This is a genomic window from Yersinia pekkanenii (genome assembly GCF_001152565.1).
In the GTDB taxonomy this organism is placed as follows: Bacteria; Pseudomonadota; Gammaproteobacteria; order Enterobacterales; family Enterobacteriaceae; genus Yersinia; species Yersinia pekkanenii.
Map to the genome: position 1 here is coordinate 115343 of NZ_CQAZ01000004.1, position 57671 is coordinate 173013.

The following is a 57671-nucleotide window of genomic DNA, read 5'->3' on the forward strand; positions in this document are numbered from 1 at the left end:
CCTTAGTGTGGTAGCTGTGCTTGGCCACACCCCGACTACGCTCACGCAGTTCATTATTGGTATCAAGCGAACGGTAACCTGAAATAAGCTGTACCGGTTTAGTTGTTCCGAGAAGCACCTGGAGACGGTATAGCTGATCAAACAGACGGGGATCGATGTTTTTCACTTTATTGGCACGGTAGTCGCGGAATATATGGTTTAAGCGGGAAAGTTCATCTTTGTTATAGCCCCGACCATCAAAAAATTCGGCTTTTATGGACTCGCCTGTATTGAGATTATTCAGGGTCAAGATCCGTGGGCGAGGAGTAGAAAGGGTAGCGAATGCTTGCCCTGGAAGCAGCGATATACCCAGCGCTACCCCGCCTAACGTTAGCCATTTACGGCGATAATTATCAATTTTATCCATGATCTCTGTTAATACCCGGCAAAAATGTCAAAAGAAAGCACTAAATGTGCCGTCACGAACCATAACCGCCTACGGAAAACCAGTCAACCTGCATTCACTGTGAGTTTAGGTTCGGTTATAGGGAACCCCTATTTGGAGTCCCCATTCGACAACCCGATATTAAGACCATTAGTTATTGAGTTTTACTGCATTTATTGTAGTAAAAGCTCAACTTGAGGTGCTATTTGTGCGCCAGATCTCACCGTCTTATCATAATTGTAAATATCTGTTCTAAATTGTGGTTTACCGTCATCCGCAACCCATGCGGTCAGGTAATACAATTGTACCGGGATACGTTGGCGAATATTAACGTAAGTGGTGTCCCCCTGCTTCAAGGTAGAAGAGACCCGCGCATTATTCCAACCCGCATCCTGCAATAGCATATTCGCTAAATCAGAGGCTTTATTCACACGGACACAACCTGAGCTCAACGCGCGGATATCTTTCTGGAACAAGCCATGGTTCGGCGTGTCATGCAGATAGATAGCATCAGAACTTGGCATGTTGAATTTGAAACGCCCTAATGAATTACTGGCACCTGGTGCCTGACGCAAACGATAAGGGAAGTTATTCGCTGAAATCATGTTCCAGTCGATCATCGAAGGGTCGACGATTTGCGCCTCATTACTCCAACCAGACAATACGGTATAACCATGGCGCTGGAAATAACCAGCATCATGGCGCGCTTTTGGCACGATATCCTGACGTACCAAAGAGGTTGGTACGTTCCATGGTGGATTGACAACCACATTATTCAACGCACTGCTCATTAACGGTGTTTTGCGGCTCGGACGGCCAACAATCACCCGGGATGAGAGCACCTCCGTGCCATCCTTATAATAATTCAGTGAATAGTTTGGGATGTTTACCATGATGCCGTTATCGACACGTCCTGGCAAAATACGTAACCGCTGAATATTCAATGCTAATAATGTGGCCCGCGTTTGTGGTGAAACATTCAACCATTCGCGGGTTCGGGTACCGATAACCCCATCATCATTCAACCCATGCCATTGTTGAAAACGTTTGACTGCCGCTACCAACTCTGGCGTGTACACATTGTCTATTATGGTCGCGGTAGTCGCCAGCGGTGCGGGTGAAGATGCGGCAACACCGCCGGTGATGGCAACATCCGCTACAGGTGCCGCTGAGGGGCTGACCACCAGACTATGAGCCTGAGCACGGCTCTTTTCCTCATCAACAGAGAGGTCGTCATTCACTGCGGCTATCGCTGGATTATCAACCGGAATAACCTCCGGGCCTTTTACCGGTATCGATGCTACCGGGTGCAGCATGCCAGTTCTGTCGAGAATTTCTCGCAGAGCAGGAATATCGTCGCTGAGCTGACCCGGACGCAGGCTTGGGCCATTGGCCATTTGTGGCCATGGTTGCCGATCAGTCAGCATCTTTTTCAATGCCTGTTGCATTTTGTCGTATTGAGGATGTTGGGGAGCTAAAGACGCCAGATAGGATGCAGTGGTGCCTTCGTGTACCGCTTGCTGCCAGCGATTTAAAATCGTCGCCGGCGGCATCGCCATCTTGTATGGCACATTGCTGTATAACCAAACATTACCGTTAGCACCCACGCCGGAGATAAAATGTAAATACCCCAGCATGGCATCCGATAAAATAATATCGCGGGCCACACCGGTAATTTCAGGGTCACTTAGCCATTTTACCCATTGCATAAATTGTGGCTGAATACCGGAGAGTGCAACTTCTGCCAATTGTTGCTGAAAACGCTGCACCGCCACTTTGTCCTGCCACATGGGCTGCATCGCGTTAGAGGTATAGAGTAATGCCAGCTCAGAGGGATAGAGTGGAGTGACCGTTTTAGGCAAAGCCGCCAATAATGGTGAGCGGCTTTGTGCTACCGACATCGTTGTACCCTCTATCGGTAGCGCTGAAGATGAATCTACAGGCACAGCAGGTACTGTCGCTGATGTGGTCAATACTGGCATCAAGCTGCAAATGAAAGCGCAGTATAATGCGAATGAACGGTGCGAATTTCGTTTCCCTATCGACATGCTATGCCCCCGGTATGCTTATCTAAATACGTCATAGTCTGTCGTTACCCTTCGTCCTTAAAGTTACAGCAACGTTAGGTTGCTCTCGGTGCTCGGCCTATTTATATTATGATTCAAACAGAATGCCCCTTAAGTGGTCAATGATATAAATTTAACCATTTACGTTACGCTAACAGATTTCCTACCGTTATAAAATATAACCCTAAGCTGTGGCAAAAATAAAAATGGCCGCTTTTCAGCGACCATTTAATAAGATTAATTATTACTGCGTACTATCTGAACAATAATTAATCGCCGAGTCATTGTTCAGCAGGGATCGGTGGCAATGTTGGTATTTCATTTGCAAAACCACGTAAGCCAACCACATGTACATGTTCATGATTTTGGAAGACTTTTCGCACCAACTTATAGGTTGTTCCTTTTTCCGGACTGATATTTTCTGGTGCTGCAATAATTAATTGCATTTCCAACCGTTCGCACAATTCGAATAATGTGGCGATAGATTTCGCATCCAGGCGCGCGGCTTCATCAAGGAACAACAAACGGCAAGGAGAAATATCTTTGCCACGTAGACGCCGCGACTCTTCTTCCCAGCTCTGTACTACCATTACCAGTATCGACATACCGGTACCGATAGCCTCACCAGTTGACAACGCACCGCTCTCAGCCCGCAACCAACCATCTGCACCACGGTAAACTTCCACCTCCAGCTCCAGATAGTTACGGTAATCAAGTAACTCTTCGCCAATGGTCTGTGGCAACCGCTGCCCCATATCCATTTGTGGATTGAGTCGCTGGTACAGTTTTGCCAGTGCTTCAGAGAAGGTCAGACGATTGCTGTTGAACAAGTCCTGATGTTGCTCCTGCTGCTCGGATAACACATCGAGCAAGGTCGCATGGGCTTCACGCATATTAACATTCAGTCGCACACTCTTTACCTGACCAAATGACACCGCTTGCAGACCCTGATTCAGCATACGGATACGGTTCTGTTCGCGCTGAATGGTTTTCCGGATGATATTCGACACACTTTTTGAACTGATGGCCAGTTTCTGCTCACGGGCGGTCAGTTCTTCCGTCAGACGCCCCAACTCAATTTCCATTTGCTCAATAGCTTCAACCGGATCATCAGTACGGATGATATCCTGACGGATACGCTCACGCAGATGTTGATACACCGCGATATAGAACTGGATCTTACGTTCAGGACGTTTCGGATCTTCGGATAAACGCAATACATCGCGCAGATGCTCGTTATCGGCCACCGCCAGACGCAATGCTCCCAACGCCTTATCCGACATAGAACGCAGCTCGTCACCATCCATATAGGCCAGTTCACGACGATGCAAGCGGCGCTCAACGCCGTTATCTTTCACCATCCGCATCACCGTACACCAGCCTGCTTTGGCATTAACTACCTGCTCGCGGATCTGATGATAATCTCGCTCCAGCTTGCGTAATTTCTTCTGCAAACTGTCCATCTCGGCCTCACAGAAGGTGAGTTGTTTCTCCAACTGGTTACGCCGTAAACGGTTAGTACTTAACGCGGCATGCAGCTCGTCACGGCGGGTACGGGCGCGGGCTTCTGCACTCGCATCGGCCTGAACACCAATATCCACCAGCTCCTGGCTTAATTCCTTAAGCATGTCACGTTTGGCATCGTAGGAACTTTTTAACGACGCGAGTACTTGATTATACTGAGTAAACTGCGCTTGATACTGACGTAATTGCTCACGGGCACGGGTACGTTCCGCCTCAGCCTGTTCCAACCGCTGGCGTAACTTATCGTTAAGATCTGAGTTTTCAGTCAGCATGCCCGCAGAATCGGTATAGCTGAAGTGCGCACGGCGCTGAACCACTTCTGTCAGTGCAAAAGCTTGCTGTTTAGCCTGCCGCTGACGGCTTTGAGCCAATAGATAATTTTCCTGCAACTGTTGGTGTTGTTGCGGATCACTTTGCAATACCGCCAATAACGGTTCCAGCGTGGTCAGGGAGGCACCGTGTTTCTGGATATGGCGAGCGGCCTCTTGTGCTTCGGCTAACTCTTCGGTGATCTCTTCAACCCGATCAGTTAACGTATCATCCAGTAGTAATGAAATCAGGGGGATGAGGCGATTAAGCGCCGATATGCCCTCTTTAGCCTGTTCGAATTGCTGGCGCTGCTGCTGATTTTGGTCTTCGTGCGCATTCAGGGCGCGCTCAATTTCACCACGGCGGGTATTCAGCAAACGAATTTCAGCTTCTGGATCAGCATCAAATGCCACTGCCAGATGAGAACCGATAAAGCGGCTGAATGCCTGATGTAAGCGTTGTGTCTTTTGCACATCAAATGACAAGGTAGCATAACGCTCAGCCAGGCTGTCGCGCTCTTGATACAGTGCTTCCAATCGATTTTCACGGGCAGCACGGCCAAACAGCGGGACTTCCGGATAACGGGAGTAACGCCACTGGCGATCGGCGATTTTCACTACAACTGCTTTATCATGCTCTTCGACGGCAAATACGCTGTCATCAAATGACTGCGGATCCCCCTCAATGAGATACAGATCTTCCGGGCAATCGTCCAATCCCACCAGTTGGTCACGTACCAATGACAAGTCTGGCACCACAATACCGTGGCGCGACGGGCCATATAACGCGGAGAAGTAAGGCGCATCATCAAGGGTAACATCATCATAAATCTCGGATAACAGTACCCCGCCAAAACGTTCAGCCAGAGCAATCATCCGCGCATCTTCAGCACCACTCGGCTGGCTTAAGCGTTCGATTTGCGCGTCAACGGCACGTTTGGCTGCCGCCACTTCATCACGCTCGACCGTGGTTTCACGCTCACGCTCCAGTAGCTGCTGCATGTGTTCGGTCACCTGACGACTGTCTTCAAGTGCCTCACCGCTCTGCTCACTGAGCTGACTCAATGCATCCTGTGCCGCCAGCCAGACTGGAGCACGAGCCGTCAGTTCCTGAACTTTCAGCCTTAGCTGCTCCAGTTCTTGGCGCATTTCCATACGCCGCTCACCGGCATCGCTGACATTGAGAGAAAGCTCTTCAACCTGTGATTCCAGCTCACGCTGTAATTCTTCCAGTTCTTCTGGTTGATATGCCTGCCCCTGACGTTTACAGAATTCCTGCAACAAGCGCTCAGCGTCTTGCTGGGCGCGTAAACGTTGCTCTAACTCGGACAAGCGTATACGCAATGGCTGCACCCGCTCGGCCAAATGTTGCTGGGATGGCCAGTCACGGAGTAATTCACGGGCGGTTTGCCAAGCCTCACTGCGGCTAACCTGGCCGGCAATGGCCACCACCAACTGATATGCCTGCTCAAATTGGCTGTGGGCGGCATCGGCAACACTCAATTTTTGCTCAAGCTGCAATAAAGATTCAGTGGCTTCCTGTTCTTTGGCATGGAAGGTTTCCAGCCACTGCTCGGCGTTGTCTGCCGTTAACTCAGGTAATTGGCACAGTGCGCGCGCACGTTCTAAAGCCTGTAACGCCTGCTGATATTGGATAGCACGGGTTTGCTGCACATCCAATGCTTGCTGGTAATCCGCCAACTGGCTTTTAAGTTCGTCCACTTCCAACTCGGCAGCTTCAGCACGCGCTTCGTTATCAGCCTGTTGTTCGCTGGCTTCGGCGACGACCTCATTTTGCTCTTCCAGCCGGTACGTCAGCTCTGCCAGATCATTTTGATAGCGCTCGATTTTTTCCTGCTGACGCATCGCCGTCTGTACCAGACTCAGGTGATCACTGGCTGCCTGATAATCTGTCTCAAGATCGGATTCCGCACCACTTTGCTCCGCCAACTCACGCGACATTTCCACATGACGATACTGCTCAGTGGCCAGTTGTTTGCGGCTGGTCAGCAAGTCACGGCGCAATACCAACGCACCATCGAGATGGATGCGCCGCTCATTGGCATGGCGCATATAGTCAGCTGCAACGTAGGAAGTGGCTTCCGAGATAAGATGCTTAAACAGATCACGGTCAGACTGGGTAACACGGATGGCCTCAAGGGTCATCCGGTTTTCGCGCAACGCCGATTCCATGTCCTGGAAGGCTTTACGTACCCCGCTGTTTTCTGGCAATAAGTAATCGCGCAGTGAACGGGTAATGGCGCTGGAGATACCGCCGTACAATGATGCTTCAATCAAACGATAGAATTTGCTGCGATCCGCTGAGGAACGTAAGCGTTTCGGGATCACCCCCAAATCAAACATCAAGGAGTGGTAATCGGTGATGGAGTTAAATTGCTTAAACTGCACCCCTTCCATCTCTTCAACCCGTTCTTTCAGCTCTTGCAATGACAGCACACGAGCCTGACGGTCACCCACCACTTCGGTGAGGATCTGCGTTGGCTGGATAGCTGTCGGCAGCCCCTGGATGGTAAAAGGCTTGATATCAACTTTACGGTCACGCCCTGCCACTTGTTGCAAGCGCACACCGACAACCACTCGTTGGTGGCGGGAGTTAACAACATCCAGGGTTGAATAACACACCCCGGCGCGCAATTTACCGTGCAAACCTTTATCACGGGAGCCACTGGTGGCACCGGCTTCGGTGGTGTTACGAAAGTGCAATAATGTCAGATCTGGAATCAATGCGGTGACGAAAGCGGCCATAGCGGTAGATTTACCGGCCCCATTACCGCCGGATAACGTGGTGACCAGTTCATCAAGGTCGAAGGTTCGGGCAAAGAAGCCATTCCAGTTAACCAAGGTCAGTGAGCGAAATTTACCGCGTTCAATCATTCCTGTTCATCCTCTGCACTTTCCGCTGCATTGCCCATGGTGACGTCGGTTTCATCGGTTTCATCATGGAGTGACAGACTGTTTTCCACCGCCATGGCTTCGCCATCACGGATCATGCGTAACTGGGCTTCACGTGGATCATCGCCACTGCGCACATCGGCACCAAAGCGGAACACGGCTTCAGTGATACGAAACTTGCTGCTGTCATTGCCCATAAAGTAGATCATGCCCAACCGACGCAGCCGGTTGAGTGATGTTCGTACTTTCTCCTGTAACTTCTGTTTATCCAAATCTGAACCGGTCGAGCGCTGGTTAACAAACTTCAGCAATTTGCTCTCATCGGCCAGACTCAGCAATTCTTCGTATAACTCATGCTGCGCGAAAATGCCTTCATGGGCCAAACGTTCTGGGCTGAGATACAGATAACAGAGAATTTTGCCTACCATCATATCCAGCTCAGATAACACCGAACGCGGGATAAGCGTGGTGGAACGGGGGCGCAGATAGAAGAAACCTTCTGGTGCCCGAATTAATTCCACGTTATAGCGGGTATAAAACTCTTCCAGTTGCTCCTGAAAATCCATCAGAAAAGCATGATTATCGAGTTCGTCAATACCGATATGACGACCAGCACGCAACTGACTGTCCAGAGCCGGAAACAATGAGTTGGCCAATGCCTGAGCCAGTTTAACCGGCATTATTACTTCAATATTTGTTGATGACATGTGCCTGCACCTTGGCTCCGTAATCATTGATTGCCAGCCATTCCGCTGGTAACCCTGAGAAATCGGCTTCGGCCACACCAAGGCGAACTGCCTGGTCGACCAGGATACGAGCCACGTCAAAATGACGAGCACGCGGATATTGCGCGAGGTAGTCGCGCATCACTTCCCCCAGATTGAGCGGCATTTTTTGCTGCTGATACACCAGCAACGCCTGCTCAATCATGGCGGCTAATTGTTCACGGATCTCATTAAACTCTTCAAATTCCAGATCCGGTGGCAGCTCCCCGGTAACCTCTTCGCTACGCAGCGTCAATTCTTCATCACGCATATCCAGCAAACGATCCGCGTTGGCGTAGGTAAGCGTCCAAGGGCTATCAAAATAATGTTGGACTGATTGGCGCAAACGTTGGGCAAAGACCCGATTTTTATCCATATCAATGGCCGTACGGATAAACTTATGCACGTGCCGGTCATAACCGATCCACAAGTCAATCGCCTGCTGGCCCCAACTGATAATACGGTCAAGTTTACTTTGTAAATCAAACACCAGTTTATCAACCAGATCGAGACCCGCATTCCCGATGGTGGCCTCCTGAATCCGCAATAAATTGGCCTGAAGCTTATCGCCTGCCGCTTCCAGCGTATCTTGTAACTCGCGCAATGTACCAGAGGTTTCTGACAACAGCATTTCACAACTGGCAATGGCGGCGCGCCAGTCCTGATTCAGCAGCGCTGCGATGTCTTCTTTTACGCTATGCTGCTGTTCATCCATCAAACGCTGTGTCATATCAATGCTGTCGAAAATTTCAGCGACTGAATATTTTAGCGGGGCAAAGACGTTACGATGCCAGTGGAATTCATCCCCCCCCTCTTCTGCCGCTTCTGCTGCTCGTTGCAGCTCTTGTGCCACAATCGACAATTGCATCGACAGCCGCAGGGTAGAGAACTCGCGCTGACGGATATAATAATCGGTGATACCAATGCCCAAAGGGGTTAGACGGTAAATGGCATTGCCATCAGCCATCTCACTGGTAAAGCGGTTCAGTAACCGCTGGCGCACCATATCATTGATGGCGTTATTGGCGCGTACCGCCACGGTTTCGTGAGTCTGTTCAAAGCCTTTGCTCACGTGGCGAAATGCGTCAATCAGCTCCCCTTCGCTCATTTCACCGTCCAGCCGCTCACCGTTTAACGTGGCAATGGCCATAAGAAAAGCCAGACGCTCCGTTGGCAGAGTAATCGAAAAGTCATTTTTTCGCGCCCAGGCGACCAGTTCGGGTACTGTCTGGGAAAATTCACTCATAATGGGTCCTTCAGATTCGGCTTAAACGCCATGACATGCACGTAGCGCCCCAGACTGATAAAGGGCTCCTGCCGGCAATAGCGCTGCTCCAACGCTAATAATTCAGCAAACTCATCGATCTGTTGCTGTTTATTTTTCATATAATCGTGAAACACCCGCACTCCTGTCTTACCACTAATGGATAAACCCATTTGCTCCAGCCAGGCATAAACCGTTGGCGGATCTAAAGGGTATTGCGGTGACAACGAGCGCTGTCGACGCCTTTTCATACCCGGTATCGCCAACTGAAAGTTGCCTAACACCGCATTACGCATCACTAATCCATTGGCATTGAAAAACATCAATGAGAGTGCACCGCCAGGGTTTAACGCATTAAAAAGTATTTGCAGAACTTGTTGAGGCTCTGCAATCCATTCTAAAACCGCATGGAACAATATCAGATCAACCGGTTGTTCTAAATGTTGGGTGATGTCCTGTGCCGCACTTTGTACAAATTGCATGTTGTGACTCACACCTTTTTCCTGAGCCGCGACTTTTGCACGTTGGATCATCTCAGCAGACAGGTCACATAATAGAACCTGATGGCCTAATGCCGCCAGTTGGCAAGCCATGTGCCCTTCGCCACCACCCGCATCTAAAATCCGTAACGGTCGTGGTGGTAACTGCGCTAACAGCCCAATGATATCTTGCCAAACCACCGCCTGACGAATCATTCCCTTCGTCGTGCCATAGATATTGCGGGAAAATTTCTCAGCAATATCATCGAAATTGCGATCCTGCATGGACAACTGCTCCGCTATAACTATTGATTTACCGGCCTGGAGAGACTCGTAAAACAATAGTCACAGTAAAAAGAATGCCTATCAATCTGCTATTTTGGCACAGCCTGACTTAGAATAAATCTTCTTGACCCGTAATCATCGCCAAATGCCGTTTTTTCAGTCAAAAGGTCCCTATTTTTATGCTTTTTACCTTAAAAAAGTTTGTTGGCGGCTTATTAATGCCACTGCCCTTTCTGCTCATCGTTATGGGGCTGGCATTAATCTTATTGTGGTTTACCCGCTGGCAGAAAAGTGGCAAAACACTTTTTGCACTGAGTTGGCTGGTATTATTGCTTATTAGCCTACAACCGGTCGCTGACCGCCTGCTATTGCCACTGGAAAAACAATACGCCACTTATCAGGGAAACGACCCCGTAGATTACATTGTTGTCCTTGGTGGCGGCTACACGTTTAATCCGAATTGGGCGCCGAGCGCTAATTTATTCGCAAATAGTCTGCCCAGAGTCACCGAGGGGGTCAGACTGTATCGCGCTCATCCCCATGCGAAAATGGTATTTACCGGCAGTGCGGGCCCCAACAGCCAAAGCAGTGCACGAACGGCGGCACTGGTAGCGGAAAGTTTAGGTGTCCCAGCGGCGGATATTGTTGCATTAGAGCAACCGAAAGATACGGTTGAAGAGGCGGCAGCAGTTGCTACCCTAGTGGGGGATAAACCTTTTCTACTGGTAACCTCAGCCAGTCATCTGCCCCGCGCGATAAAATTCTTTACCGCCATTGGGCTGCATCCCATCCCCGCGCCTGCCAATCAGTTAGCCATAACCACACCATTACACAGTTGGGAGCGCGTTATTCCAGCAGCAACCTATTTGGGCCACACTGAACGTGCCTGGTATGAAACATTGGGGCTGATATGGCAAAAGTTAACTGAGGATAACAATGCTGAATAATGTTGCTGTTAATAGCCCATTGTCACCCGTCAATATCCAATAGATTTCGAGATGCAAGACGGCGGCAAATGAAAGAATCCTGATGAGCTTACATCGGTAAGTGATTCGGGTTATTGACGCAGCTAACACACTTGTAACTTGAAAGATGAAGGATATCAATTAAGCCAGGGGAGCAGTTGCCTGGCAGCATTATCAAATAAAACACGGTCCAAATTACCGGTATGAATAAAGCGGGCCACCCGTTCCCAAAGGGTATAGAGCCAACGGCGAGCCACAAAGGATTCAGATACCGGAGCTTTATTGAGATAGCGATAAAATAGCTGGCTCGGTGTGCCCTCTTCACTGAGGCGGAATAAATCATATTCTCGCGGTGCCCACAGCATCGGGCCGGGGTTGAGCATCGCCAACAACTGATCGCTGCGCGCATCTTTTAGCATACTGCGCAAAGTAAGGTTGCCGTGAACCAGTACCGAACTGTCGTCAAAACCGGCAAAAAGCGCATTTAAAGAGGCTCTGGCACGATAAAGTATCGCGCGGTCTTCCAATGTTATAAGCGGTGAGTTCAGATTAGACAAGGTGGCCCACAGCACCTCAACCCGTTGTTGATACCAACTGAACCAATCATTTTCCTGTGTGCTATCAACATTACCGACACAGCCATGGCTATCAATACGGTGCCATGCCAACACACCTTCAACGATTTGGTCCATCAGGGCATCCCACCGTTCACCGGTTCGGGTTGGTGCCTCGACCGAAACACCCCGCAGACGCTCCATAAGCAGAATTTCTTTATACGGAGATTGGTGGGTCATCACTAAACCGTACACCGTCGGCACACGAATATCGCCTTCGCGCGCCAGCATTGACAGCTTATAAGCCTCCTGTTGTGCAATTCCCTGACAAATATAACTCTTCGCCAACAGGGGGATAGCCTGATCCTGTTGGTTATACATCGCATACAGATGGGCATAGGGCTGTTCGCTGATACGTTCGAGGCGAGTGATCGACTCCCCTAACACGACACTTAATTCAGCTTTCAGTTGTTCCATCAGGCTCTGTCCGGTTGTCTGGCGAAATTGAGTTATCATAATGGGATGGTAGGCTGGATATTTCCAGAATGCAGATCAAATAACAGCCACAATAAAAATAAAATAGCTGAAGTCCGAAGGGTATAGAAATAACAACGCCAGACTCATTGAGCCTGGCGTAATAAGCCGTTCAGTTGTTAATTTTATTACTGGTGCAGCATGATAGCCCGCACACGGTCCAAATCTGCTTGAGTATCAACCCCAACCGTAGGCACAGCTTCTGCCACCGCGACGTGGATCTTTTCGCCGTACCACAGCACGCGAAGTTGCTCTAACAGTTCGATTTGTTCGAGTTTACTCGGTGCCCAGTTAACATAACGACGAATAAAACCGGCGCGATAGGCATAGATACCAATATGGCGTAAAAAACAATCACCAATGATTTCTTTTGACTGAGCAAAACGCTCTCTTTCCCACGGGATAGCGGCGCGAGAGAAATAAAGCGCATAACCCTGCGCATCCATCACCACTTTAACCGCATTAGGATTAAAGGCTTCTTCACTACTTTCAATCGGCACGGCCAACGTCGCCATACCTGCGCTGCAGCCAGCCAGATTATCGGCAACCTGACGAATAATCACCGGAGGTATCAGTGGCTCATCACCTTGCACATTGACGATAATCTCATCATCGGCAAAACCATAACGCTTAATAACTTCAGCTAAACGTTCGGTACCAGACTGATGGTCAGCACGGGTCAAGCACACTTCACCACCTGCGGCTTCAACCGCTTTCACCACTTCGGGATGGTCTGTTGCCACAATTACCCGTGAGGCACCGGACGCCTTTGCTCGCTCCATCACATGAACAACCATCGGTTTACCCGCAATATCAGCCAGCGGTTTACCGGGTAAACGGGTTGAAGCATAACGGGCGGGTATTATCGCGATAAAACTCATGCATGCTTCTCATCAATTGACAGTGGGCGGGCTTCATTCTCCAACAACACCGGAATACCGTCGCGCACCGGGTAAGCCAGATTGTCCGCTTTACATACCAACTCAAGATTTTCTTTATTGAAGTACAACTTACCGTTGCAGACCGGACAGGCAACAATTTCGAGTAAACGGTGGTCCATACATCCTCCAAAATGGAGCTTAACCAGCAGGAAAGTGGTCGAGGATACCATATCCGTTGATGCAGGTTAACTGTGCTGATGCTGTCATTAATATCAGAGATTAATGCCAAGCGGGTATGTTAATCAGCAACGATATAAGTCAATGCGCATGCTAGCCATGGTGATAAATGTTGGTTTTGTTATTGATATGTTGAATATCGAGGAGTAGAATTTTGTGACCAACATCACATAAATATGACTATCGAGTAAGAAATGAAAGTATTTCATAAGATTATTGCGCTGTTCGCTAACTTCAGCAACTAAGCCGCAAAAAATACAAATAGCAGCACCTGCAAAACCGCCCGACAATCAAAACATCGGTTGAATAGAGGCAAAAAATCTAACGGCTACCCTTGGGTAGCCGTTTGCTTAGAAAGCGATCACATCTGCTGCTGACGGCCCGTGAATGCTACGATAAGTAGAAAATTCAACGTGTTGCCCTTCACTTAGTGATTTATTTTTGGTGTTAGCGATAGCAGTTTTGCTGACATACACATCCAAACTACCATCGTGTGGTGAAATGAAACCGTAGCCTTCAGACTGATTGAACCATTTCACTCGACCCATTTTTAACGTCATAATAAATTTCCTTTTACTGGGCATCCTAACAACTCATTTTTATTTATTGTTTAGATGCAGTTGCCCATCCTAAAGTTTTCTGATTAAACCTCTATGAGCTTGATTGTATGAAAAAACCCGCATAAGTGCGGGCTTTATAAATTTGCTATCCGGATAGATGATTAACCCAAAGGCATTCAAACTATTAGAAATAACGGACCTGCATCAAAGCATTATTTATGGGAGTTACTATCAGAGATTCTAGGAGGTTCGTCTTTGAAGCGGCATCAAAAAGATAACGTCTTGGGAGGAACTGCTTTGCTTTACTCTCGTATACTCTTATACATAAATAGGCGTGTATCACAGGCAAGCGGTCATTTACTCATAAAAAAACCTACCACGCAACTACTTTATTCGGCGTTATACATTAATATCCAGCATCAATGAGATGTTACGCATAAAAAACCAATATTCTCCGCTGCTTACCGCCTAAATCCTCAATATCAATCTAGACTCAAAACAGCATAATCATTGATTCGCAGCCGTAATGATCTGGCCGTTTACTGCCTCGCCAGGCGAGAAGGAGCTAGCTAAATATGACCCACCAACCATTTGTTAATCCCGATGAGATCCGCGCCAGATTCTCCAATGCCATGTCGGAGATGTATCAGACCGAAGTGCCATTATACGGTGCCTTATTACGGTTAGTTGCCGACACTAATAACCAGATGTTGAGTCAGCAACCGGAACTTGCCCGACATTTGCGTCAAACCGGGGAAATTGAGCGCCTGAGCATGGAGCGGCACGGTGCAATCCGAGTAGGAACCGCTGCTGAACTCGCTACTTTGCGCCGCCTATTTGCGGTGATGGGCATGGTACCTGTCGGTTATTATGACCTGGCATCCGCAGGTGTACCGGTTCACTCCACGGCATTCCGTGCTGTACATGAAGCCTCGCTACAAGCCAGCCCCTTTAGAATTTTCACGTCATTATTGCGTTTGGAGTTGATTGAGCCGCCAGAACTGCGGCAGCAGGCTAGCGATATTCTGGCAAAAAGAGTGATCTTTACGCCAAGGGCGATTGAGTTGATGGTTCAGCATGAGACATCCGGTGGGCTGACCCGTCATCAAGCAGATGATTTTATCATTCAGTCATTAGAGACGTTTCGCTGGCATAATCAGGCAACCGTTAGTGCTGAAGTTTACCAACAACTGCATGATCAACATCGGCTAATTGCTGATGTTGTCGCTTTCAAAGGGCCACATATTAACCATTTGACCCCACGGACATTGAATATCGATGCCATACAAACTGCAATGCCACAGCACAACATTACCCCCAAAGTCGTGATCGAAGGACCTCCTCCACGCAACTGTCCGATACTGTTACGGCAAACCAGCTTTAAAGCACTGGAGGAGAAAGTCGCGTTTTTATCGGCTGATGGTCAGGTGATTCAAGGCCATCACACCGCCCGCTTCGGTGAGATAGAACAACGGGGTGCAGCACTAACCGCTAAAGGACGGGATCTTTATGATCGTTTGTTACAGGCGGCTCAGGATCAGTTGCAAGTTCCTACCAATGAAAAGAATTCCGCACAGTACATGGCCATTCTAAGTGATAAATTTAACCAGTTCCCTGATGATTACCCAACAATGCGCGCTGAGAGATTAGCCTTCTTTCGTTATTTCCCCACAGAGAAAAGCCGAAGTGCGCCTACAGAGTCACTCCAAGGTTTAACATTAGATGAATTGATTGGCGCGGGGTTTATCCAATATGAACCTTTAGTTTATGAGGATTTTCTACCGGTCAGTGCGGCGGGTATTTTTCAATCTAATTTAGGGGATAAAGAGCAAGCTCATTTTGCGGGTCACGCCAGTAAACAGGATTTCCAGCGGGATCTAGGAATGGCAGTGATTGATGAACTGCAATTGTATGAAGAAACTCAGCAGCGCTCGATTGCTACATGTGCAGCAACCCTTAAGTTGACGCTACTGAGTCGATAAGATTGATCTACTTCGAATAACGAGATAATGCCTGAATTTTCTGTAGCAATTGCTCGGCCTGTTCCGGCGGTAACTGTGCATCTACCGGCAAGTACCACCAATTAGGCTGAGCAAAAGCCCGACATTTGACGGCATCTTTTTCAGTCATCAGTAATATTTGTGAGCCAGATGTCAGCGAGCTAAGTTGTGCCAAAGAATAGTCCTGATGGTCAGCAAAAGCGTATTTCTTTTTCAGCTCAATACCCAGCAAACTTAATGTGGCAAAAAAACGTGGGGGATGGCCAATACCTGCCATAGCAATAACATGTTGTAATTGCTGTGCTGGCAAACGCTCACCGGTAACCAGATTGACAGCCTGCCGAGCAACCAGTTGCATCGGGATCTCTCCGGCGGCGGCAATGCCACCATTAGTGATTACCGCATCTACAGAATGTAACCGTCCGGCCCGTTCACGCATTGGGCCTGCGGGTAACCACCAGCCGTTACCGAAGCGGCGCATGCCATCAATCACCACCAACTCAAAATCACGTTGTAAAGCATAATGCTGCAAACCATCATCAGTGATGATGAAATCCAGAACATAGTTTTTCAGTAACGTTTTAATCGCCTCAGAACGTTGTGGTGAGACGGCAACTGGCGCTCCGGTGCGTTGAAAGATCAGAACCGGCTCATCACCAGCCTGAAGTGTGGTTGTCTCATTGGAGAGTAGTAGCGGATACTCATCCGACTTACCCCCGTAACCCCGGGACACAACCCCCACACGGCAGCCACGTAGTTGTAGCTGCTCCACCAACCAGATTACGACAGGTGTCTTGCCATTACCGCCGGCAGTAAGGTTACCCACAATGATAACCGGGACTGGTGATCGCCATGCTGAACGCAGCCCAAGAGAGTAACTGGCCCGGATAAGCCATGTGACTGCGCCATATAGCCAAGATAGCGGTAGCAATAGCAAATACAGCCAAGACTGCCCGGACCAGATACGTTCAATCATTGGCCAAACTGCATACGGTTAAGTTGTGCATAAGCACCCTGTTGGGCCAGCAACTCTGCATGCACACCCCGCTCGACGATGCGCCCATCTTCAATAACCAAGATTTCATCTGCTTTTTCTATGGTAGACAAGCGATGAGCAATAATCAGTGATGTGCGGTTTTTCTGTAACTCATCTAAAGCAGCCTGAATCGCCCGCTCAGATTCAGTATCCAGCGCTGAGGTGGCTTCATCCAGAATCAATATTGGACAATCCCGTAATAGCGCACGAGCGATAGCAATACGCTGACGCTGGCCACCGGAGAGCATGACACCATTCTCACCAATAACCGTGTCCAGACCATGTTCCATTTTATTGATAAAGTCCATGGCGTACGCCATTCGGGCGGCTTCTTCAATTTCAGCACGACTATATTGCTCATCACGGGCGTAAGCGATGTTATTAGCCACCGTATCATTGAACAAATGAACACTTTGCGATACTAACGCGACCTGATTACGTAAGGCACTCAGCCGATAATCACGCAGATCGTGCCCATCCATCAAGATACTGCCTTCACTGACATCATAGAATCGGGTTAGTAAATTGGCGATTGTTGACTTACCTGAACCTGAACGCCCCACCAATGCCACGGTTTTACCCGCTTCAATGTGCATATTGATATCATTCAATGCAGGGGTGTCTTTACCAGGATAGTAGAAAGTCACATGGCGGAATTCTATTTCACCTTTAGCCCGTTCAACCTCCAACTTGCCTTCGTCTTTTTCCTGCTCCATATCCAGAATAGTGAATAGCGTCTGGCATGCCGCCATACCACGTTGGAACTGAGCATTCACATTGGTAAGAGACTTCAACGGACGCATCAGAGCAATCATTGCAGAGAACACCACCGTTATGGTACCGGCAGTTAAGGTTTCCATCACGCTTGGAAAGCTGGCCGCATACAGCACAAATGCCAAAGCGAAAGAGGCAATCAATTGAATGATCGGGTCAGAAATGGAAGCAGCAGAAACCAGCTTCATTCCCTGCTGCCGCATACGATTACTGACAGTATCAAAGCGTTCGGTTTCAACTTTCTGTCCACCAAAGATCAACACTTCTTTGTGCCCTTTCAGCATTTGCTCTGCACTGGTAGTCACTTCACCCATAGTGCTTTGCATATTTTTGCTGATATTACGAAAACGTTTTGAAACCAAGCGTATTGAGATCGAAACAATAGGTGCAATGACGAGTAAAATCAGCGACAACTGCCAGCTGTAATAAAACATCATGATAAACAAACCGATAATAGAAGCCCCTTCCCGCACCACTGTCACCAATGCGCTGGAAGAGGATGCTGCGACTTGCTCGGAATCATAGGTAATGCGAGACAACAGAGTACCGGTCGACTGTTGATCAAAGAAGGATACCGGCATCCCCATCATATGGCTGAATAAGCGACGACGGATATGCATCACTACTTTGCCCGATACCCAGGAGATGCAATAGCTAGAAATAAAGCCAGTTATCCCACGGACCACCATCAAACCTATGACGGCCAGAGGCATCCACTTTAAAATTGAGCTGTTAGCCTTACCAAAACCATCGTCTAGCAATGGTTTCAGTAACGACAGCATAAAGGTGTCGCTGGCGGCATTAAGAATTAATGCTATCGCCGCGACCACAAGACCGGTCTTATAAGGAGAGATCGTTGGCCAAAGGCGACGAAATGTCTGCCAAGTGGAGAGATCTTTATCATTCATCATGCAAATACCAGCACCAGAAGAAATAGCGGCCCATTCTACTCATTATGGCTCCCAACGCCAAACCGCTGGTGATACCAACGTGGCATTAATTGTTCTCGATAGCCCTTAATTTGCCAACTATCGCTGTAAAAATACACAGTTAGTTGCCCAGATACTGATGTATCACGCCAAATAATGCTATTTTTTTGATAACGTTTAATCACTTTTTTTGCTGGTAAATGCCATTGGTTATAGCGTGCGGCAGAAGCGAAAGCCAATTCTGGCTTCACTGCCCGCAGAAAAGGCCCGGTTGAAGAGGTATTACTGCCATGGTGAGGAACTTGCAGTAGCGTTGACGCTAATTTGGCGCGGAAATCTTTGACTAATTGCCGCTCCCCCTGAGTTTCAAGATCACCCGTCAATAATAAGCTGTGCTTACCATCATCAATACGGATAACACACGAATCATTATTCTGGGCATTAGCGACCTGCGCTCTGGGCCATAAAACCTCAAAATCTAAACCTTGCCATTGCCATACCTCCCCTTGTTTACAGGGCAAGGTATTTACCACACCGGTTAAAGAAAAAGGAGCACGAACCGTTGCTTGGGGGAAAATAGCCTGGATATCCGCCATTCCGCCAGTGTGATCTTGGTGATCGTGACTGAGGATAATCTGCTCAACGGTAATGCCACGCCAGCGTAAATAAGGAAGAATAACGGCTGCGGCCATGCTACCTGTACTCCAGCGATTACCGGTATCAAAAATAACCGCTTTCCCCCTACGTTCAATAACTATTGCCAGACCATGCCCTATATCCAGCATGTCAGCGCGCCAGCGATACTCATCACGTCTCTGGGTGAATAATACCAAATTGATGCAAAGCACCATTACCCCAAAGGGATAACTACGCCACCATTGAAAACGCCAGATAAGTACCGCCAGCCAACCACCATATCCCAGAGCAACTGATGCAGCGCCAGTATGCATCCAACCGGCTCTCAACGGATTGAGCGGCAGGAGTACGGTAGTAAGGGACATATCAGCCAAGAACCAGAATATTCCAGCTATAGCGGGTAATAGCGTAAAAATCAGTGCCAACAACACGCAAGGTACGGTAAGCAAGGATACCAGTGGCACAGCCCATAGATTTGCAGGTATCGAAAATAAACTTATGCCATGAAACAAACCTATTTGTAATGGCATTAATAGGAGCATCATACCCAACTGCAAATGGAACCAGCGGATCGGTAGCCCAGACCAACCTACGATAAAACGCGGGGCAACAGGCACCCAATGAAACCAACATATCAGGCTGAATACCGCCATGCAGGAGAGCCAGAAACTGTCTGAAAGTACCGCGAGTGGGTCGCTCAGCAAAATTAGCGCCAGCGCCCATAACCACACTTGCCAAGCGCTGCACAAAATACCGAATAATCGAAGCAGCAGCCACAAGGTTAACGCAATGGCGGCCCGGATTGCCGGTGGACTGGCTCCCGCCAGCCAAACATAAGTTATTGCAGCAAGCCAGCCTATCAACAGTGGAAGCCATGGGGTGATCCAACTGACAGGGAATATAAGCTGTAATACTCGTGCCAATATCCCGCCAAATAGAGCCGCCAGTGCGATATGCAAACCCGATATTGCCATTAGGTGTGCCGTACCGGTATAACGAAAAAGCGCCCACTGTTGCGTATCCAACTGTGCCCTTTCACCAAAAGCCAGCGCCAGTAGTATTTGTCGCTGATCATATTGTTCTAGTTGCCGCTCAATCACGCGAATAACCTGCTGACGTAGATTACAACTCGCATCAAGCAATTCAGCCTTAATGACTCGCCCTTGTAATGGACGGCGGTTTGCTATCGCCCAGCGCTGGCTGTCAAACCCACCTTCATTGAGTAAACTGTGCACACTACGCATCCGTAGCCCCAGCGTCCATTGCTGCCCGGCACAAGGCCGCTCAAGCTGCTCTGGCCACTTGACTGCCACCGCAATTGGCGGGAATACTCGTTGCCCATTAACCTGTTGGATGCTCAATAGAACCTTACTCCCTTCGACCCAGACGAGATGCGAGCTATCTATCGTTGCGCTGACTTGCTGCTCACCCTGAGCTAATACATCAATTTGCATCAACACCTTATTTCCGTGCCAACTTCCCCACGTAAAACTGATAATGATCAATGCCAGACATTGGCAATAAGAATGTCCACTCAGCCATAGCAGCAGCCCCAACACTAGCAGCCCGCCAATCATGATGGTTCCCGGTAATTGAGGTAGAAAAATAAGCGGTAAAAGCCCAACGGCAATAGCCGCCGCTGCATAATCAATTGATAAAGTGATAAGAAACCGTCCATTGTCTTACTACCGGATAGCCTCATTGCCATCCGTTCACCTAACAGGGAATAAGTTGATTCTCTCTGTTGATGGGAGATACAGCCAGAACCAAAAGCAGGAGTTCCGAGCCGGTTCGCCAACAGTTTTATCTTGTTGCAAAAGCAATCAAGGAAATGCGGGATGTATCGAAAATAAGACGTGGTTTATTGATGAGGAAAAGTTTCGTAGGATGGGGAGAGGGATAAAAATACCAAAGAAAAACGGTGCCGTTAGAGGCACCGTTTCTTATCAGCGTTTATACCCTTTTTACTTGAAGCGACAACTTCGAATACGTTAGGTATAAATAATAACGCGGTAAGTTGTAAACAACTTAGCCGTAGATATTAGCGCGATCACGCAATTCTTTACCTGGCTTAAAGTGTGGAACGTACTTACCTTCCAACTCAACTTTAGCACCAGTTTTTGGATTACGGCCAACACGCGGAGCACGGTAGTGAAGAGAAAAACTGCCAAATCCTCGGATCTCAATGCGCTCACCTTCAGCTAGTGTTCCAGCCATATGTTCAAGCATTTCTTTCACTGCATCCTCAACGGCCTTAGCCGGTACATGAGATTGCTGGCCAGCAAGTCTTTCAATAAGTTCAGACTTGGTCATATTACCTCCAAGTTTTGCAGCTAAACTACCGTATAGGGGCGGAAAGACCGCCCCCCGTTATTACTCGCCTTTTGCAGCTTTGAACGCTTCTGCCATTGCGCTAGAGAAGTTGCCTTCTTCTGGCTTAGTGTTAACTGTAGCAATAGCATCTTTCTCATCAGCTTCGTCTTTAGCACGAACAGACAGGCTGATTACACGGTTTTTACGGTCAACGCCAGTATATTTGGCTTCAACTTCATCACCTACGTTCAGAACTAGCGTCGCATCTTCAACGCGGTCGCGAGTTGCTTCGGAAGCACGTAGATAACCTTCTACGCCGCCTGCCAATTCAACTGTAGCACCTTTAGCGTCAACTGCAGTTACTTTACCAGTAACAATAGTACCTTTCTTGTTAACAGACAGGTAGTTATTGAACGGGTCTTCTGCGAGTTGTTTCACGCCCAAGGAGATACGCTCACGTTCTGCGTCAACTTGCAGAACCACAGCTGCGATTTCGTCGCCTTTCTTGTATTCACGAACTGCTTCTTCGCCTGCAACGTTCCAGGAGATGTCAGACAGGTGAACCAGGCCGTCGATACCGCCGTCCAGACCGATGAAGATACCAAAGTCAGTGATAGACTTGATTTTACCTTCAACGCGGTCGTTTTTGTTGTGGGTTTCTGCAAACAGCTGCCATGGGTTAGATTTGCACTGTTTCAGGCCCAGAGAAATACGACGACGTTCTTCATCAATGTCCAGAACCATAACTTCCACTACGTCGCCAACGTTAACAACTTTAGACGGGTGAATGTTTTTGTTGGTCCAATCCATTTCTGAAACGTGTACCAGACCTTCAACGCCCTCTTCGATTTCTACGAAGCAGCCGTAATCAGTCAGGTTAGTTACACGACCAGTCAGTCTGGTGCTTTCTGGGTAACGTTTAGCGATAGCAACCCATGGATCTTCGCCCAGCTGTTTCAAGCCAAGGGATACACGAGTACGTTCGCGGTCGAATTTCAGAACTTTAACCGTGATTTCGTCGCCCACATTGACGATTTCGCTTGGGTGTTTAACACGTTTCCAAGCCATGTCAGTAATGTGCAGCAAGCCATCAACGCCACCCAGATCGACGAATGCACCGTAGTCAGTCAGGTTCTTAACGATACCTTTGACTTCCATGCCTTCTTGCAGATTTTCCAGCAATTGATCACGCTCAGCGCTGTTCTCGGATTCGATAACTGCACGACGAGAAACAACGACGTTGTTGCGTTTCTGATCCAGCTTGATGACTTTGAACTCAAGCTCTTTACCTTCCAGATGCAGAGTATCGCGAACTGGACGCACATCAACCAGTGAACCAGGCAGGAACGCACGGATGCCGTTCAGTTCGACTGTAAAGCCGCCCTTCACTTTGCCGTTGATCACACCAGTAACGGTTGCAGCTTCTTCGTAAGCCTTTTCCAGCATCAGCCATGCTTCGTGACGCTTAGCCTTCTCACGGGACAGTAGAGTTTCACCGAAGCCGTCTTCTACAGCGTCCAGCGCAACGTCAACTTCGTCACCGACTTGAATTTCCAGTTCGCCTTGCGCGTTCTTGAACTGTTCTACTGGAATTGCTGACTCAGATTTCAGACCGGCGTCAACCAGTACGATATCTTTATCGATAGAAACAACAACACCACGGACGATAGAGCCCGGACGTGTTTCAATTGTTTTCAGGGATTCTTCAAAGAGTTGAGCAAAAGATTCTGTCATGTTTATAATCTTCAGGATTCTTAAGTTTAACGTCCATCTAGCATCCCGCCGGATGGGGTTGTTTCACATGCCTCGCCACAGATCCTTGCAGCAAGGTTAAAGTGCTCACCAAAAATAATTTTAATTAAAAAATAAATCATTGAGAGCTTAGAACTGACTGCATTGTCGTTACTTTTTCAACGGCAACGCTAAAATTCGTTGGGCATAAGCCAGCGCCTGTTCGATCACCTGCTCGATAGACATACTGGTTGAATCCAGTACCAACGCATCCGCCGCAGGGACTAAAGGTGCAATAGACCGGTTACGATCGCGAGAGTCTCGCTCCTGTATCTCGGACAAAAGACGTTCAAAGTTAACATTAAACCCCTTTTCCTGCAACTGTAGCATACGCCGGTGCGCACGTTCTTGTGAACTTGCATCAAGAAATATTTTCACCGGGGCATCGGGGAACACCACCGTGCCCATGTCGCGGCCATCAGCAATTAGGCCGGGCGGCTCACGGAAAGCCCGCTGACGACGCAATAATGCTTCACGCACCCGCGGGAAAGCAGCGGCCTGCGATGCGGTATTACCCACAGTTTCGGTGCGGATCTCATTACTGACATCCTCACCTTCTAAAATGACTTTTAACTGCCCATTTTGCGAGACAAAACGAACATCGAGATGTGCGGCAAGTGGAACTAATGCCTCTTCGGTGCTGATATCTACCTGGTGATGCAGTGCCGCCAACGCTAAAACACGGTATATGGCACCGGAATCCAGCAAACGCCAGTCCAACGATTCAGCCAATGCTTTGCAAAGCGTACCTTTACCTGCACCACTGGGTCCATCAACGGTTATCACCGGGGCTGACGCCGTCATTTATCTCTCCTTTCGGTAGGCAAAACCTCTTGTCTACCCAGCAGGGTAAACACAGGAACAGTATTATACGCTGCATCGAAGTGAACTGTTACCCTGCGGTGGTTTAGTTGCTTAAAATAAAACCACAAGCCGTGGCTGGAGTGTAGAAGAGATGGGAAAGATAGCCAGAAAAAATATTTATTCTTTATCTATTAGCAGGAAAATATCGGTGAAATTTGGTGAGAAAACCGTCTGTTACAGAATAAAAAATGGGTACTCACTGGTACCCATCTTATGCTGATCAATCCGGCAAAGACTGATCAGGCCAATTGGCTCAACCGCGCTAATTGCTCGAAATAATCCGGAAAAGTCTTAGCCGTACATTTTGGATCCAGGATGGTTACCGGGGTATCGGATAGCGCCACCAGTGAGAAACACATCGCCATACGATGGTCATTATAAGTGCCAATTTCTGCGGCAATCAATCGTGCAGGAGGTACTACACGGATGTAATCGTTACCCTCTTCGACTTGCGCGCCCACTTTTCTCAGTTCGATCGCCATAGCCGATAAACGGTCAGTTTCTTTTACCCGCCAGTTATAGATATTACGTATAACTGTTGGGCCGTCAGCAAACAGTGCGGTAGTGGCAATGGTCATTGCGGCATCAGGAATATGATTCATATCCATATCGATGCCATGTAACTCGCCACGGCTACACTCGATATAGTCATCCCCCCAACTGATTTTAGCGCCCATTTGCGCTAATACGTCCGCAAATTTAGTATCCCCCTGCACGCTTTTCTTACCGATACCGGTAACGCGCACAGTTCCACCTTTAATTGCAGCAGCAGCCAGGAAATAGGACGCGGAAGACGCATCACCTTCAACTAAATAAGCACCCGGAGTACGGTAAGTCTGGCCACCTTTAATGTGGAATAGCTGATAGTTCTCATGTACCACATCAACGCCAAAGGCTTTCATCAGATGCAGAGTGATGTCGATATAAGGCTTGGAAACCAGCTCACCTTGAATCTGAATATCCGTGTCTTGTTCTGCTAACGGGGTAGTCATCAGTAACGCTGTCAGGAATTGGCTGGAAACACTGCCATCGACCGTTAGTTTTCCACCACGGAAACCACCTCGTAAACGCAACGGCGGGTAGTTTTCTTGCTCCAGATAATCAATCTGCGCGCCACCCTGACGCAATGCATCAACCAGATGACCAATTGGCCGCTCTTTCATCCGTGGTTCGCCCGTCAGCACGATATCGCTATGACCCAAACAGAGCGCTGCCGCCAATGGGCGCATTGCGGTTCCCGCATTGCCCAAGAACAACTCCAATGGCTGGTTAGCCGTCAATTTGCCACCCACGCCATCAACTTCACAACAGGTACGATCAGCAGAAAGACGAAAATTCACCCCTAATGCCTGTAGTGCATTAAGCATATGGCGGATGTCATCACTGTCTAACACGTTATTCAGTTGGGTAGTCCCTTCGGCCAGCGCTGCCAGAAGAAGTGCACGGTTAGAAACGCTTTTAGAACCGGGTAAATTAACGGTGCCATTGATCAGGGCAATGGGTTGTAAAGTCAGGGATTCCAGCATGGGAAAAGCACTCTCCAGTCTTCGATGAAAGACAGCCCCGCAGCGGGCGGAGCTGTTGTGGTGGCAGAAAAATTATTGTGAACTCAAGTATGACACGTCAGATTGCGGTGATAACGATAACTGGGGCAGATTGGTGTCAGCCCCAGTTAAATCAACCATGGCGGCGTTCAAAATCAGCCATAAAATCTGTTAATGCTTTAACGCCTTCAATTGGCATCGCATTATAGATAGAGGCACGCATGCCCCCCGCCACACGATGGCCCTTCAATGCTTGCAGGCCACGTTCTTGCGCCTCACTGAGGAACAGCTTATCTAACGAAGCATCGGCCATTTGGAAGGGGACGTTCATCCAAGAGCGGTTGGTGATGGCCACCTGATTGCGATAAAAACCGGTTTTGTCGATAGCGCCGTACAGTAATTCAGCTTTCGCCTGATTACGTTTTTCCATTTCAGCCAAACCGCCCTGCTCTTTTAGCCACTTGAATACCAAACCAGAGAGGTACCAGGCGAAGGTAGGTGGGGTATTGAACATGGAGGCATTTTCCGCCAGAACCTTATAATCAAGGATCGACGGTAACTCAGTACGGGCTTTGCCTAATAAGTCGTCGCGCACCATAACCACGGTCAGACCAGCCGGGCCGATATTTTTCTGTGCGCCCGCATAAATCACACCATAACGGCTGACATCAATCGGGCGGGAGAGAATAGATGAGGAGTAGTCCGCAACTACCACTTTATTACCAAAATCAGGCTGTTCGTTGATAGCAACGCCATCAATGGTTTCATTCGGGCAATAATGCACATAAGCGGCACTATCACTCAATTGCCATTGTTTCATTGGCTGAATACCTGTTCGGCCGTCGGCCCTGGTCTTCACATCAACGATATTCGGTGTGCAATATTTCTGCGCTTCGTCGATTGCACTGTGCGCCCAATAGCCACCGTCAATGTAATCCGCGCTACGACTGTCACCCAGTAAGTTCAATGGAACCGCAGCAAACTGCGCCCGTGCGCCACCGTGGCAAAATAACACTTTATAATTGTCTGGGATCTGTAACAGGTCGCGCAGATCTTTTTCCGCTTCTTCAGCCACTTGCATAAACTCTTTACTACGGTGGCTTATCTCCATCACTGAGGTGCCAAGACCATGCCAGTTACGTAATTCTTGTTCTGCACGACGTAAAACTTCGACCGGTAGCATTGCTGGACCAGCACTAAAATTATAAACCTGTGTCATTTCCCCTCACCACACTCTACTGAGATTGTCATCGTCATAAACCCTTACTCGGTTTTATCACTCGACTCCACCTGCTGCAACGGTTATTCACCTGAGAGAGGAAACTATTGGTGCTTTGACGGAGGCCGCAGCCTCCGTCAAAGGCTTGCCAGATCAATATCTATGGAATAACCTTTGGATTTCTTGTGGTTTCTGCGTTTGGGTCAAGGCCAATTGCAGTAGCACTCGCGCTTTTTGTGGATTAAGTGATCCAGATGCAACAAATCCGTATTTGGTATCGTCGACTTCGGCATCTTCCGTGGTCGATCCAGTAGGCACGCGGGATGAACGCACAACGGCAACGCCATTATGTGCCGCCGTCGCCAAGGTATCGAATACAGAATGATAAAGGTTACCGTTGCCGACTCCTGCACTGACAATGCCTTTATAACCATCGGCGATCAGCGCCTTGGCCGGTAAGTCAGAGGCATTGGCATAGTTATAAATAATGCCAACTTTAGGTAATGTATCCAGTTTGCTGATATCGAAAGCTGGTGGTCTGGGCGCGGGTTGATGTAAGTAATTTACTTTGCCGTCATAGAGGTAACCCAGCGGGCCAGTATTGGGTGACTGGAAGGTTTGTACCGAGGTGGTATTGGTTTTCATCACATCACGGCCGGTCAGCACAGTGTCATTCATGGCGACCAACACACCACGGTTGGCGGAATTGGCATCACTGGCAACCACTACCGCATTGTAAAGATTCAGCGGACCATCGGCACCCAGCGCTGTTGCCGGACGCATTGCCCCTACCATCACCACAGGTTTATCGCAATTGACTGTCAAATCAAGAAAATACGCTGTTTCTTCTAAGGTATCAGTACCATGGGTAATCACGAAACCGTCTGTTTTGGCACAATCGGCATTGATTTTTTTCGCCAACTTCAGCCAGACCTCGTCATTCATATCCTGAGAGCCAATATTCACGACTTGTTCGCCCTGAATATTGGCGATTTTTTTTATTTCTGGCACCGCGTTTACCAGGGCATCGACCCCCAATTTACCGGCAGTATAGTTAGATTTGGTGGCTGAATCACCGCCACCGGCGATAGTTCCTCCGGTTGCTAATAGGGTGATATTAGGTAGCGCAAAGGCTGAACCGCTGATCCCTGCTAAGATCCCGGCGAATACCGTTAGCTTGATAGATTTCACATTATGACTCCGTTATTTATAAGCTAGTTAATTATCCGGAATATCCATATGAAATCTGTGACATTTACGGTGCTTTAGGAATACATGGAGCTATGAATCAAAACCCCGTATGATTGCGCGTTTTTAGTACCGCCAAAAAGTGACGACAATGACCCAAACCTTTATTCCCGGCAAAGACGCCGCACTGGAAGACTCTATTTCCCGCTTCCAGCACAAGCTGAACGACCTCGGTTTTAATATTGAAGAAGCCTCATGGCTTAACCCGGTTCCTCACGTTTGGTCGGTACATATTCGCGACCGTGACTGCCCGTTGTGCTTTACCAACGGCAAAGGTGCCAGCAAGAAAGCGGCACTGGCTTCGGCCTTGGGTGAATATTTCGAGCGTTTATCCACTAACTATTTTTTTGCTGATTTCTATCTGGGCAAAGCCATTGCCGAGGGTGATTTCGTTCATTATCCGAACGAGAAATGGTTCCCAATCCCTGAGGATAATCTGCTGCCGAAAGGTATTCTGGATCAGCGTCTACTGACGTTTTACGATCCAGAAGAGGAATTGGTCGCCAGTGACCTGGTGGATTTACAGTCAGGTAATATCAAGCGCGGTATCTGCTCGCTGCCATTCACCCGCCAGTCAGATTTAGAAACCGTCTATATCCCAATGAATATTATCGGTAATCTGTATGTTTCAAACGGCATGTCTGCGGGGAATACCGCAAACGAAGCCCGGGTACAGGCGCTGTCAGAAGTGTTTGAACGTTATGTGAAAAACCGCATTATCGCTGAATCCATCAGCTTGCCAGAAATCCCGGCCGAGGTGTTAAATCGCTATCCAGGCGTGATAGAAGCTATCGCCAAACTGGAAGAAGAAGGTTTCCCGATCCTGTCTTACGATGCCTCTTTAGGTGGCGCTTACCCGGTTATCTGTGTGGTACTGTTTAACCCGTCAAACGGCACCTGTTTTGCCTCGTTTGGTGCACATCCAGACTTTGGTGTGGCACTTGAGCGTACCGTCACCGAGTTACTACAAGGCCGCAGCCTGAAAGATCTGGATGTCTTTACTGCACCCACTTTTGATGACGAAGAGGTGGCTGAGCATACCAATCTGGAAACGCACTTTATCGATTCAAGCGGCTTGATTAGCTGGGATATGTTTAAAGAAGATGCCGACTATCCGTTTGTAGACTGGAGCTTTAAAGGCACCACTGAAGAAGAGTTCGCAACCTTGATGGCTATCTTCAAACAAGAAAAAGCTGAAGTGTATATCGCGGACTACGAACATCTGGGGGTTTACGCTTGCCGAATTCTGGTGCCAGGGATGTCGGATATCTATCCTGCCGAAGACTTGCTGATGGCAAACAACACCATGGGTGTCAGTCTGCGTGGCACCTTATTGGCCCTGCCGGACAGTGATTGGCAACCCGAGCAATATCTGGAGCTGATCCAGCAACTTGATGATGAAGGTCTGGACGACTTTGCCCGGGTGCGTGAACTGCTAGGTATCGCCTCAGGTAAAGATAATGGCTGGTATACCCTGCGAGTGGGTGAACTGAAATCTATGCTGGCGTTGGCTGGCGGCGATTTGGAACAGGCTCTGATTTGGGTGGAATGGACGCAAGACTTCAACTCTTCCGTCTTTACGGCAAAACAGGCGAACTATTACCGTTGTCTGCAAACTCTGTTGTTACTGACTCAAGAGCCGAGCCGTGACCCAATCCAATATCACAGCGCATTTGTGAAAATGTACGGTCAAGAAACAGTAGATGCCGCATCAGCAGCATTAACCGGAGAAGATCGCTTCAACGGCCTGTTCAATGTAGATGAAGATCTGACAGCCTTACCGGCCCACCAAGCACTGTTGGGCGCGTATGAGAAGTTGCAAACGGCTAAACGCCACTATTGGGCCCAAAGCAAGTAAGCACCTGCTGAATGCTCATTCGCGGAAACTTAAAACGGCGTTGTTTTTTTTGCAGCGCCGTTTAATTTATTACTGCAATTATTCCTGACACAAATAAATACCCACCACCCAGTTCAACAATTGCTTTGGTCATAAAAAAACGTCACTTTTTGACGCCGCTCCTGTTGAAAAAACAGCACCTTTAAACAAACATTATTTGCCAAAAACATAAATAAGATAACCAAGTGAATAAAGCGTTAATTTTTAATGAACACAGATAATAGAAATAGCTACAAATACTCCTTTTGGTTAACCTTCTCAACGGCTTTAAAACCGTCTAATCAAAATTTTTTGTAAAAATTAAAATAATTTTTCCTGTTTGATATCAATCCACTAGCACCATTAACCCTATGTTTAATAGTGTTTTACAGCTAACTAAACTCGCGCAATATGATCCACATCAATTTTCAAGCTATACTGCTTTGCTAGTATCTCGCTGTGCTTTATTAACCCTTAAGAGAGAGTTAGTGTGAAAGCTGGCAACCCCTTCGATGCATTATTACCTGCGGCAATGGCTAAAGTAGCCGAAGATGCCGGTGTCTATAAAGCTACCAAGCATCCGCTAAAAACCTTTTATTTAGCGATTACTGCTGGTGTGTTTATTTCAATTGCGTTTGTTTTTTATATTACAGCGACTACCGGTACCGCAGGCGTGCCTTTCGGCTTTGCTAAGTTGGTGGGGGGTATTTGTTTCTCCCTGGGGCTAATGTTAGTGGTGGTATGTGGTGGTGATCTTTTCACCTCGACCGTACTTACCACTGTGGCAAAAGCCAGTGGTCGTATCACCTGGCGTCAACTGGGATGCAACTGGGTTAATGTCTATATTGGCAACCTGTGCGGAGCGCTATTCTTCGTCGCGCTTATCTGGTTTGCAGGTCAATATACGGTGGCAAATGGTCAATGGGGTCTGAATGTTTTACAAACAGCTGACCACAAATTGCACCATACTTTTATTGAAGCAGTGTGTTTGGGCATTTTAGCTAACTTAATGGTCTGCCTGGCGGTTTGGATGAGTTACTCCGGCCGTACCATAATGGACAAGATGTTCGCGATGATTCTACCAGTGGGTATGTTTGTTGCCAGCGGCTTTGAGCATAGCATCGCAAACATGTTTATGATCCCTATGGGTATTGTGATTAAAAACTTCGCTTCGCCTGAGTTTTGGCAATCCATAGGATCAGCACCTGAACAATTTGCTAACTTAACCGTAAGCAACTTTATTATTGATAACCTGATCCCAGTCACTATCGGCAACATCATTGGTGGCGGATTATTGGTCGGGTTAACTTATTGGGTAATTTATCTGCGCGGTGACCAGCAACATTAATATGTGGCCGCTACGTCTGGTTTACGAAAAAATTCACATTAAAAGGTAGCTGCATTATGACCGAACTTAATGAAAAATTGGCCAAAGCATGGCAGGGTTTTACTAAAGGTGACTGGCAGAACGAAGTCAACGTTCGTGACTTCATCCAGAAAAACTATACCCCTTATGAGGGCGATGAGTCCTTCCTTGCTGGCCCTACCGAAGCAACCAACAAGCTGTGGGCGCAAGTGATGGAAGGCATCAAACTGGAAAACCGCACTCATGCGCCAGTTGATTTCGATACCGACGTAGTCGCGACCATCACTTCCCATGATGCGGGTTATATTAATAAAGATCTGGAAACTATCGTTGGTTTACAGACTGAAAAACCATTGAAGCGTGCGCTGATCCCATTCGGCGGCATCAAAATGGTCGAAGGCTCTTGCAGAGTTTACGGTCGTGAACTTGATCCGCAACTGAAAAAAGTCTTCACCGACTACCGTAAAACACACAACCAAGGTGTGTTCGACGTTTATACCAAAGACATCCTGAATTGCCGTAAATCTGGTGTGCTAACGGGTTTGCCAGATGCCTATGGCCGTGGCCGTATCATCGGTGACTATCGTCGTGTCGCCGTTTACGGTATCGACTATCTGATGAAAGACAAACTGGCGCAGTTCAACTCATTGCAGGATGATCTGGAAAACGGTAAAGATCTGGAAATGACCATCCAGTTGCGCGAAGAAATTGCTGAACAGCATCGTGCTCTGGGTCAAATTAAAGAAATGGCAGCCAAATATGGCTGTGATATTTCGGGTCCGGCAACTAACGCCCGTGAAGCAGTACAGTGGACTTACTTCGGCTACCTGGCAGCGGTTAAATCCCAGAACGGTGCGGCAATGTCCTTCGGCCGTGTTTCTACCTTCCTTGACGTTTACATCGAACGTGACATGAAAGAAGGTAAGCTGACCGAAATCGAAGCGCAGGAACTGATTGATCATTTGGTGATGAAACTGCGGATGGTTCGCTTCCTGCGGACCCCTGAGTATGATGAATTGTTCTCTGGTGACCCAATCTGGGCAACTGAGTCTCTGGCCGGTATGGGCGTTGATGGCCGTACTCTGGTGACTAAAACCAGCTTCCGCTTCCTGAACACCCTGTATACCATGGGGCCGTCTCCGGAGCCAAACATGACCATTCTGTGGTCTGAAAAGCTGCCACTGAACTTCAAAAAATATGCCGCTAAAGTGTCTATCGATACTTCATCTGTACAGTATGAAAACGATGACCTGATGCGCCCCGACTTCAATAACGATGACTATGCTATCGCTTGTTGTGTTAGCCCGATGATTGTCGGTAAGCAAATGCAGTTCTTCGGTGCCCGTGCCAACCTGGCGAAAACCATGTTGTATGCAATCAACGGCGGTGTTGACGAAAAAATGAAGATCCAGGTTGGCCCGAAAGAAGCGCCAATGATGGATGAAGTGTTGGACTATGACAAAGTCATGGAACGCATGGATCACTTTATGGATTGGCTGGCTAAACAATACGTTACTTCGTTAAACATCATTCACTACATGCACGACAAGTACAGCTATGAAGCGGCCCTGATGGCACTGCATGACCGTGATGTTTACCGTACTATGGCCTGTGGTATCGCAGGTCTGTCGGTTGCTGCTGACTCCCTGTCGGCTATCAAATATGCCAAAGTAAGCACCATTCGTGATGCTGATGGCTTGGCTGTCGACTTCAATATCGAAGGCGAATATCCACAGTTTGGTAACAACGACTCACGTGTTGATGACATCGCTTGTGACCTGGTTGAGCGCTTTATGAAGAAAATTCAGAAGCTGCGTACTTACCGTGGTGCGGTTGCCACTCAGTCGGTGCTGACCATTACCTCTAACGTGGTTTATGGTAAGAAAACCGGTAACACCCCAGATGGTCGCCGTGCTGGTGCGCCATTCGGTCCCGGTGCTAACCCAATGCATGGCCGTGACCAGAAAGGTGCCGTTGCTTCTCTGACTTCGGTTGCCAAACTGCCGTTTGCTTACGCTAAAGATGGTATTTCTTACACCTTCTCTATCGTGCCAAACGCACTGGGTAAAGACGACGAAGTCCGTAAAGCTAACCTGGCGGGTCTGATGGATGGTTACTTCCATCACGAAGCGTCCATTGAAGGTGGCCAACACCTGAACGTGAACGTAATGAATCGTGAAATGCTGTTAGACGCGATGGAAAACCCGGAAAAATATCCGCAGTTAACCATCCGTGTATCGGGTTACGCAGTTCGTTTCAACGCGCTGACGAAAGAACAGCAGCAGGATGTCATTACTCGTACCTTTACACAGTCGATATAATTCCCTGCCGCAGTAAAATGGCATAAACTTAAAGGCTCCACTTTAGTGGGGCCTTTATTTATCCAGTATTGGAGTAACCTGCAATGTCGGTACTTGGTCGTATTCACTCATTCGAATCCTGTGGCACCGTTGACGGCCCGGGGATCCGATTTATCGTATTCTTCCAGGGCTGCTTGATGCGTTGCCTGTATTGCCATAACCGTGATACTTGGGACACCCACGGCGGTAAAGAAGTTACCGCTGAAGAATTAGTCAAAGAAGCCGTCACCTACCGTCACTTTATGAATGCTTCGGGTGGTGGTGTCACCGCCTCGGGTGGCGAAGCTATCTTGCAGGCTGAGTTTGTGCGTGATTGGTTCCGCGCCTGTCATGAAGAAGGGATTCATACTTGTCTGGATACCAACGGCTTTGTGCGCCGTTATGATCCGGTAATCGATGAGTTACTGGATGCTACAGATTTAGTGATGCTGGATTTAAAACAGATGGATGACAGTGTGCATCAGAATCTGGTCGGCGTATCCAATCACCGAACACTGGAGTTTGCTCGTTATCTGGCAAAACGTAACCAAAAAACCTGGATCCGCTATGTGGTGGTGCCGGGCTGGTCAGATGATGATAAGTCGGCCCATATGCTGGGTGAGTTTACTCAAAATATGACCAACATCGAGAAAATCGAATTGCTGCCTTACCATGAGTTGGGTAAGCACAAATGGATTGCCATGGGCGAAGAATACAAATTGGATGGGGTAAAACCCCCGACCAAAGAAATTATGGACCGTGTGAAAGGTATTCTAGAAAGCTATGGTCACAAGGTGATGTATTGACTGATAGTTATCAGCGAGTGCACTAATACTCAATAAATACCGCCTGCCGGGTTACCTCACAGGCGGTGTTTTTTTGGTGGTTATACCGCCGCGTAAGGTGTCTTTTGTTGATCAGGTTTACGCAGCAACATCATCAAATACACTAAGGCCACACCGGCAATCATGATAAACAATAAATTATCGGAATAATGCTGCATCAACAGTGATGTCATGGTCGGACCGGTCAGGCTGCCAAGGGTATAACTCATCAATAGTGCCTGATTCATCGCCACCAGCTCATCGGCACTGGCTTTTTCGCACGCCCATGCCATGGCTACCGGATAAAGGGTAAAACCGGCACATCCCAGAATAAATAATGCTGGCGCTAAAGCATAATTACCCAAAATTGCTACACTGCCAAGAATGACAACAAATACCTGAATACGCAGGATCAATAAGCGGCCATAGCGGTCCGCCATTTTGCCGATTGGCCACTGACCGATAATCCCTGAGCTGACCAGTAATGCCATCCACCATCCGACGCTGGCATCGCTCATCCCCTGATGGGATAAATACAGCGGCAGCAGCCCATAGAGCGAACCTAGCAGTACACCTGATATAATGCAGCCATGAATACCCAGACGTGCACTACGGCGCTTCAACATCGGCCAAATTGCGATAGCTGAGGACTCACGGTCCCCCTGATGCGAGAAGTGGGCAAATAGCAGCGGCAGCATCGCGGTAATCACCAATACACTGACCCAAGGGATAACACTGAGCAGTTGCGTCGACACCACGCCTAAGAGCAGTTGCCCTGTGACAGTCCCCAGGTAGTAGACCATCATATAAGCCGCCAGTAGCTGCCCACGATTGGTTAAGGTACCACTACGCAGTAACGCGCTCTCGACAATAACCCAAATCAGCGCGCAGGCCACGCCAGCAAAAAAACGCCACCCTAGCCAGCTCCAAAAATCGACCGATAGCATTAGTCCGCATGTTGCCAGTGCGAATAAAATACAGGAATAATGATAACTGCCATTAAACCCAAACCGTTGGATCAATCGCCCTGCAATCAGCGTTCCGACCAGATTCCCGCTAAAATAAGATGAGCTAACCATCCCTACTTGCCAGGTTGGCAATTGTTGGTGGGATAACCATAAAGGCACTAATGTATTTAAAACCGCGATAGAAATCGTGAACAACAAAAGCCCACAGAGCAGAAGTTGCACCGGGCGAGAATATGCGGACATAGTATGACAGGAGCCGTCAGAACGATAAAAAGTGAGCGCATCATGCCACTGGCGATAAAAAAGTCAATTACTCTGCAGGAAGAGATAGCACGATATGTTGGTTAGCGTTTATTGACCACGCTGCATCAGCGTTCTGGCTGTATCTTAAAAAGAAAAAGCGCCCGTAGGCGCTTTATAAATAACAGATTATAGATTAACCCGCATTTTATTAACCAATAATGTCCAGGCCACCCATATATGGGCGTAATACCTCTGGTACCTGAATACGGCCATCAGCCTGCTGGTAATTCTCCAACACTGCCACTAAAGTACGGCCAACCGCCAGACCAGAGCCATTCAGGGTATGAACCAAACGGGTTTTTCTGTCAGTTTTGTTACGGCAACGAGCTTGCATACGGCGCGCCTGGAAATCCCACATATTCGAACATGAGGAAATTTCACGGTAAGTATCCTGCGCTGGCAGCCACACTTCCAAATCGTAAGTCTTGCTGGAGCCAAAGCCCATATCACCGGTGCACAGCAGCACTTTACGGTAAGGTAACTCCAGTAATTGCAGCACTTTCTCTGCGTGACCGGTCAACTCTTCCAGTGCCGCCATTGAATCTTCCGGGCGGGTTATCTGCACCATTTCAACTTTGTCAAATTGATGCATACGAATCAAACCACGGGTATCACGGCCATAGGATCCGGCTTCAGAACGGAAGCACGGTGTATGGGCGGTCATTTTCAATGGCAGAGAGTCTTCTTCCAGGATCTCATCACGAACCAGGTTAGTCAGCGGCACTTCCGCCGTCGGGATCAGTGCATAGTTACTGCAATCCGACTCTTCCTCTAACGGTTTGGTGTGGAATAAGTCTGCGCCAAACTTAGGTAACTGGCCGGTACCGTACAGCGTGGCATGGTTAACCAGATAAGGAACGTAAGCTTCCTGATAGCCGTGCTGCTCGGTATGCAAGTCCAACATAAACTGGGATAATGCACGATGCATACGGGCGATTTGCCCTTTCATCACCACAAAACGCGCACCGGTCAGTTTCACTGCGGCAGCGAAATCAAGGCCACCGGCCATTTCGCCCAGCGAGACGTGATCTCTCACTGCAAAGTCATACTTGCGCGGCTCACCCCAGCGGCTGACTTCAACATTGTCTTTCTCATCTTTACCCATAGGGACAGAATCATCCGGCAGGTTAGGAATAGACAACGCCAGTAAGCGGATTTCGTTTTGTAACTTGTCCAGCTCGGCCTTAGCCGTATCCAGCTTCTCACCCAGCACATTCACTTCCAGACGCAATGGTTCGATATCTTCGCCACGCCCCTTGGCAGCACCAATCAATTTCGATCGGGAGTTACGTTCTGCTTGCAGATTTTCTGTTTCAACCTGTAAAACTTTGCGGCGCTCTTCTTGTTGGCGCAACATCTCAACATCAAGTTTAAAACCTCTGCGAGCAAGTTTTTCGGCGACTGCGTCTAGCTCATTGCGCAGCATATTGGGATCGAGCATGCTAGTCCTGTGCTTGTAGTTATGGATACACCCTGATGACTTGAAATTGCAACGGTGTTAGCAATTACAATGACATGGGGCATAAATGGTTATTAAGGGAGAATTTAACACTGTAAGCGGTGTAAACAGCCACTTATCAAGTGGTTATAGCGCTAACCTTACTGTAACAAAATACGCGTTAACTAATGTAACTAATTGGTTTAAATGATTTTTCATTTGTATTTCTCTTCATTTTATCCGGTTAGTTATCCGGTTTATTGTGCGCTGCTGAGCGTCGAGTATACCCGCTAGCGCAAGCCATTATAAAGAACAAATGATGAAGTGAAGAAATAAATATTTAAGTGTGTTACCGCCAGCCGACCGTTAAAAACTAATTGAACTCCCCCACCCAAAATACTGCATAAAAACACAGTTACCTAATGGGGGGTGAAATCATGCGAGTTGAAGTGATTTACGATAAGCGAAATGTAAAACAGATACCGGGTGCCAACGACTTGATCCTCGCTGAACTAACCCATAGCCATGCTTGACATCAGGCTAAATAATATGCAGGCTGCAATATTAATGGACTAATCAAAGAATTAAAGGAGCATATATATGGCAACAAAATCATTTCATTTCTCCCAAATGGCCGATTTACGTGCTGAAGGTGTTTGCTCTTTACATGCATCCTTCTCATTATCTATTAATGTAACTGAAAGTGGCGTTAAAGAAGGGAAAAAATTATATTTATCTGCATCGCTACTGTGCAATGCTGCTAAGGCTTATGGCTCTGGGAAAATTATTCCTTGGTGTACAGTCAAAAACAATATAGATAATAAAAAATATGTTTTAGACGGCAAAGGAAGGTCATTCGCTCTTAAGCATGATGACATTCTCATAGGTGAATGTTCATTTTTAATACCCATAAAGAAAAACACATCTCCATCCTTAGAAATAGAAGCCGGGTATGTTCTGGATACAGGATATACCGGAACGATTAAACCATTTCCAGGTAAAATGTCCAGACGTATTGTATTAAATAGATTTAAGGATAATTTACTGTGAAAAATTTGATAAAATTATCTTTAGTGACATTATGTTTATTCTTATACCTACCTGCTTTGTCTGCAATTATTCCTGATACTAATTTACGTGCAGATAAACCAACGCAGCAAGCAGTCATGCTTATGGATAAATTAACAACATCAGAAGATAGCGAAAAAAGTGAAATTTTCAAAAAATTCAAAGAACTGTTAGATAAATATCCAGAAAATATTAATGTCAGAAGAATGTACACAAACAACTTACTTGCAGAGGGGCATTATATAGAAGGACTGAAACAGCTTGAACTACTAAACAAAAAACATTTTACCCGTACTGACTTATTGACTGAGTGTATGGTAAAAGAAAGATTAGGCAAAAGAGATGAGGAATGTTATAGGCAAGTTATTCAGCTATCAGAACAACAACAATCTATTGATTCAGATTACATCAACGCACTGTTCTTCACTAATGATAAAAGGTTCCTCCCCTTAAAGGATCATTTAATTAAAGAGCGAAAATTTAAGGAAAGTGACTTTTTAATATTCACACTAGGTAAAGAGAAGATGTTACGAGAACTCTATCCATAGTTTAAGAATACAGGGGGATCCTTCCCCCAATAACTCAGTTTTTTTATTTTTCTATCCATGCTGAGAAAGTAAGCGGAACGCCGTAAGCATAGCGTCGATATTCCACCATTGAGTTATAAGGCATATAGACTTGGCGGCAGCCAACAACATCCACGCCGGTACGATAGGCTTTAACCCCCCGCCACGTTGATCGGATAATTTAAACTCAATACCGCATTGCTTGATACGTTTTGAAAATACTCGCCCGGTGCCGTCATGCTGTTTAAATTTGTCCCGGCAACTATCGCTACATCAGCAATATGAACAGCTCCTACATCGCCAGCGGTTAACGAAGTCTTGGTTGCTAGCTCGCCCAGCTCAAGATTTTCTCGGGCCTCGGACGCGTCAGTAATTTCAGATAAATTATTTTCTATTCTGAAAAATTCGTCCACAACCTCAGCGGCCAAGACTTTAACTTGTCTCGATGCAGATACGCCGGAGAGTGATCCTGTTGCGGTAATAATACCAAAACCAAATAATCCTCCACGAAATAGGCGCCCCCCGCTCAAACGTTTGGGCCGTTAACATCGAATATTAACGTTTATTCCGCAACAGCAAGGCTAGCGGTAGCGTTTTATCGGGCTATTTTGATCCTGCTCAGCCAACCATGCCAGCTTTTCACCAATTTTACCTTCCAGACCTCGGGATGATGGAGAATAGTAGCGGGTAGAGGCCATTTCTGGCGGGAAATAGTTCTCACCGGCAGCATAGGCATGCTGTTCATCGTGGGCGTATCGATACTCGGCCCCTAGCCCCATCTCTTTCATCAACTTGGTGGGAGCATTACGCAAATGTTCCGGCACATCAAAGTCCGGCTTATCACGCGCATCTTGTATTGCTGCTTTAAATGCGGTGTAAACAGCATTACTTTTAGGCGCGCAAGCCAGATAAACAATCGCCTGAGCAATTGCCCGCTCACCTTCTGCCGGCCCCACGCGGGTAAAACAGTCCCATGCAGAGATTGCCACTTGCATGGCGCGTGGGTCAGCATTACCCACATCTTCTGACGCAATGGCCAGCAAGCGCCGGGCAACATAGAGTGGGTCACCGCCAGCCGTGATAATGCGCGCGTACCAATACAACGCAGCATCCGGGGCTGAGCCACGAATGGATTTATGTACTGCCGATATCAAATCGTAGTAACGATCACCTTTGTTATCAAAACGGGCGCTACGCTCACCAGACACTTCTTTAAGTAAATCAGGCGTGAGTACACGAACGCCATTGGCATCGGTTTCTGCCATATCGGCCATCATTTCAAGGCTATTCAAGGCGCGGCGGGCATCCCCCCCGACCAATTCAGACATCATGCGGCGGGTCTCATCTGGCAACTTGATATTCTGCCCACCATAACCACGGCTGCTATCTGCCATCGCCTGATCGATAACTTTTTCGATATCTGCGGCGGTGAGTGCCTTCAGCAAATAGACCCGTGCTCTGGAGAGCAATGCCGAATTCAGTTCAAATGAGGGGTTTTCTGTGGTCGCGCCAATAAAGGTGATGGTACCATCTTCAATATGCGGTAAAAATGCATCTTGCTGGCTTTTATTGAAGCGATGGACTTCGTCGACAAACAAAATAGTACGCCGACCGGCATCGCGGTTTTGCCGCGCCCGTTCGATAGCTTCACGGATTTCTTTAATACCGGAGGTCACCGCAGAAATACGTTCGACATCCGCCTGGCCGTAACGACCAATAATTTCGGCTAATGTCGTTTTACCCGTTCCCGGTGGCCCCCAGAGGATCATGGAGTGTAACTGCCCGGCAACGATTGCTCGCGGTAGCGGTTTACCCGGAGCCAGCAAATGATGCTGACCAATATATTGATCCAACGTCAAAGGCCGCATCCGCGCGGCCAGTGGCTGAAACTCATTTTGGGAAAAATCGAGGGACATATTACTCACACAGACCTCACTGCCGCTGGTCGTCCAGCGTCACACCTTTTGGCAGGGTAAATTTAAACTTGCTGGCGTCGGCTGAGCTATTTTGTTGCCCTTTCAGCGTGTACGCACTGCGCTGCCCATCTTGCTCAACCGCAGTAAAGTTTTTGATAGTACCGGTTGGCGTAACCGTTATTACGAATTGCTTCAGATTACCGCTAGCACTTTTTGGCGTTAGCTCGAAATCATCGCCTTTCTGCTTAACATTGTACTGCTTCCAATCATCTGGATTGTTGCGAGTAATCAGCATAAAAGGTGTGTTGCCAGTAGCATTCTTCAGCCAGGTTGCGGTGGCCTGTTCAACAAATGGGTTGTAGAACCACAAGGTTTCACCGTCAGAAATCAGCACACTTTCGTCCGGTGAGGTCATATGCCAGTTAAACAGATTTGGTCGTTTCACCCACAGCTCACCCTCACCTTCCTGCACCGCAGCACCATCAGAGCTAGTGACTTTTTGCGAGAAATTAGCATGGAAACTGTTCACCTTGCTCAAACGACCTTGTAAGTCGGTACTGGCATCCGCCAAAACTGAAGCTGAAATTAAACCCGATAATAGACAGCAAGCAACAAGCAGTTTTTTCATTATTCTAAATACCTTATAAAATTCTCTGATAAATACGGGTTTACGCTTCTTTGCATCAGGGCCGCAAAGCGGCCCTGTCTATACCCTGCATCTTTCAAGATGCAGGGGTGTTGGCTGCCATCACTCACCCAATTCATTGAGTTATCTCAACTCCTTGGGTTCATTTCGTTGCCGCCTACCTGCAACTCGAAATCTATTGGGTATATGTTAACCGCCTCAGAGTAAAAGGTTACTCATGAGGTGGTGGCGCCAATACTTCACGATTGCCGTTATGGCCCGGCGTACTCACAATCTGTTGAGCTTCCATCTGTTCGATAATACGTGCAGCACGGTTATACCCAATACGGAATTGGCGCTGCACGCCAGAGATTGACGCCCGGCGCTTTTCTAACACAAAGCTCACCGCCTGATCGAACAATGGATCCAGCTCTTCATCGCTATCTAACCCCAGACTACCGCCTTCCCCCTCTTCACTACCACTGAGAATGCTCTCAATATACTGAGGGCGACCACGGGCCTTCCAATCATTAACCACGGCGTGTACTTCCTGATCACGAACAAATGCGCCATGAACACGTACCGGTATTGAGGAGTTAGGTGCCATATACAGCATATCCCCCATTCCCAATAGTGATTCGGCACCGCCCTGATCGAGGATAGTCCGTGAGTCAATTTTACTGGAAACCGTAAATGCAATACGAGTCGGAATATTTGCTTTGATCAAACCAGTAATCACATCAACTGACGGGCGCTGTGTCGCCAGAACCAGATGGATACCCGCAGCACGGGCTTTCTGTGCCAAACGAGCAATCAGTTCTTCAACTTTTTTGCCGACCGTCATCATCAGATCAGCAAACTCATCAACCAACACCACGATGTAAGGCAGTTTCACCAACATGGGCGGTGAGATGTCCATGCTGTCAGATGGCTTCCAGAATGGGTCTGGAATTGGCCGCCCCATAGCTTCAGCTTGAGCAACTCGCTCGTTATAACCTGCGAGGTTACGAACGCCCAATGCAGACATCAATTTATAGCGCCGTTCCATCTCACCGACACACCAGCGCAAGGCATTCGCCGCATCCTTCATATCGGTAACCACACCGGTTAACAAATGAGGAATACCTTCATACACCGACAACTCCAGCATTTTCGGGTCGATCATGATAAAGCGCACTTCATCCGGTGTGGCTTTATACAAGATGCTGAGGATCATCGCATTCACCCCAACCGATTTACCGGAACCGGTGGTACCGGCGACCAGCAAGTGAGGCATTTTGGCTAAATCAGCCACCACTGGCTGCCCAGAGATGTCTTTACCCAGCACGATGGCGAGTGGTGAAGGATTATCACGGAATTGGGCGCAATCAAGCACCTCTCGCAGATAAACCGTCTGACGATGTTTGTTGGGTAGTTCAAGCCCAACATAAGGTTTTCCTGGGATCACTTCCACAACACGCACCGCAATAGCCGAGAGCGAGCGGGCCAAATCGCGGGAAAGATTAGAAATGCGTGAAGCTTTGACACCCGGAGCCAGGTCCAGCTCAAAACGGGTGATGACCGGCCCCGGAGAAATACCCACGACTTCCGCTTTCACCCGATAATCACCTAAGCGCGCCTCAACCAGACGCGCGGTTTGCTCCAAGGCAAACATATCGATCGGTTCCTCCTCCGCAGGCGGTGAAGAAAGCAAATCAAGCGTAGGTAATGGCGTCGTTGGTTTTATCAACGGCTGGTCATTACGCATCAGGAAGGGATGAATCAGACTGTCCATCGCCGAAGCCGGTGGTGCTTGTAAAGTGGGTGGTACTGGCGCGGTTGGCTGAACAACAGATTGCGGTGAATCAGGTTGATTATATGCGGGTGGCGTATTTACAGACGGAGAATAAACAGGTTGAACCGGCGTTAATTGCTCTGAATGTGTTTGATGCGCGGATACCTGCTGATATGGCGCTACCTGCTCAGGATAATCTGGTGTCAATGTGGCGTCTTCCACATCGAGCGATACCGATTCTTCAGCATATGGCGAAAGTGTAAACAGTGGCTCACGCGGACTGTCATCAACGAGATCGGCTACCGGAGAGAAGGTAAAGGCGCTACGGGTATCAACCGACTGCATTCCTTGAACGTTCTCGCGGTGAGTACTCTTTTCAAGTTGACTATTTTCATGTTGACTCGCGCTATAGCGACGCTGCTGTTGCGCGGCAAAGGCCTGCCGCAATGCTGCCTCTTCCAAAGCTTGCGCATCGTCCGGATCGAGAGCCGAGAAACTATTAACATCTGCTTCGGCTGATTGCCCGTAGCGCTCTGATTGCTGATCGGCAAAGGCGTTACGCAACATAGCCTGCTCTAACGCGGCATCATCTTCAGGCGAGGTAGCGGTACCGATAGCGTCGACCTGAGGACTTTGCACCTCGTCCCCACGCAATTCACGTTGCTCTTGCTCCGCCATACGCTGAGACGGCAGTTTAATACCATAAGATGCCAGCTCACGCCGCGTTGGAATACGCACAGGATTCGGCCGTGGTAACTCCGGACCTAACCCCTGTTTTACCTGAGAACTGCTGTCACTGGTGGCGGTAAATGCTGGCATGAATGTGGCTGCGGCGGCACTTGCTGCGGCTATACCGGCTGTTGATATTGAGCCAAATGCTGCGGTCGGATTGTTTGCCAAGCCAGCGGCAGTCAAACCATCAATAGCCGTACCCAATCCAGGGTTTATATAAGGCGGACTTTCCACCTGATCGCTTTGTCGCTGTGCGGTAGAAAAATCGAATGGCGAATGGCTGACAGGTGCTGTTGGCTTATCCCATGACCCCATTTGAGGCTCATGCCGTTCTGGCGGTGTATCAACGCGCATTTGCACTAGAGGTGGCGTATCTTGTGGAATTTCAAATGAATACAGTGGCGGGGTCACCGCCACATTGGCAGATACCGGCGTGGTCGGATGGTTAACAAAGCCTTCATTAACAAAACCCAGGTCGACAACGCCATGACGACCAACCGGATCAATCGAGCCTATCGCCGGAGCGGTTGATAACGCAGACTGTTTATTATCAGTAGCACGTAATGTGCTCAATAATGGATCATGGTTATCTTCGGTTGCATCCACCCGTGGTGACCCATCAATTGAGTTGGCCGGTGCATCGGTAACCGACGGCGCAGAGAGCAGTATATCGTTGTCGTCAGCATAGGTAGAATTTGCCGCCAGTGCAGTTGCTGCAACGCCCGCAGTCGCGGCCTTGCTCACTACAATGCCTTTTTCTTGCCCGGCGGTATTTGCATCATCTACGTGGTAGTCGTCATCTTCATCGTCATAGTGTTCTTCATGGCGAGAACGATTAGTCATAAAGGTCAGCGAACCTAATACCACCCCGCCAATTTTCTCAGCAATAACCAACCATGACCACCCCGTAAAGAGTGTCAAACCGACAGCCCAGATACAGAGTAAAGTCAGGGTAGCACCCACACCGTTGAACCACGGCAACATGGCATTACTGAATAAACTGCCAATGACCCCGCCGGAGGCAAAGTAATAGAGATCGTCAACGTTCAATGCAGCCAAACCGCATGAGGTTAAAATCAGGGCTAATGTGCCAATCAGACGTAATGAAAGTGCAAAGTAATCGACGTATTCACTGGCATCGCGCTGACGGAATGCCGCCCAGCACAACATAACCATAATGACAGGGATTGCATAAGCCAACACACCAAAGGTGAAGAACAGTGTATCAGCCATCCAGGCACCAATACCCCCACCAAGATTGTGGATAGGCTCGTGCCATGCCGTCTGGGACCAACTTGGGTCCGAAGGGTTGAAACTCAGCAGCGCCGCCATAAGGTAGGCCGCCAGAATGGTTACCACAATTAAAACAGCCTCAAGCAAACGACGCCCACTGCTGAGTTTTTTTAGGGTAACATCTTTATCTTCTGTATATTCCTGGCTCAAGAAAGGCTCTCCAGGTTCCTGTTGACTGGTATGAGTAACAACGCCGAGAACCCTCCCGGCGTTGAAACTGTATGAATAAACAGGAGTGTAACCAAATTACTCAGGTTTTGCACCTGCCTGTTTACCGAGTTTTAATAACCAAACGGTTACTCTGCTTCACTTCTTCCATGACCACATAGGTACGGGTATCGTTGACACCCGGCAGTCTAAGCAAGGTCTCACCCAGTAATGTGCGGTAAGCGGACATATCCGGTACTCGGGTTTTCAACAAATAGTCGAAATCGCCAGAAACCAAGTGACACTCTTGAATTTCCTCAAGATCTTTAACTGCTGCATTAAATTGCTCAAACACATCCGGAGCGCCACGATTCAGAGTAATCTCAACGATAACCAGCAATGACGCATCCAAATAGTTTGGATTAAGCAATGCCGTATAGCCATGGATGAAGCCCTGACGCTCTAAGCGGCGAACCCGTTCCAAACATGGTGTTGGTGACAATCCTACTCGTTTTGAAAGCTCAACGTTAGAGATGCGCCCATCCTTTTGTAATTCATTCAGGATGTTACGATCAATACGATCAAGCTCTTTCCCCGGGCGTTTTTTATTATCTATCATCTTATTGTCTCTCTTAATTTCTTTGAGTCTGTGACATGCTCTTATTGTATATAAATTTCGAGCCTGCTACAGACTACGACCCGCAGCCTGTTTTATGCAAATATATCAACACGTTGTTATCTCACACCCGGTCTGTCCAACTGTATGCGAGTACTCGATGATTATTGGCGTTGAGGAAGAGATAGCGCATCACAAACAACCGTAGAAACACCCCCCTACAGTTGTTTGAGAACTTACTCCACATGCCATCCAGCATTAATCGAAAACATTCCAGGGTTTTCGCTTGGTATCACTGATACCAAATCTGAAATCATGGCGCGCAGATAATTTCTTCTTCCACGGATGTTTTCGCAAATGCGCAGCCGATTGTCAAAGTAAAAGAAGTTAAATCAGTACAACGTGCCAGAATTAAAATCTCAGAGGCCATTCCTGACCACTTTTTCACCACTAAATTGCTATAAAACGAAGTAAAAGAGCCTACTGACGATAAGGCTATATTTTCAGCTATCGGCCCGCAGGCCACATCGTTTATGGGGTTTAAGTCGGTTTGAGCTATTTGAGCCATTATCTGAAGATATAATTTGCTCCTATTTATTAATTGTTTTAATCCCGTTAGCCGCTAACTGCCGATTCTTAATACATTTAGGGTGTTAAATAGGTATCACCTATCAAAATAATCGCTAACAACATTTTTGCCTGCTTTTTTTAATGCGCGATTTTCCCTACAATCGCTAACATTGTCCGCCATTGTGGGAAAGAGGTATTCATGAGCACGGCTAAACATAGCAAATTGATTATTTTGGGTTCTGGCCCTGCGGGTTATACCGCGGCAGTTTATGCTGCACGAGCCAACCTGAAACCAGTATTGATTACCGGAATGGAAAAAGGCGGTCAGTTGACCACCACCACCGATGTGGAAAACTGGCCGGGTGATCCTGAAGGTTTAACCGGCCCGGCCCTGATGGAACGGATGCATGCCCATGCAGAAAAATTCCAGACAGAAATTCTGTTCGATCATATCAACAGCGTTGATTTGCAAACTCGCCCATTCCGCCTGTTTGGGGACGGTAGCGAGTACACCTGCGATGCGCTAATTATTGCGACCGGTGCATCTGCCCGCTATCTGGGTATGGCGTCAGAAGAAGCATTTAAAGGCAAAGGGGTTTCTGCCTGCGCGACCTGCGACGGTTTCTTCTACCGTAACCAGAAGGTTGCGGTTGTCGGTGGGGGTAATACCGCAGTTGAAGAAGCATTGTATCTGGCCAATATCGCCGCTGAAGTTCATTTGATTCACCGTCGTGATAGCTTCCGTTCAGAGAAAATTCTGATCGACCGCCTGATGGAGAAAGTGAAAAACGGCAATATCGTGCTACACACTGATCGTACTTTGGATGAAGTCTTGGGTGATGATATGGGTGTAACCGGTGTACGCCTGAAATCGACCCACAGCGGCGAGACTGAAGAAATTGCAGTTGCTGGTGTATTCATTGCCATCGGCCACAGCCCTAATACCGCTATCTTTGGTGATCAGTTGGCACTGGAAAATGGTTACATTAAAGTTCAGTCTGGTATTCAAGGCAATGCCACACAAACCTCAATTCCAGGGGTGTTTGCTGCGGGCGATGTTATGGACCATATCTATCGTCAGGCCATCACCTCAGCCGGTACCGGCTGTATGGCTGCACTGGATGCAGAGCGTTATCTGGATGGGTTAGTCAACGATAAATAACGCTTCCGCTCGCGGATTCAAGTTTTAATGTGACGGGGAGTTGACGATAAGTGAACTGCCCGTTTTTTTTTATTTTCGCTTGTTCGCATCTCAATGAAAACAGTATATCCAATGAATAAAACACGACAGTATGAGTTGATTCGTTGGCTGAAAAAACAAAGCGCCCCGGCGCAACGTTGGCTCCGCCTGTCCATGTTACTTGGCCTTCTCAGCGGGTTATTGATTATCGCTCAGGCATGGTTACTGGCCACCTTGCTGCAATCCCTGATTATCGACAAACTGCCTCGGGCAGCATTGACCGCAGATTTTTGGCTGTTGGCCGGGACCTTTGCTTTGCGTGCCGTAATAAGTTGGCTGCGTGAACGAGTGGGGTTTATTTGTGGCATGAAAGTGCGTCAGCAGATCCGCAAAATGGTGTTAGACCGATTAGAGCAACTGGGTCCTGCCTGGGTTAGAGGTAAACCGGCTGGCAGTTGGGCGACCATTATTCTGGAACAGATTGAAGATATGCAGGATTACTACTCTCGCTATCTGCCACAAATGTATCTGGCGGTACTTATTCCCATTTTGATTCTGATTGCCGTGTTCCCCATCAACTGGGCGGCAGGTTTGATCCTGTTTATCACCGCCCCGCTGATCCCGTTGTTTATGACGCTGGTCGGGATGGGTGCTGCTGATGCAAACCGGCGTAATTTTGTGGCGCTGGCACGCCTGAGTGGCAATTTCCTTGACCGCTTACGCGGGCTGGACACGTTACGGTTATTTAACCGCGCCAAAGCAGAAACAGATCAAATTCGCGATTCTTCAGAAGATTTCCGCCGCCGTACCATGGAAGTCTTGCGGATGGCCTTCCTCTCCTCCGCCGTATTGGAGTTTTTCGCCGCCATATCCATTGCCGTGGTTGCGGTCTATTTTGGTTTTTCCTATTTGGGCGAATTAAATTTTGGGAGTTATGGTGTTGGCGTAACACTGTTTGCCGGTTTTCTGGTTTTGATTCTGGCACCTGAATTCTTCCAGCCACTGCGCGATTTGGGGACTTTTTACCATGCCAAAGCACAGGCCGTTGGCGCAGCTGAATCATTGGTGACGTTTTTAAGTAGTGAAAGTGAGGCTATCGGCCAAGGCGATAAAGTGCTGAGTGGCGTTGATGCCATCGCTCTTGAAGCCAATCAACTGGAGATCCTGGCACCCAATGGTCTCCGTTTGGCTGGGCCACTGACATTCTCCCTACCCGCGGGTAACCGTGTCGCCATTGTTGGCCTGAGTGGCGCGGGCAAGAGTTCGTTACTCAACCTGCTGCTGGGCTTTTTACCCTATCGTGGCTCGTTGAAAGTCAATGGTGTTGAATTACGTGAACTGGAGCCACAAGTCTGGCGTAAGCAATTAAGTTGGGTCGGTCAAAATCCGCATTTACCGGAACACACGTTAATCGCCAATATTTTATTGGGCCAACCTGATGCTGATGATAGCCAATTGCAACAGGCGGTTGAGCGTGCATATATCAACGAATTTCTCAATGACTTGCCACAAGGGCTGGCGACTGAAGTCGGCGATCATTCGGCACGTCTTTCTGTCGGGCAAGCCCAACGAGTTGCCGTCGCTCGCGCATTACTGAATCCATGTCGTCTATTGCTGCTGGATGAGCCTACCGCCAGTCTTGATGCCCATAGCGAGCAGTTAGTGATGAAAGCGTTAGAGGCGGCATCACGCCGCCAGACAACGCTGCTGGTGACCCATCAATTGGAAGATACCTTGGGATATGATCAAATCTGGGTAATGGATAATGGCCTTTTGATTCAGCAAGGCGATTATTCCAGTTTAAGCCAGTCTGCCGGTACATTTGCCAATCTGCTGTCCCACCGCAGTGAGGAGCTTTAATCATGCGCGTACTTCTCCCATTTCTGGCGCTGTATCGCCGCCATTGGTTCCTGATTTGTTTAGGTATTGTGCTGGCAATTATCACGCTGCTGGCCAGTATCGGTTTGCTGACATTATCAGGCTGGTTTCTGGCAGGCACCGCCATCGCAGGCCCGGCCGGATTATATACGTTTAATTACCTGCTACCGGCAGCCGGTGTCCGTGGGGCGGCGATTATCCGTACCGCGGGCCGTTATGCCGAACGCGTGGTCAGTCATGATGCGACCTTTCGTGTGTTGGCGCATCTGCGGGTTTTTGCTTTCCAGAAAATCCTGCCACTCTCCCCTGCCGGCATTGCTCGTTTTCGTCAAAGTGAGTTGTTAAACCGCCTGGTCGCCGACGTTGACACACTCGATCACCTCTATCTGCGGGTCATCTCTCCGCTGGTCGCCGCCATCGCGATTATCGTCGCAGTGACGTTTGGTCTGAGTTATCTGGATGTCAATTTAGCGCTAACGCTCGGCGCAATTCTGCTGGGGTTGTTATTGTTAGTGCCGCTGATTTTCTACCGAGCGGGTAAACCCATTGGCCGTGACCTAACGGACTTGCGTGGCCTTTATCGGTCGCAATTGACCTCATGGTTGCAGGGTCAGGCCGAGCTGTTGGTATTTGGTGCATTGCAGCGTTTCCGTACCTCACTGGAGGATATTGAGCAGCGCTGGCTGAACCGCCAGAAACAACAAGCATCATTAGCAGGTTTCGCTCAAGCCTTGATGATTCTGGCTTCCGGTCTGACGGTAACGTTAATTTTATGGCTAGCGGCAGAGGATATTGGCGGAAATAGCCCACCTGGCGCATTGCTGGCGCTCTTTGTTTTCACCTCTTTAGCCTCATTTGAAGCCCTGCTACCGGTCGCGGGTGCTTTCCAACACTTAGGTCAGGTTATCGCTTCCGCCACCCGCGTAGCTCAGTTGATGGAACAAAAACCTGAAGTGACATTTCCCAGTCAGGGTCCGGCAGCAACCTCGCAGGCAGCGCTAGAAGTGTCAGGGTTGAGTTTTACTTACCCACAGCAGCCGTTACCTGTTTTACAGAATATATCGCTGTCACTGGCCGCAGGGGAGCATATTGCGCTACTTGGTCGCACGGGCTGTGGTAAATCCACACTGCTGCAATTATTAACCCGCGCCTGGAATGCCAATCAGGGGATCATCACGCTGAATGGGAGGCCATTGTCCAGTTATGACGAAGCCACGTTGCGCCAAATGATGACCGTCGTCAGTCAGCGGGTGCATATATTTAGCAGTACCTTGCGTGAAAACCTGTTACTGGCCTGCCCCACCGCTTCTGATACCCAGTTAAAAACGGTGTTGGAACAGGTGGGATTAGCCAACGTGTTGGATAACAGCGAGGGGCTAAATGCCTGGATGGGCGATGGCGGGCGGCCATTATCTGGTGGCGAACAACGGCGTTTGGGTATTGCCCGCGCCTTGTTACATCCGGCCCCGCTTCTGCTGCTTGATGAGCCGACCGAAGGCTTAGATGCGGAAACCGAACAACAAATTCTGGCGCTGTTGCGTCAGCATTGTCAGCAGAAAAGCCTGATTATTGTCACTCACCGCTTATATGGGCTGGAATATATGGACCGAATCTGCGTGATGGATGGCGGAAAGATAGTGGAACAAGGCGATCACCAAAGTTTGTTACAGAGCAAAGGGCGCTATTATCAATTCCATCAACGGCACTAAAAAATAAGGGTGCTGAAACAAAATGATATAGATCCAATAGATTTCAAGAACCAGGCTGGCGGCCAACTTATAAGCAACTTGAAGTATGGCGGATATCGGCTCCGTAAGCATCACCAAGGGGATTTATGCGCATCACACAGCTCTCTTCTCAATCATTTGCCTTTCCCTCACCAGAGTTGGCTCTGCGCGAACCGAATGGATTGCTGGCACTGGGTGGGGATTTATCCGCACCTCGTTTGCTGGCAGCTTATCAGCGCGGGATTTTCCCCTGGTTCAGTCCGGGAGAAATGATTTTATGGTGGTCGCCCGATCCCCGAGCGGTATTGTACCCGGAAGATCTACATATCAGCCGGAGCATGCGACGCTTTATGCGCCGTTGTCCTTATCGTTTTACCCTCAATCATGCTTTTGAGGAGGTGGTCCACGCCTGTGCTTCTCAGCGTGATGAGGGAACCTGGATTGGCAATGATGTACAACAGGCTTATTGCCAGTTACATGCTTTGGGTCACGCCCATTCAGTGGAAGTTTGGTTGGATAATGAACTGGTTGGCGGTTTGTATGGTATTGCAGTCGGCACACTCTTTTGCGGCGAATCCATGTTTAACCGGGCTGACAATGCCTCAAAAAGCGCATTAATGGTTTTTTGTCATCATTTTACCCATCAGGGTGGAGAACTGATTGACTGTCAGGTCCTCAACGCTCACACTGCGTCGCTGGGTGCGATTGAGATCCCACGAAACTTTTTTTTGCAGCAGTTGAGTCAACTCCAGTTTAGTCCACTACCGGCTGAATGCTGGTTACCGCAATCGTTGAATTTTTCATCAACGTTGCAGTAAAGATCAACCGTTAATAAGAACCCCACATTAGGCTTTATCCCCTCTTACCGGCAGACTAATTTTGCTGAAATGGTGCGATGACCGCCAACACTTCTTTACATAATGTGGGTTTTTCGGCATTATCTTGCCGGTTAAAAACTAAGGTAGTTACACCTAGAGGATTCGATGGCCAAAGAAGACAATATTGAAATGCAGGGCACCGTTCTTGATACGCTGCCGAACACCATGTTCCGTGTTGAATTGGAAAACGGGCACGTGGTAACCGCTCATATCTCCGGTAAAATGCGTAAAAACTATATCCGCATCCTGACGGGTGACAAAGTCACTGTAGAGCTGACCCCGTACGACCTGAGCAAAGGCCGCATTGTCTTCCGTAGCCGTTAATCGGCTAATCTGTCGCAGGTCGATGACTCGCGAGCTCTGAGGATGTAGTCCCCCTCCGGCGCCCTTCCCATCTATGGCAAGGGCGATTTGCGTTTTTTTTTATTTGCCGGTTAATACACGCTATTCATCACGCAAATAAAAATGAAATGTTAAAAAATAAAAAGGGCGGTAAGCTGATAAGCCTACCGCCCTTTTCCTATTTTATGACTTTAGTCACTACCGCACTGACCTAATGAACTGCACCTTCAGTTTTGCGTTTTTGCGCACTCTGAAACTCATAAGCCAATTGTTGTTTTTCTTTATCCAAGCCAACAGTGACTGAGCCACCATCAACCAGAGAACCAAACAACAGCTCATTTGCCAACGGTTTCTTCAAATTTTCTTGAATCACCCGCGCCATTGGCCGTGCGCCCATTGCCTTGTCATAGCCTTTTACCGATAACCAATCGCGGGCTTCCTCACTGACCTCCAGCGAGACACCTTTGGCATCTAATTGTGCCTGCAACTCAACGATAAACTTATCAACCACCTGCTGAATAACCGTAGGAGACAAATGGTTAAAGTAAATAATATTATCCAACCGGTTACGGAATTCCGGCGTGAATATTTTTTTGATCTCTTCCAGCGCGTCAGTACTGTTGTCCTGCTGTTTAAAACCAATGGAAGTACGCTGAGTTTCCCGCACACCAGCATTGGTGGTCATCACCAAGATCACGTTACGGAAATCGGCTTTACGCCCGTTATTATCCGTCAGTGTCCCGTTATCCATGACTTGTAATAACAGGTTAAACACATCCGGATGGGCTTTCTCAATTTCATCCAGCAGCAGAACCGCATGAGGATGCTTGAGAACCGCATCGGTCAGCAGACCACCTTGATCGTAACCTACATAGCCTGGAGGCGCACCAATCAGGCGACTGACCGTGTGACGCTCCATATATTCGGACATATCAAAGCGCAGCAGTTCGATATCCAGCGCTTTAGCCAATTGCACCGTGACTTCTGTTTTACCGACACCCGTTGGGCCAGCAAACAGGAATGACCCGACCGGTTTGTGGTCTTGCCCTAACCCTGCGCGGCTCATTTTGATGGCCTCAGACAGCGCCTCAATGGCTTTATCCTGACCGAATACCAACATATTCAGACGATCACTCAGATTTCTCAGCACATCGCGATCACTGGCTGATACTGTCTTCTCCGGAATACGGGCGATACGAGCGACTACGGACTCAATATCTGACACATTGACGGTTTTTTTACGTTTGTTGACCGGCATTAGGCGACTACGAGCGCCAGCCTCATCAATCACATCAATGGCTTTATCCGGTAAGTGACGGTCATTAATATATTTAACCGATAACTCCACCGCTGCGCGTATCGCTTTCGCGGTATAACGCACGTCATGATGGGCTTCATACTTTGGTTTCAGACCGTTGATAATCTGAATTGTCTCTTCTGGCGTCGGTTCAGTGATATCAATTTTCTGGAAACGCCGTGCCAACGCGCGATCTTTTTCAAAAATATTGCTGAATTCCTGATAAGTCGTAGAGCCAATGACCCGAATCTTGCCACTTGAAAGCAATGGTTTGATCAGGTTGGCTGCATCGACCTGCCCACCCGATGCAGCACCTGCCCCGATGATGGTGTGGATTTCATCGATAAACAGAATGCTGTCTTTGTCGTTTTCCAACTGCTTCAGCAGCGCCTTGAAACGTTTCTCAAAGTCACCACGGTATTTGGTTCCAGCCAGCAACGAGCCGATATCCAGTGAATACAAGGTGCATTCCGATATCACCTCCGGCACATCACCCTGCACGATACGCCAGGCCAGACCTTCAGCAATAGCCGTTTTCCCCACACCGGATTCCCCCACCAGCAGCGGGTTGTTTTTACGCCGACGGCATAATACCTGAATGGCACGTTCCAGCTCTTTATCGCGGCCAATAAGCGGGTCAATGCCGCCAACTCGGGCCAGTTGGTTCAGATTGGTGGTGAAGTTCTCCATACGATCTTCCCCTCCTGCCTGCTCTTCATTCACCGGATTTTCTGGATTCGGTGCCTGACCCGGTTCGTCCTTACGGGCGCCGTGGGAAATAAAGTTCACGATATCCAGACGGCTGACATCATGCTTACGTAGCAGGTAGGCCGCCTGGGATTCTTGTTCACTGAAGATGGCGACCAATACGTTGGCACCCGTGACTTCATTGCGCCCTGATGATTGGACGTGGAAGACCGCACGTTGTAACACGCGCTGAAAGCTAAGTGTAGGCTGGGTGTCACGCTCTTCTTCACTAACCGGTAATGTGGGTGTAGTTTGTTCGATAAACGCTTCCAGTTCTTGGCGCAACGCCACCAAATCAACTGTACACGCCTCCAGCGCTTCCCGCGCGGCTGGATTGCTTAGCAATGCCAGCAACAGGTGCTCCACGGTCATAAACTCGTGTCTGTGCTCACGCGCTCTGGCGAAAGCCATATTGAGACTGAGTTCAAGTTCTTGATTGAGCATAGGCACCTCCCAATAATTGCCTTAATCAGGCTTTTTCCAGCGTACAAAGCAACGGATGCTCGTTCTCCCTGGCGTATTGATTTACATGTGCGACTTTTGTCTCTGCCACTTCAGCAGTAAAAACACCGCAAATCGCCTTTCCTTGATAATGCACATTGAGCATCAGCTGTGTTGCACGTTCAATATCATAAGAAAAGAACTTTTGCAGAACGTCAATCACAAATTCCATCGGTGTGTAATCATCGTTGTTAAGTATAACTTTATACATAGACGGCGGTTTCAGCGCCTCTTTCTGTTTATCTTTGACTAAATGTTCAAAATTCAGCCAATCGTTGTTGTCACCCATTGCCTGCCCATCGTTTCACTGAACCATACAGGAGCGATACCTCACTCCGGTTATAAGACCATTTCATGTAGATATCTATTATTATTTTAACATCACTTATGCCATTACGCTGCCGGAGAAAGAAGTCTGGGTGTTTAGGGCCAAAGTGATTAAATTATCACCAATTAAACGCAATAGCGTTAGCTGCATCAAACTTTGAAGCACTACCTCACTCAGACAAAAGCCGCGCCCTTGACGTTAGGACCATTTCCACTAGAGTGTATTTTTGTGAGCTGTTGGAGTTTTAACCAATTCGCGCTCACTTTAACCAGTGATTACCTCATCTCAAACTAGAATAGCCTTGTGAGGAACGTAGAAGTATGGAGACGGGTACTGTTAAATGGTTCAACAATGCCAAAGGTTTTGGCTTTATTTGCCCTGAGAGCGGCGGCGAAGACATATTCGCTCACTATTCAATCATCCAAATGGATGGTTACCGAACGTTAAAAGCCGGTCAAATGGTTAACTTTAATGTCCATCAGGGGCCAAAAGGTAACCATGCCAGCCTGATTGTTCCACTCGGGTTAGATGTTCTGTCGCCAGAAGCCATACCGCAGGAACTCGCTGCATTGGCCTGACACTCTCGCCCCTCTATCTCAATATCACGGGATATCACGGGAATACCCATCACCGAAAATGTTCTTCTGGTGCCAAAGGTATTTTTGGGCGGATAGTGACTACCCTACATGATTTACCATTCAAAATGCCAGCCAATAATGACTGGCATTTTTATTTCATACTCGGCTCTTCATGCGCCTATTTATTCACGCGCTAAAGCATCAATAGGGTTTAACCGAGCTGCGCTGCGGGCAGGTAGATAGCCAAACACCACACCTATCACCGTTGAGCACAAAAATGCACTGAACAATGCAACCGGTGGGAAAGCAATCTGCCAGTTTGGTAAAAACATTTCTACAATCAGGCCGATGGCAAAGGATAGCGAGATCCCCAGAGCTCCGCCGACCAGACAAACCAGAATCGCCTCAATTAAAAATTGTTGCATAACATCACTAGAACGCGCGCCTACCGCCATACGGATACCTATCTCACGGGTACGTTCAGTCACCGAAACCAGCATAATATTCATCACACCAATACCGCCCACTACCAGTGAAATTACCGCCACCAGCGTCAGGAACAATTGCATGGTGCGCGTGGTTTTTTCCGCTGTTTGCAGCAAGCTGTCCATATTATAGGTAAATATGTCTTTTTTACCGTGGCGCATCGTCAGCAACCGAACGAGCTGCTGCTCGGCCTCTTTGCTGCTATACCCCTCTTTAATTCGGATAGTGATCGAATCAAAATAGGAACGCCCCATCAGGCGGCTGGCCATGGTGCTGTAAGGGACCCATATCCGTAGCGCTTTACTGCTACCAAACATGGATTGCTTTTCCTCCACCACCCCAACGACGGTGGCTGGCATATTGCCCACCAAAATCACCTGCCCCACCACGTTTTTCATATTAGGGAACAACCGGCGCTGAGTGTTCCGGTCAATAACGGCCACTTGCGACTGGCGCTCAACCTGCTCATGGGTAATGGCAGTCCCTTGTTCGAGTTTCATACCAAACACACGGAAATACTGCTCACTGACCCCCGACACGCTGGCGGCCACATCAATATTGCCATACCGCAGCCGCATGCTACCGGCAATCGTCGGCGATACGGCGCTGACGTAGGACTGTGCTTTCAGTGCCGCCATATCGTCATTAACCAGCGCCTGCCGGGTACTGGGGTCATCATCACCAAAATCTTTGCCCGGATAAACATCAATGGTGTTGGTTCCAATCGCCCGGATATCGGCCAGTACCCGTTGCTTAGCCGCATCACCGACCACCAAGATGGAAACTACCGAGGCAATACCGATAATAATACCCAGCATCGTTAACGCGGTGCGCATTTTATTGGCCGACATCGCACGCCAGGCCATTAATAGAGCCTCGCGGAAACGGCCTGCCAGTTGCTGCCATGAAGGTGCTGGCGGCGTCAGACGCATCGCCGCGGAAGAGGCGACAGTTCGCACCATTTTTGAGCCGGAATCCGCCATAATTCGGCCATCTTTTATCTCGATGATCCGTTCAGCCTGAGCAGCAACCGTAGGGTCGTGGGTCACAATAATGACCGTGTGACCCTGTTGCTGTAGCTGTTTCAGAATCGCCATGACTTCGACGCTGGAATGGCTATCCAGCGCACCGGTCGGTTCATCGGCCAGAATAACCTGCCCACCATTCATCAACGCACGGGCAATACTGACACGCTG

The 57671-nt window shown here is 48.3% G+C and carries 43 protein-coding genes (2 of these 43 running past the window's edge); 14 read left to right on the top strand and 29 right to left on the bottom strand.

Annotated elements, in window-relative coordinates:
• The 6 genes from AEP37_RS03180 to cmoM form a co-directional block, all read right to left on the bottom strand.
• On the bottom strand, positions 1-406 hold the 5' portion of the coding sequence (locus tag AEP37_RS03180) for a YcbK family protein (protein WP_049609728.1). Its footprint begins 143 nt before the window's first position; only the first 406 of its 549 coding nucleotides appear in the window; its start codon is at positions 404-406; the stop codon falls past the left edge of the window.
• A gap of 191 nt (positions 407-597) precedes the next feature.
• Complete coding sequence (ldtD, locus tag AEP37_RS03185) at positions 598-2472, bottom strand: L,D-transpeptidase (RefSeq protein WP_049609731.1); 1875 nt, start codon at positions 2470-2472, stop codon at positions 598-600.
• 299 nt (positions 2473-2771) lie between these two features.
• Positions 2772-7217 carry a chromosome partition protein MukB gene (gene mukB, locus AEP37_RS03190; RefSeq protein WP_049609734.1) on the bottom strand — a complete coding sequence of 1482 codons (4446 nt, stop codon included), beginning with the start codon at positions 7215-7217 and terminating at the stop codon, positions 2772-2774.
• Positions 7214-7942: a chromosome partition protein MukE gene (mukE, locus tag AEP37_RS03195; RefSeq protein WP_049609736.1), complete on the bottom strand. Its 729-nt coding sequence runs from the start codon at positions 7940-7942 to the stop codon at positions 7214-7216. The genes mukB and mukE overlap by 4 nt, the downstream gene beginning before the upstream one ends.
• The gene (gene mukF / locus AEP37_RS03200) at positions 7923-9245 is read right to left on the bottom strand and encodes a chromosome partition protein MukF (RefSeq protein WP_049609739.1); all 1323 of its coding nucleotides are present in this window, start codon (positions 9243-9245) and stop codon (positions 7923-7925) included. Before mukF ends, mukE begins: the two co-directional genes overlap by 20 nt.
• Positions 9242-10027 carry a tRNA uridine 5-oxyacetic acid(34) methyltransferase CmoM gene (gene cmoM, locus AEP37_RS03205; RefSeq protein WP_049609743.1) on the bottom strand — a complete coding sequence of 262 codons (786 nt, stop codon included), beginning with the start codon at positions 10025-10027 and terminating at the stop codon, positions 9242-9244. Before cmoM ends, mukF begins: the two co-directional genes overlap by 4 nt.
• 179 nt (positions 10028-10206) lie before the next feature.
• Between cmoM and elyC the strand changes: the two genes are divergently transcribed.
• Entirely contained in the window at positions 10207-10974 is a 768-nt protein-coding gene (gene elyC, locus AEP37_RS03210) for an envelope biogenesis factor ElyC (protein WP_049609747.1), read from the top strand.
• Positions 10975-11129: 155 nt separating this feature from the next.
• Here elyC and AEP37_RS03215 read toward each other — a convergent pair whose 3' ends face one another.
• From AEP37_RS03215 to AEP37_RS03230, 4 genes are all read right to left on the bottom strand, one after another.
• Positions 11130-12023, bottom strand: coding sequence for a YcbJ family phosphotransferase (locus AEP37_RS03215; RefSeq protein WP_049609751.1), 894 nt, complete (start codon positions 12021-12023; stop codon positions 11130-11132).
• 185 nt (positions 12024-12208) lie between these two features.
• Entirely contained in the window at positions 12209-12961 is a 753-nt protein-coding gene (gene kdsB / locus AEP37_RS03220; protein WP_049609753.1) for a 3-deoxy-manno-octulosonate cytidylyltransferase, read from the bottom strand.
• Complete coding sequence (locus AEP37_RS03225) at positions 12958-13140, bottom strand: Trm112 family protein (protein ID WP_004700032.1); 183 nt, start codon at positions 13138-13140, stop codon at positions 12958-12960. The genes kdsB and AEP37_RS03225 overlap by 4 nt, the downstream gene beginning before the upstream one ends.
• 408 nt (positions 13141-13548) lie before the next feature.
• Positions 13549-13758, bottom strand: coding sequence for a cold-shock protein (locus AEP37_RS03230; RefSeq protein ID WP_025378781.1), 210 nt, complete (start codon positions 13756-13758; stop codon positions 13549-13551).
• A gap of 575 nt (positions 13759-14333) precedes the next feature.
• Here AEP37_RS03230 and hglS point away from each other — a divergent pair.
• Positions 14334-15740, top strand: a complete 1407-nt coding sequence (gene hglS, locus AEP37_RS03235) for a 2-oxoadipate dioxygenase/decarboxylase HglS (protein WP_049609759.1) — start codon at positions 14334-14336, stop codon at positions 15738-15740.
• 7 nt (positions 15741-15747) lie between these two features.
• On the opposite strand, the gene lpxK is transcribed toward hglS, so the two are convergent.
• The 9 genes from lpxK to ansB all read right to left on the bottom strand — a co-directional run bounded on the left by lpxK (position 15748) and on the right by ansB (position 28055).
• Complete coding sequence (gene lpxK / locus AEP37_RS03240; RefSeq protein WP_049609762.1) at positions 15748-16734, bottom strand: tetraacyldisaccharide 4'-kinase; 987 nt, start codon at positions 16732-16734, stop codon at positions 15748-15750.
• Positions 16731-18479, bottom strand: a complete 1749-nt coding sequence (gene msbA / locus AEP37_RS03245) for a lipid A ABC transporter ATP-binding protein/permease MsbA (RefSeq protein WP_049609767.1) — start codon at positions 18477-18479, stop codon at positions 16731-16733. The genes lpxK and msbA overlap by 4 nt, the downstream gene beginning before the upstream one ends.
• Positions 18480-18514: 35 nt before the next feature.
• Complete coding sequence (locus AEP37_RS03250; protein ID WP_049609769.1) at positions 18515-20797, bottom strand: ComEC family protein; 2283 nt, start codon at positions 20795-20797, stop codon at positions 18515-18517.
• A gap of 364 nt (positions 20798-21161) precedes the next feature.
• Positions 21162-21446 carry an integration host factor subunit beta gene (gene ihfB, locus AEP37_RS03255; RefSeq protein ID WP_005184672.1) on the bottom strand — a complete coding sequence of 95 codons (285 nt, stop codon included), beginning with the start codon at positions 21444-21446 and terminating at the stop codon, positions 21162-21164.
• Between the two features lie 60 nt (positions 21447-21506).
• Complete coding sequence (gene rpsA, locus AEP37_RS03260; protein ID WP_049609771.1) at positions 21507-23180, bottom strand: 30S ribosomal protein S1; 1674 nt, start codon at positions 23178-23180, stop codon at positions 21507-21509.
• 168 nt (positions 23181-23348) lie between these two features.
• Positions 23349-24041: a (d)CMP kinase gene (gene cmk / locus AEP37_RS03265; protein ID WP_049609774.1), complete on the bottom strand. Its 693-nt coding sequence runs from the start codon at positions 24039-24041 to the stop codon at positions 23349-23351.
• 299 nt (positions 24042-24340) lie between these two features.
• Positions 24341-25627, bottom strand: a complete 1287-nt coding sequence (gene aroA, locus AEP37_RS03270) for a 3-phosphoshikimate 1-carboxyvinyltransferase (protein WP_049609778.1) — start codon at positions 25625-25627, stop codon at positions 24341-24343.
• A 151-nt stretch (positions 25628-25778) separates the two neighbouring features.
• Positions 25779-26864 (bottom strand): 3-phosphoserine/phosphohydroxythreonine transaminase, encoded by a 1086-nt coding sequence (serC, locus tag AEP37_RS03275; RefSeq protein ID WP_049609782.1) that lies wholly within the window; start codon positions 26862-26864, stop codon positions 25779-25781.
• 153 nt (positions 26865-27017) lie between these two features.
• A complete protein-coding gene (gene ansB / locus AEP37_RS03280) occupies positions 27018-28055 on the bottom strand; it encodes an L-asparaginase 2 (RefSeq protein WP_049609785.1) in 1038 nt (345 codons plus the stop codon).
• Between the two features lie 148 nt (positions 28056-28203).
• Between ansB and ycaO the strand changes: the two genes are divergently transcribed.
• The 4 genes from ycaO to pflA all read left to right on the top strand — a co-directional run bounded on the left by ycaO (position 28204) and on the right by pflA (position 34499).
• A complete protein-coding gene (gene ycaO, locus AEP37_RS03285) occupies positions 28204-29970 on the top strand; it encodes a 30S ribosomal protein S12 methylthiotransferase accessory factor YcaO (protein ID WP_049609788.1) in 1767 nt (588 codons plus the stop codon).
• 508 nt (positions 29971-30478) lie between these two features.
• Positions 30479-31336, top strand: coding sequence for a formate transporter FocA (gene focA, locus AEP37_RS03290; RefSeq protein ID WP_049609793.1), 858 nt, complete (start codon positions 30479-30481; stop codon positions 31334-31336).
• Between the two features lie 56 nt (positions 31337-31392).
• Complete coding sequence (gene pflB, locus AEP37_RS03295; RefSeq protein ID WP_049609796.1) at positions 31393-33675, top strand: formate C-acetyltransferase; 2283 nt, start codon at positions 31393-31395, stop codon at positions 33673-33675.
• Between the two features lie 83 nt (positions 33676-33758).
• Positions 33759-34499: a pyruvate formate lyase 1-activating protein gene (pflA, locus tag AEP37_RS03300; RefSeq protein ID WP_049609799.1), complete on the top strand. Its 741-nt coding sequence runs from the start codon at positions 33759-33761 to the stop codon at positions 34497-34499.
• Between the two features lie 80 nt (positions 34500-34579).
• Here pflA and AEP37_RS03305 read toward each other — a convergent pair whose 3' ends face one another.
• Both AEP37_RS03305 and serS read right to left on the bottom strand, forming a co-directional pair.
• Positions 34580-35728: an MFS transporter gene (locus AEP37_RS03305; protein ID WP_049609802.1), complete on the bottom strand. Its 1149-nt coding sequence runs from the start codon at positions 35726-35728 to the stop codon at positions 34580-34582.
• A 208-nt stretch (positions 35729-35936) separates the two neighbouring features.
• On the bottom strand, positions 35937-37229 hold the full coding sequence (serS, locus tag AEP37_RS03310; RefSeq protein WP_049609804.1) for a serine--tRNA ligase: 1293 nt from the start codon (positions 37227-37229) through the stop codon (positions 35937-35939).
• Between the two features lie 597 nt (positions 37230-37826).
• Here serS and AEP37_RS03315 point away from each other — a divergent pair.
• Together AEP37_RS03315 and AEP37_RS03320 are read left to right on the top strand one after the other, a co-directional pair.
• Positions 37827-38276 (top strand): hypothetical protein, encoded by a 450-nt coding sequence (locus tag AEP37_RS03315; protein ID WP_049609808.1) that lies wholly within the window; start codon positions 37827-37829, stop codon positions 38274-38276.
• Entirely contained in the window at positions 38273-38842 is a 570-nt protein-coding gene (locus tag AEP37_RS03320; protein ID WP_049609812.1) for a hypothetical protein, read from the top strand. Before AEP37_RS03315 ends, AEP37_RS03320 begins: the two co-directional genes overlap by 4 nt.
• Before the next feature lie 170 nt (positions 38843-39012).
• Here AEP37_RS03320 and AEP37_RS03325 read toward each other — a convergent pair whose 3' ends face one another.
• The 5 genes from AEP37_RS03325 to lrp form a co-directional block, all read right to left on the bottom strand.
• The gene (locus AEP37_RS03325) at positions 39013-39390 is read right to left on the bottom strand and encodes a pyocin knob domain-containing protein (RefSeq protein ID WP_049609815.1); all 378 of its coding nucleotides are present in this window, start codon (positions 39388-39390) and stop codon (positions 39013-39015) included.
• Positions 39391-39441: 51 nt separating this feature from the next.
• Complete coding sequence (locus AEP37_RS03330) at positions 39442-40785, bottom strand: replication-associated recombination protein A (RefSeq protein WP_049609818.1); 1344 nt, start codon at positions 40783-40785, stop codon at positions 39442-39444.
• A 7-nt stretch (positions 40786-40792) separates the two neighbouring features.
• Complete coding sequence (gene lolA / locus AEP37_RS03335; RefSeq protein WP_049609821.1) at positions 40793-41404, bottom strand: outer membrane lipoprotein chaperone LolA; 612 nt, start codon at positions 41402-41404, stop codon at positions 40793-40795.
• Positions 41405-41633: 229 nt separating this feature from the next.
• Complete coding sequence (locus AEP37_RS03340) at positions 41634-45350, bottom strand: DNA translocase FtsK (RefSeq protein WP_049609826.1); 3717 nt, start codon at positions 45348-45350, stop codon at positions 41634-41636.
• Between the two features lie 121 nt (positions 45351-45471).
• Positions 45472-45966 carry a leucine-responsive transcriptional regulator Lrp gene (lrp, locus tag AEP37_RS03345; RefSeq protein WP_049609830.1) on the bottom strand — a complete coding sequence of 165 codons (495 nt, stop codon included), beginning with the start codon at positions 45964-45966 and terminating at the stop codon, positions 45472-45474.
• A 766-nt stretch (positions 45967-46732) separates the two neighbouring features.
• Between lrp and trxB the strand changes: the two genes are divergently transcribed.
• The 5 genes from trxB to infA all read left to right on the top strand — a co-directional run bounded on the left by trxB (position 46733) and on the right by infA (position 52520).
• Positions 46733-47695: a thioredoxin-disulfide reductase gene (trxB, locus tag AEP37_RS03355; RefSeq protein ID WP_049609838.1), complete on the top strand. Its 963-nt coding sequence runs from the start codon at positions 46733-46735 to the stop codon at positions 47693-47695.
• A gap of 111 nt (positions 47696-47806) precedes the next feature.
• A complete protein-coding gene (gene cydD, locus AEP37_RS03360; RefSeq protein ID WP_049609842.1) occupies positions 47807-49573 on the top strand; it encodes a heme ABC transporter permease/ATP-binding protein CydD in 1767 nt (588 codons plus the stop codon).
• 2 nt (positions 49574-49575) lie between these two features.
• The gene (gene cydC, locus AEP37_RS03365; RefSeq protein WP_049609846.1) at positions 49576-51300 is read left to right on the top strand and encodes a heme ABC transporter ATP-binding protein/permease CydC; all 1725 of its coding nucleotides are present in this window, start codon (positions 49576-49578) and stop codon (positions 51298-51300) included.
• Between the two features lie 125 nt (positions 51301-51425).
• Positions 51426-52136, top strand: a complete 711-nt coding sequence (gene aat / locus AEP37_RS03370) for a leucyl/phenylalanyl-tRNA--protein transferase (protein ID WP_049609850.1) — start codon at positions 51426-51428, stop codon at positions 52134-52136.
• 165 nt (positions 52137-52301) lie between these two features.
• On the top strand, positions 52302-52520 hold the full coding sequence (gene infA / locus AEP37_RS03375; protein ID WP_002211347.1) for a translation initiation factor IF-1: 219 nt from the start codon (positions 52302-52304) through the stop codon (positions 52518-52520).
• Positions 52521-52749: 229 nt separating this feature from the next.
• Here the strand turns inward: infA and clpA are convergent, their stop codons facing one another.
• Together clpA and clpS are read right to left on the bottom strand one after the other, a co-directional pair.
• Positions 52750-55026: an ATP-dependent Clp protease ATP-binding subunit ClpA gene (clpA, locus tag AEP37_RS03380; protein WP_049609852.1), complete on the bottom strand. Its 2277-nt coding sequence runs from the start codon at positions 55024-55026 to the stop codon at positions 52750-52752.
• A gap of 25 nt (positions 55027-55051) precedes the next feature.
• Positions 55052-55372 carry an ATP-dependent Clp protease adapter ClpS gene (clpS, locus tag AEP37_RS03385; RefSeq protein WP_049609854.1) on the bottom strand — a complete coding sequence of 107 codons (321 nt, stop codon included), beginning with the start codon at positions 55370-55372 and terminating at the stop codon, positions 55052-55054.
• A gap of 359 nt (positions 55373-55731) precedes the next feature.
• Here clpS and cspD point away from each other — a divergent pair, with 359 nt between their 5' ends.
• Entirely contained in the window at positions 55732-55989 is a 258-nt protein-coding gene (cspD, locus tag AEP37_RS03390) for a cold shock-like protein CspD (RefSeq protein ID WP_049609856.1), read from the top strand.
• Between the two features lie 182 nt (positions 55990-56171).
• On the opposite strand, the gene macB is transcribed toward cspD, so the two are convergent.
• On the bottom strand, positions 56172-57671 hold the 3' portion of the coding sequence (gene macB, locus AEP37_RS03395; RefSeq protein WP_049609859.1) for a macrolide ABC transporter ATP-binding protein/permease MacB. 450 nt of this gene lie beyond the right edge of the window; only the last 1500 of its 1950 coding nucleotides appear in the window; the start codon falls outside the window, past its right edge; the stop codon is at positions 56172-56174.

What these genes read in the sequence shown, in the direction of transcription:
- ldtD (WP_049609731.1), bottom strand. Translation starts at nt 2,472, where the DNA reads ATGTCGATAGGGAAACGAAATTCGCACCGTTCATTCGCATTATACTGC.
- mukB (WP_049609734.1), bottom strand. Translation starts at nt 7,217, where the DNA reads ATGATTGAACGCGGTAAATTTCGCTCACTGACCTTGGTTAACTGGAAT.
- mukE (WP_049609736.1), bottom strand. Translation starts at nt 7,942, where the DNA reads ATGTCATCAACAAATATTGAAGTAATAATGCCGGTTAAACTGGCTCAG.
- mukF (WP_049609739.1), bottom strand. Translation starts at nt 9,245, where the DNA reads ATGAGTGAATTTTCCCAGACAGTACCCGAACTGGTCGCCTGGGCGCGA.
- cmoM (WP_049609743.1), bottom strand. Translation starts at nt 10,027, where the DNA reads ATGCAGGATCGCAATTTCGATGATATTGCTGAGAAATTTTCCCGCAAT.
- elyC (WP_049609747.1), top strand. Translation starts at nt 10,207, where the DNA reads ATGCTTTTTACCTTAAAAAAGTTTGTTGGCGGCTTATTAATGCCACTG.
- AEP37_RS03215 (WP_049609751.1), bottom strand. Translation starts at nt 12,023, where the DNA reads ATGGAACAACTGAAAGCTGAATTAAGTGTCGTGTTAGGGGAGTCGATC.
- kdsB (WP_049609753.1), bottom strand. Translation starts at nt 12,961, where the DNA reads ATGAGTTTTATCGCGATAATACCCGCCCGTTATGCTTCAACCCGTTTA.
- AEP37_RS03225 (WP_004700032.1), bottom strand. Translation starts at nt 13,140, where the DNA reads ATGGACCACCGTTTACTCGAAATTGTTGCCTGTCCGGTCTGCAACGGT.
- AEP37_RS03230 (WP_025378781.1), bottom strand. Translation starts at nt 13,758, where the DNA reads ATGACGTTAAAAATGGGTCGAGTGAAATGGTTCAATCAGTCTGAAGGC.
- hglS (WP_049609759.1), top strand. Translation starts at nt 14,334, where the DNA reads ATGACCCACCAACCATTTGTTAATCCCGATGAGATCCGCGCCAGATTC.
- lpxK (WP_049609762.1), bottom strand. Translation starts at nt 16,734, where the DNA reads ATGATTGAACGTATCTGGTCCGGGCAGTCTTGGCTGTATTTGCTATTG.
- msbA (WP_049609767.1), bottom strand. Translation starts at nt 18,479, where the DNA reads ATGATGAATGATAAAGATCTCTCCACTTGGCAGACATTTCGTCGCCTT.
- ihfB (WP_005184672.1), bottom strand. Translation starts at nt 21,446, where the DNA reads ATGACCAAGTCTGAACTTATTGAAAGACTTGCTGGCCAGCAATCTCAT.
- rpsA (WP_049609771.1), bottom strand. Translation starts at nt 23,180, where the DNA reads ATGACAGAATCTTTTGCTCAACTCTTTGAAGAATCCCTGAAAACAATT.
- cmk (WP_049609774.1), bottom strand. Translation starts at nt 24,041, where the DNA reads ATGACGGCGTCAGCCCCGGTGATAACCGTTGATGGACCCAGTGGTGCA.
- aroA (WP_049609778.1), bottom strand. Translation starts at nt 25,627, where the DNA reads ATGCTGGAATCCCTGACTTTACAACCCATTGCCCTGATCAATGGCACC.
- serC (WP_049609782.1), bottom strand. Translation starts at nt 26,864, where the DNA reads ATGACACAGGTTTATAATTTTAGTGCTGGTCCAGCAATGCTACCGGTC.
- ycaO (WP_049609788.1), top strand. Translation starts at nt 28,204, where the DNA reads ATGACCCAAACCTTTATTCCCGGCAAAGACGCCGCACTGGAAGACTCT.
- pflB (WP_049609796.1), top strand. Translation starts at nt 31,393, where the DNA reads ATGACCGAACTTAATGAAAAATTGGCCAAAGCATGGCAGGGTTTTACT.
- pflA (WP_049609799.1), top strand. Translation starts at nt 33,759, where the DNA reads ATGTCGGTACTTGGTCGTATTCACTCATTCGAATCCTGTGGCACCGTT.
- AEP37_RS03305 (WP_049609802.1), bottom strand. Translation starts at nt 35,728, where the DNA reads ATGTCCGCATATTCTCGCCCGGTGCAACTTCTGCTCTGTGGGCTTTTG.
- serS (WP_049609804.1), bottom strand. Translation starts at nt 37,229, where the DNA reads ATGCTCGATCCCAATATGCTGCGCAATGAGCTAGACGCAGTCGCCGAA.
- AEP37_RS03315 (WP_049609808.1), top strand. Translation starts at nt 37,827, where the DNA reads ATGGCAACAAAATCATTTCATTTCTCCCAAATGGCCGATTTACGTGCT.
- lolA (WP_049609821.1), bottom strand. Translation starts at nt 41,404, where the DNA reads ATGAAAAAACTGCTTGTTGCTTGCTGTCTATTATCGGGTTTAATTTCA.
- lrp (WP_049609830.1), bottom strand. Translation starts at nt 45,966, where the DNA reads ATGATAGATAATAAAAAACGCCCGGGGAAAGAGCTTGATCGTATTGAT.
- trxB (WP_049609838.1), top strand. Translation starts at nt 46,733, where the DNA reads ATGAGCACGGCTAAACATAGCAAATTGATTATTTTGGGTTCTGGCCCT.
- cydD (WP_049609842.1), top strand. Translation starts at nt 47,807, where the DNA reads ATGAATAAAACACGACAGTATGAGTTGATTCGTTGGCTGAAAAAACAA.
- cydC (WP_049609846.1), top strand. Translation starts at nt 49,576, where the DNA reads ATGCGCGTACTTCTCCCATTTCTGGCGCTGTATCGCCGCCATTGGTTC.
- aat (WP_049609850.1), top strand. Translation starts at nt 51,426, where the DNA reads ATGCGCATCACACAGCTCTCTTCTCAATCATTTGCCTTTCCCTCACCA.
- infA (WP_002211347.1), top strand. Translation starts at nt 52,302, where the DNA reads ATGGCCAAAGAAGACAATATTGAAATGCAGGGCACCGTTCTTGATACG.
- clpA (WP_049609852.1), bottom strand. Translation starts at nt 55,026, where the DNA reads ATGCTCAATCAAGAACTTGAACTCAGTCTCAATATGGCTTTCGCCAGA.
- clpS (WP_049609854.1), bottom strand. Translation starts at nt 55,372, where the DNA reads ATGGGTGACAACAACGATTGGCTGAATTTTGAACATTTAGTCAAAGAT.
- cspD (WP_049609856.1), top strand. Translation starts at nt 55,732, where the DNA reads ATGGAGACGGGTACTGTTAAATGGTTCAACAATGCCAAAGGTTTTGGC.